The organism is Pseudomonas sp. MS646 (assembly GCF_036693845.1).
Taxonomy (GTDB): Bacteria; Pseudomonadota; Gammaproteobacteria; order Pseudomonadales; family Pseudomonadaceae; genus Aquipseudomonas; species Aquipseudomonas chlororaphis_E.
In genome coordinates, this window is the sequence record NZ_CP144763.1 from 5,136,933 (window position 1) to 5,194,603 (window position 57,671).

The window sequence follows — 57,671 nt, forward strand, 5'->3', positions numbered from 1 at the left end:
GCCCACCAGCAGCTTCAAGGCTTCAAGGGCCTGCAGGCTGCCGACCAGCCCGACCAGGGGCCCCAGCACCCCGGCTTCGCTGCACGTCAGCTCGGCCTCGCTGCCGTGGCCGTAGAGGCAGTGGTAGCAAGGGCTTTCGGCGCGCCGTGGGTCGAAGACCGACAACTGCCCTTCCAGGCGAATCGCCGCGCCGCTCACCAGGGGCTTGCCTGCCGCGACACAGGCGGCGTTCACCGCTTCGCGGGTGGAAAAATTGTCGGAGCAGTCGAGCACCAGATCCACGGTCGCGACCGCGGCGGCCAGGCTGTCGGCATCCATCGCTGCCCGGTGCGGCACCAATCGAACCTCGGGATTAATCGCCGCCAGGCGCCGCATCGCCGAGTCGACCTTGCCCAGACCGACGCTGTCGGTGTCGTGGATGACCTGGCGTTGCAGGTTGGTCAGGTCAACCGTGTCGAAATCCGCCAAGTGCAGTTCGCCAACGCCGGCGGCCGCCAGGTACAGCGCCACCGGTGCGCCGAGACCGCCAAGGCCGACGATCAATACACGGCTCTGCTTGAGGCGCAACTGACCGTCGATGTCGACGTGTTGCAGCAGGATCTGCCGGCTGTAGCGCAATAATTCCTGATCGTTCAGCACGGCAGGCACCCCAGGCTGATGCGTTCATGGCCGCCCAGGTCCTTGCGGCTGTGGACCTCGCGCAAGCCTTGGGCCTGCAACAGGTCTCGCACCGCCGCGGCCTGGTCGTACCCGTGCTCGAGCATCAGCCAGCCGCCGGGTTCGAGATGGGCCGGTGCCTGGGCAATGATGTCGCGCAGGTCATCCAGCCCGTCCTGGCCGGCCACCAGCGCACTGGCCGGTTCGAAACGCACGTCGCCTTCGGCCAGGTGCGGATCGGTGGCGGCAATGTAAGGGGGGTTGCTGATGATCAGCCCGAACCGCTCGCCTTCCAGCGCACTGAACCAGTGGCTGCTCAGCACCATGACGTTGCGCAGGTCCAGGCGCTGGCGATTGCGCTCGGCCAGGGCCACGGCCTCCAGCACCCGGTCTACCGCCGTCACCTGCCAGGCCGGGCGCTCGCTGGCCAATGCCAGGGCGATGGCGCCGCTGCCGGTGCCGAGGTCGAGGACCCGCGCCGGTGCGGCCGGCAACAAGGTCAGCGCGGTTTCCACCAGCAGTTCGGTGTCGGGACGCGGGATCAATGTATGGGGGGCGACTTCCAGGTCGAGTTTCCAGAAGCCCTGTTGCCCCAGGATGTAGGCCACCGGCTCGCCGGAACGGCGGCGGCGCAGGTATTCGGAGAACAGCAGCGCGGCTTCGCTCGGCACGATCCGCTCGGGCCAGGTGTGCAGGAAGCTGCGGGACTTGCCCAGCGCAGCCGCCAGCAACAACTCGGTATCCAGGCGCGGCGTGGGTGAATCCGGCAACTCGGCGGCGCGTAACAAACTGGCGATGATGGTCATGTGTTCACCTGTGCTTAATCGCCAATCGCCGCCAACTGGTCGGCCTGGTACTCGGCCAGCAACGGCTCGATGACCGCATCGACCCCGCCGGCAAGAATGTCGTCGAGGGAATACAGGGTCAGGTTGACGCGATGGTCGGTGACCCGGCCCTGGGCGAAGTTGTAGGTGCGGATCCGCTCGGAACGATCCCCGGAGCCCACCAGCAATTTTCGCTCGCTGGCGATGGCGTTGGCGGCGGCGCTGGTCTGCTGGTCATTGAGCTTGGCCGACAACCAGGCCATGGCCCGCGCCCGGTTCTTGTGCTGGGAGCGCTCTTCCTGGCACTCGACCACGATGCCCGAGGGCAAGTGCGTGATGCGGATCGCCGAGTCGGTCTTGTTGACGTGCTGGCCGCCCGCCCCGGAAGAACGGTAGGTGTCGATCCGCAGGTCCGCCGGGTTGATCTCGATGGCTTCCTGCTCGTCCGGCTCGGGCAACACCGCCACGGTACAGGCCGAGGTGTGGATGCGGCCCTGGGATTCGGTGGCCGGCACGCGTTGCACGCGGTGGGCGCCGGATTCGAACTTGAGCTTGCCGTAGACGTTGTCGCCCTCGACCCTGGCGATGACTTCCTTATAGCCGCCGTGTTCGCCTTCGTTTTCCGAGAGGATCTCCACGCGCCAGCCGCGCCGTTCGGCGTAACGCGAATACATGCGGAACAGGTCGCCGGAAAAGATCGCCGCCTCGTCGCCACCGGTGCCGGCGCGAATCTCCAGGAACACGTTACGCCCGTCGTTCGGGTCCTTGGGCAACAGCATGCGTTGCAGGCGGCTTTCCAGCTCGACCAACTGTTCCTTGGCCTCGCGGACTTCCTCCACCGCCATTTCCCGCAGGTCCGGGTCGCTGTCCTTGAGCAGCGCCTGGGCGCTTTCAAGGTCGCCCTGCACTTTGAGCAACTGCTTGTAAGCCACGACAATCGGCTCGACCTCCGCGTACTCCTTGGAATAGGCGCGGAATTTGTTCTGGTCGGAAATGACTTCGCCGTCGCCCAACAAGGCGGTCAGTTCTTCGAAGCGGTCCTGGAGAATGTCCAGCTTGTTGAGCAGTGACGCTTTCATTGCGTTTTTTTATCCGAAAAGCTATCCGGTGAACCCTCACCGAGGGCAAACAGTTCCTGGGCCATGGCCAGCGCATCGAGACGGCCCTCGGCGGTCAGCTTCTTGAGCTGGACACTGGGGGCGTGGAGCAGTTTGTTGGTCAGGCCGCGCGCCAGTTGCACCAACACCTCTTCGGCACTGCCGCCGTTGGCCAGCAGGCGCTGGGCCTTTTGCAGTTCTTCGTCGCGCAGGCGTTCGCTCTGCTGACGGTACGCCTTGAGCACATCCACCGCCGCCAGCTCGCGCAGGCGCACCATGAAGTCCTCGGCGCCGACGGTGATCATCTCTTCCGCCGCCTGGGCCGCGCCCTGCCGACTCTTGAGGTTCTCGGCCACCACCTCGTGCAGGTCGTCGACGCTGTAGAGGTAAACGTCGTCCAGCTCGCCGACTTCCGGTTCGATGTCCCGTGGAACGGCGATGTCGACCATGAAGATCGGTTTGTGCTTGCGCAGCTTCAGGGCGCTTTCCACCGCGCCCTTGCCCAGGATCGGCAATTGGCTGGCGGTGGAACTGATGACAATGTCGCTGTGCACAAGCTCGGCGGGAATGTCCGACAGCAGCACCGCGTGGGCGCCGAACTGTTCGGCCAGGATACTGGCGCGCTCCAGGGTCCGGTTGGCGACGACGATGCGCTTGACCCCCAGGTCGTGAAGATGGCGGGCGACCAGGGTGATGGTCTCGCCGGCGCCGATCAGCAGCGCCTGGCTGCGTTGCAGGTCGCTGAAAATCTGTTTCGCCAGGCTGACGGCGGCAAACGCCACGGACACCGGGTTCTCGCCGATGGCGGTGTCGGTGCGCACCTGCTTGGCGGCGTTGAACGTGGCCTGGAACAGCCGCCCCAGCAGCGGGCCAACGGTTCCGGCCTCGCGGGCCACGGCGTAGGCCGACTTCATCTGGCCGAGGATCTGCGGCTCGCCCAGTACCAGCGAATCGAGGCCCGAGGCCACGCGCATCATGTGACGAACGGCCGCATCGTCTTCGTGCACATAGGCACTGGCACGCAGCTCTTCGAGGCTCAGGTCGTGAAAACCGGCCAGCCAGCGCAGTACCGAATCGGCCGAAACGTGATCCTGTTCTATATAAAGCTCGCTGCGGTTGCAGGTGGAGAGGATCGCGGCTTCGCGGCTGTCGGTCAGTCGGCAGAGCTGCTGCAGGGCCTCAACCAGCTGCTCAGGCGTAAAGGCCACGCGCTCGCGGACGTCTACTGAAGCAGTCTTGTGGTTAATACCAAGTGCAAGGAAGGCCATTCAAGGTCGCTGATGGTGACGTGAAGCCGGCAATTGTCCTACTTCGCCAGATTCAGAACAACCACTCGATCTCTATCGCCCGACACCCGCGCGTAAATCGACGGGGCGGTTATGTTTGACCGAAGGCTTGTGTCATGATGATCCGACCGCAGGTTAGTCGTCCTCTTCCTATATGAATAGATCTTCCGCGTTGTTCCTCGCTCTTGCCTTGCTCAGCGGCTGCCAGTCCATGGCCCCCGTGTCGACAGACGGTTCCCCACCGGTCGAAGACAGCACGCAAGCCCCTGAAAAGCCCAAGGTCTACGGCTCGTTCAGCGAAGAAACCATCTTCAGCCTGTTGAGCGCCGAACTGGCAGGCCAGCGCAATCGCTTCGACATTGCGCTGGACAACTATGTGACCCAGGCCATCAATACCCAGGACCCGGGCATCTCCGAGCGGGCGTTTCGCATCGCCGAGTACCTGGGCGCCGACCAGCCCGCGCTGGATACCGCACTGATCTGGGCCAAGAATGCCCCGGACGACCTGGAAGCGCAGCGCGCCGCCGCCGTGCAACTGGCGCGGGCCGGGCGCTACGACGACTCCATGATGTACATGGAGAAAGTCCTGCTGGGCAAGGGCGACACCCATTTCGACTTCCTGGCGCTGTCGGCAGCCGACACCGACCAGGAAACCCGCAACGGCCTGATGAAAAGCTTCGATCGGCTGTTGCAGCGTCATCCGAACAACGGCCAGCTGATTTTTGGCAAGGCCCTGCTGATGCAACAGGATGGCGACACCCAGGGTGCCCTCAGCCTGCTGGAAGACAACCCGCCGGAAGCCGGCGAAGTGGCGCCTATCCTGCTGCGCGCCCGCCTGCTGCAAGGCTTGAATCGCGGTGACGAAGCCCTGCCGCTGCTGGAAAAAAGCATCAAGAAGTACCCGGACGACAAACGCCTGCGCCTCACCTACGCCCGCATGCTGGTGGAGAACAACCGCATGGACGACGCCAAGGTGGAGTTCTCCAGCCTGGTCCAGCAGTACCCGGAAGACGACGACTTGCGTTATTCCCTGGCGCTGGTGTGCCTGGAAGCCAAGGCCTGGGACGAGGCCAGGGGCTATCTGGAAGACCTGATCGCCAGGGAAAGCCACGTCGATTCGGCCCACCTGAACCTGGGACGCATCGCCGAGGAACGCAACGACCCCGAAAGCGCATTGATCGAATACGCCCAGGTCGGCCCGGGCAACGACTACCTGCCGGCCCAGCTGCGCCAGGCCGATATCCTGATGGGCAACGGCAAGACCAGCGAGGCCCAGAGCCGCCTGGCCGTGCAGCGCGACGCCCAACCGGACTACGGCATCCAGCTGTACCTGATCGAAGCCGAGACCCTGTCGGCCAACAATCAGGGCGACAAGGCCTGGAATGTGCTGCAACAAGCCTTGAAGCAGTACCCGGATGACCTGAACCTGCTGTACACCCGTGCCATGCAGGCGGAAAAACGCAATGACCTGGGCCAGATGGAGAAAGACCTGCGCCTGATCATCCAGCGCGACCCGGACAACGCCATGGCCCTGAACGCCCTCGGCTACACCCTGTCGGATCGCACCACCCGCTACGACGAAGCCAAGTTGCTGATCGAACAGGCCCACCAGATCAACCCGGAAGACCCGGCCGTGCTCGACAGCCTGGGTTGGGTGAACTTCCGCCTGGGCAATCTCGACGAAGCCGAACGCCTGTTGCGCCAGGCCCTGGAGCGTTTTCCCGACCAGGAAGTCGCCGCGCACCTGGGCGAAGTCCTGTGGGCCAACGGCAAACAACGCGAAGCCCGGCAGATCTGGAGCCGCTTCCTAAAGGAGCAGCCCGACAGCCCGATCTTGCGCGGTACCATCAAACGCCTGACCGGATCAGAGACCCTCTAAGACCATGTTTTTGCGCCACTTCATCGTTTTCAGCTTCATCGCCCTGCTCGCCGGTTGCGCGGGCTTCGGTGCCCGTGAATCAGTCCAGGGCCATGGCAACCCGGCCCAGTGGCGCGAGCACAAGACCCAACTGAGCGGCCTCGACGGCTGGCAGATCGACGGCAAGATCGGCATCCGCGCACCGAAGGATTCGGGTAGCGGCACGCTGTTCTGGCTGCAGCGCCAGGACTACTACGACATTCGCCTGTCGGGCCCGCTGGGTCGCGGCGCGGCCCGCCTGACCGGCCGGCCGGGCCAGGTGGCGCTGGAAGTGGCCAACCAGGGGCGCTACGAGGCGCCGACGCCCGAAGCCTTGCTGGAAGAGCAACTGGGCTGGAAATTGCCGGTTTCCCACCTGACCTGGTGGGTACGCGGCTTGCCGGCGCCGGACAGCAAGAGTCGCCTGACCCTTGACGCCGACAGCCGCCTGTCCAACCTGGAACAGGACGATTGGCAGATCGAATACCTCAGCTACGCCCAGCAGAACGGCTACTGGCTGCCCGAGCGCATCAAACTGCACGGCAGCAACCTCGACGTGACGCTGGTGATCAAGCAATGGCAGCCGCGCAAGCTGGGGCAATGACATGACCGCTTCACGCCTGACCCTGCCCTCCCCGGCCAAACTCAACCTGATGCTGCACATCCTCGGGCGTCGCCCGGACGGTTATCACGAACTGCAAACGATCTTCCAGTTTCTCGACTACGGTGACGAGATCACTTTTGCCGTGCGCGACGACGGCGTGATTCGCCTGCACACCGAGTTCGAGGGCGTGCCCCATGACAGCAACCTGATCGTCAGGGCCGCGAAAAAACTCCAGGAACAAACCGGCTGCGCGCTGGGCATCGACATCTGGATCGAAAAAATCCTGCCCATGGGCGGCGGAATCGGCGGCGGCAGTTCAAATGCGGCGACGACTTTGCTTGGGCTAAACCACCTCTGGCAACTGGGTTGGGACGCCGATCGGCTGGCGGCGCTGGGCCTGGAACTGGGGGCCGACGTCCCGGTTTTCGTGCGTGGGCACGCCGCTTTTGCCGAGGGCGTCGGGGAAAAACTCACGCCAGTGGAGCCCGAAGAACCCTGGTACCTGGTACTGGTGCCGCAAGTCTCTGTAAGTACAGCAGAAATTTTTTCAGATCCACTGTTGACACGTAACTCTCCTCCCATTAAAGTGCGCCCCGTTCCCAAGGGAAACAGTCGAAATGACTGCTTACCGGTGGTAGCGAGGCGTTATCCAGATGTTCGTAACGCTTTGAATTTGTTAGGTAAATTTACCGAAGCAAAACTCACCGGAACTGGAAGTTGTGTGTTTGGGGGCTTCCCAAGCAAAGCTGAAGCTGATAAAGTCTCGGCCCTTCTTACAGAGACCCTTACAGGGTTTGTAGCAAAAGGAAGCAACGTTTCGATGTTGCACCGCAAGCTGCAAAGTCTGCTCTAAAAGGAATCGAGTGCTGGGCACTCGCAGCAACAGATACAGGGGCGTCGCCAAGCGGTAAGGCAGCAGGTTTTGATCCTGCCATGCGTTGGTTCGAATCCAGCCGCCCCTGCCATTTTCCTATACTCATCCAGGTATACCCTCAGCCTTCAGGTACTGCGCGTGTCCAAGATGATGGTCTTTACGGGGAACGCTAACCCCGATCTGGCTCGGCGTGTCGTACGTCAGCTGCATATCCCTCTCGGTGACATTTCTGTCGGTAAGTTCTCCGACGGCGAAATCACTGCCGAGATCAATGAAAACGTTCGCGGTAAAGACGTCTTCATTATTCAGCCGACCTGCGCTCCGACCAACGATAACCTGATGGAACTCGTCGTGATGGCTGATGCCTTCCGCCGTTCCTCGGCTACTCGTATCACTGCTGTTATTCCTTACTTTGGTTATGCCCGCCAGGATCGTCGTCCGCGTTCCGCACGTGTGGCCATCAGCGCGAAAGTCGTGGCTGATATGCTCACCGTCGTTGGCATCGACCGTGTTCTCACGGTTGACCTGCACGCTGACCAGATCCAGGGCTTCTTCGATATTCCCGTGGACAACATCTACGGCTCCCCCGTTCTGGTGGATGACATTGAAGACCAGCGCTTCGAAAACCTGATGATCGTCTCCCCGGACATTGGCGGTGTCGTGCGTGCACGTGCCGTTGCCAAATCCCTGGGCGTGGACCTGGGTATCATCGACAAACGTCGTGAGAAGGCCAATCACTCCGAAGTGATGCACATCATCGGCGACGTCGAAGGGCGTACCTGTATCCTGGTCGACGACATGGTCGATACCGCCGGCACCTTGTGCCACGCGGCCAAGGCCCTGAAAGAGCACGGCGCAGCCAAGGTCTTTGCCTACTGCACACACCCTGTGCTGTCGGGTCGGGCGATCGAGAACATTGAAAATTCCGTGCTGGACGAACTGGTGGTGACCAACACCATCCCGTTGTCCGCAGCAGCACAAGCCTGTGCGCGTATCCGTCAACTGGATATCGCACCGGTTGTTGCCGAAGCGGTTCGCCGCATCAGCAATGAAGAATCGATCAGCGCGATGTTCCGCTAAGGGCCCTGCCCTCGCGATGACATCTCGTTGACGAAAAGCGCCCCGCCCCGGCATTCACTGTCGGGGCGGGGCTTTTTTGCCCATATCGCCTTTAGCGCTGGTCGCAAACGCTGGGGCGAGTATGGTTATCCTGGAGATACAACATGAACGATTTTACTCTGAATGCTGAAGTGCGTTCCGACCTGGGGAAAGGTGCGAGCCGCCGCCTGCGTCGTCTCGCAAGCCTGGTTCCAGCTGTAGTCTACGGTGGCGACAAAGCCCCTGAGTCCATCAGCATGCTGGCCAAAGACGTTGCCAAACTGCTCGAAAACGAAGCGGCCTACAGCCACATCATCGAGCTGAACGTAGGTGGTTCCAAGCAGAACGTCGTGATCAAGGCCCTGCAACGCCACCCAGCCAAAGGCCACGTGCTGCACGCCGACTTCGTCCGCGTTGTTGCCGGTCAGAAGCTGACTGCTGTTGTTCCAGTGCACTTCATCAACGAAGCTGCTCCGGTCAAGAAAGGCGGCGAAATCTCGCACGTAACTTCGGAAATCGAAGTGTCCTGCCTGCCGAAAGACCTGCCTGAATTCATCGAAGTCGACCTGGCTGACGCCGAAATCGGCACGATCATTCACCTGTCCGACCTCAAGGCCCCTAAAGGCGTTGAGTTTGTTGCCCTGGCACACGGCGATGACAAGGCTGTTGCCAACGTCCACGCTCCACGTGTTGCTCCAGAAGCTACCGAAGAAGGCGCTGCAGAGTAATTTCACTCTGTCGCCGGAGTGACCGGAACCATCGCGGACTGGAACGTAGCGAGACAGCGGGCGAGAACGCGAAGTTTACTTAACGGTAGATCCGCACTGTTCATCCACTGTCGCTTCGAACTGACCGCGACGTTATCCACACTCCAGGAAGGGCCCCTATCGTGACTGCCATAAAACTGATCGTTGGCTTGGGAAATCCAGGCGCTGAATACGAACAGACCCGGCATAACGCAGGGGCCCTTTTTGTTGAGCGCATCGCGCACGCACAAGGCGTCAGCCTGGCAGCCGATCGCAAATATTTCGGCCTGACCGGGCGCTTCTCGCACCAGGGTCAGGATGTTCGCCTGTTGATTCCCACCACCTACATGAACCGTAGCGGCCAGGCCGTGGCGGCATTGGCTGGTTTCTTTCGCATCAAGCCGGAAGAAATCCTGGTGGCCCACGACGAACTCGACCTGCCTCCGGGCGTTGCCAAGCTCAAGCAGGGCGGCGGCCACGGCGGTCACAACGGGTTGCGCGACATCATCGCGCAACTGGGCAATCAGAATACCTTTTACCGCCTGCGGCTCGGCATTGGCCACCCGGGCGTTGCCAGCATGGTTTCAAACTTTGTCCTGGGTCGTGCGCCTCGCGCCGAACAGGAAAAACTCGATGCCAGCATCGACTTTGCCCTCGGCGTGCTGCCGGATATCCTCGCCGGTGAATGGAACCGCGCGATGAAAAACCTGCACAGCCAGAAGGCCTGACACTCACTCCTCGGGGAAACACCATGGGATTCAATTGCGGCATCGTCGGCCTGCCTAACGTCGGTAAGTCCACCCTGTTCAACGCCCTGACCAAATCCGGTATCGCGGCCGAGAACTTCCCCTTCTGCACCATCGAGCCGAACAGCGGCATCGTGCCGATGCCCGATGCGCGCCTGGACGCCCTGGCGGCAATCGTCAATCCCAAGCGCATCCTGCCGACCACCATGGAATTCGTCGACATCGCGGGCCTGGTGGCCGGTGCTTCGAAAGGCGAAGGCCTGGGCAACAAGTTCCTGGCCAACATCCGTGAAACCGATGCCATCGCCCACGTGGTGCGCTGCTTCGAAGACGAGAACGTGATTCACGTCTCCAACAGCGTCGACCCGAAACGCGACATTGAGATCATCGACCTGGAACTGATCTTCGCCGACCTCGACAGCTGCGAGAAGCAACTGCAGAAAGTCGCCCGCAACGCCAAGGGTGGCGACAAGGACGCCGTGGTCCAGAAAGGCCTGCTGGAGCAACTGATCGCCCACTTCACCGAAGGCAAGCCTGCGCGCAGCCTGATGAAAAACATGGGCGCCGACGAGAAGCAGGTGATCAAGGGCTTCCACCTGCTGACCACCAAGCCGGTGATGTACATCGCCAACGTCGCTGAAGACGGCTTCGAAAACAACCCGCACCTGGACGTGGTCAAGGCCATCGCCGAAGAAGAAGGCGCCGTGGTCGTTCCGGTCTGCAACAAGATCGAAGCGGAAATCGCCGAGCTGGACGACGGCGAAGAGAAGGACATGTTCCTTGAAGCCCTCGGCCTGGAAGAGCCGGGCCTGAACCGCGTAATCCGTGCCGGTTACGAGATGCTTCACCTGCAGACCTACTTCACCGCTGGTGTCGAAGAAGTCCGCGCCTGGACCGTCCGCGTCGGTGCCACCGCTCCGCAAGCCGCTGGCGTGATCCACACCGACTTCGAAAAAGGCTTTATCCGCGCCGAAGTCATCGCCTACAACGACTTCATCCAGTTCAAGGGTGAAGCCGGTGCCAAGGAAGCCGGCAAATGGCGCCTGGAAGGCAAGGAATACGTGGTCAAGGACGGCGACGTGATGCACTTCCGCTTCAACGTCTAATGCCTGCCTGCTTGCGTAATCGGAAGTAGGAAAAAAGCTCTGCTGCTGTTTGAAAAGCCCCTTCATTGGGGCTTTTCGCTGTCTGGCGACAGGGATGAAGCCATCGCGTGGCAGCCAACCCACCGCCACGCGACCGTCTCGAGCAGGCATCAGGTCAACAGATGCCCTGGATCGACCTCTGGCGCGACGCCAACCATCCCTACCCCGGCATCAGGCGCGAAGATCATGTGGTCCTCGTCAAGGCTTTCCCGCCAGTCTCCAGCAAGGCCAATCTGGAACCAGTGGCCCTGTGCATCCGCCTCTACATCCTTCAGGTAGGTGCGATCCGATGCTTGGTTGTAAACCACCTTCAGCGTCGTGCCCGTCCCCTCTCCGAAGCCGGTATAGCCCAGCGCCGATACATCGATCCTGTCGTCGACCGTGAAGCCTTCGATAAGGTCGGTGAAGCTCTGGCTGTCCGTGCGATAGCTGTCCTCGGTGGAGGTATAGCGGAAAATGTCGGCATTCTGCTGATGATCGGTCCAGAGAGAGAGGTCGGCTCTGTCGCCGCCGTTGAGGCGGTCAGCGCCCCTGCCGCCGATGATGACATCTGCGCCCGCACCGCCGTTGATGCGATCATTACCGTCCAGGCCATAGATGATTTCCGACAAGGCAGAACCGATGATCGTGTCTTGGGTAGCCGAACCTTCTACAGTGGGCGCGGTGAACACCAGGTGGGTGCCGTTCAACTGCCCCACCCAATTGCCGTCCAGGGCCAACTCAAACCGCTGCCCAGCGGCGTCGGCATCGAAGCTCTTGAGGTAGGTGCGCGTGCCGTCGGCGCTGGCCACCACGGCCAAGGTTGCGTCGTGACCATTGCCGATGCCGATGAAGCCCAGGCCTATAAGGTCGATGCGATCCTGGGAGGCATCGAAGTCCAGGATCCGGTCGCTGCTGTTTTGCGTATCGGTACGGAAGCTGTCGCTCAGTTCGGTAAAACGGAAGATGTCAGCGCCAGCGCCCCCTTGCAGAAGATCGCGCCCGCCATTGCCCTGGAGCACATCGTCGCCCGCCAGGCCGTGGATGATCTCGGCGGCATCGGAGCCTTGCAGGATTTCCTCGCCGGCGCCCCCCTCCACATGAAGATTGCCATCCTGGCTGCCGAAGCCGGTATCTACGCTGCCATCCGCGTTCAAGCGAATGACGCTGAAGTCCCCGCTGCTCGTGCCGGCAGCCACGATCTTGCCATCGGCTTGTACCGCCAAGGCCACCGGCGTGTCCGCCTCGAAGGTCACCTTGCCATGGGCACCAAAGCCGGTATCAAAGGAACCGTCAGCGTTAAGCCGCGCCACGGTAGCCCAGGGGTCGCCTGCGACATGGCCCATGACAATGATCTTGCCGTCCGCCTGCAGGGTAACCACCGAGTCTTCGCCGAAGCCCATGGCGGGGCTCAGGTAAAGGACGCCGTTGTCACCGAAATGGCTGTCCCGCTGACCATCAGGGGTGAAGCGCTGCAGGGCGTACGTCGGTTCTCCCATGCCGGCCGCATTGTAGGCCGCTGCGACCACGACACCGCCGTCGGCCTGCACCGCCGTCGAAATCCCTCCGTTGTAGTACGGGTCGGCGGGGATGTTCACTGTCAGCACGCCTTTGTCGCCAAAGCCATCGACGAACGTGCCATCGTCGCCGACCCTCGTCACGGTGGCCTGGTCAAACCCGCGGGCACTGACCTGGAAGGTGCCATCGGTATTGGCCGTCAGGTCGATATCCTTGAAGTCATGGCTGATGCCGACCGTCATGACACCGCCCTGGCCAAAGGTTGCATCGCGCGTCCCATCGCTGTTGTAGCGCTCCACCTGTATACCGGTATTCAGCGCCACGGCGACAAGCACCTTGCCATCGGACTGCACCGCCGTCAGCTCGTAGCGTGACGCCGGGGCTATCGCGGCAGGGACAATGTCGATGCCTGCGTCATGGAAGCCGGTGTCCAGGCTGCCATCGGCGTTCAGGCGAACAACGCAGTGGTTCTGTTCGTAACCGTAGCTTTCCTCGCCGGGCGCCCCGGGGTATCCCCAGGCTAGGTATTCGGTATAGCCGCCAATCAGTATCTTGCCGTCCGGTTGAATAATGATGCTCTGGTTATCGTCGAACAGGCCGTTGAGATCGACCTGGACAGTGCCAGGACCCGTTCTCACGGTATGGGTACTTTCCGTCGTACTGTCGGCGGTTGCCATGGCTTAATCCTTTAAGGGGGAGCTGAACCCGTGACTTTAGTAAAGGGTTCAGGATTTGCACGCTGCCCCGACGCGCCGACGCGCCCCACTCGACGAGCGGCGTGTGCTGGCCGGTTGGCTTCGCTGGTGAGCTCAGGAGCCGGGCCTGGCATGCGGTACCCTGTAGTCGCCCACAAAAAAGCCGCGTTGATTCGCGGCTTTTTTGTGGGCGGGTATCAACCGGCCCTGGGTAATGCCCGTTGAATCGCGGGGCTAGAACAAATAGCCCATGTAGACGGCCGCGCCGCCACCGGCCTGTACGCCGGCGTTCATACCCGCCATGACCAACGCGCCCTTGGCCGACTGCAACAGCTGGCGGTTGACTGTGCTATGGGCGATCAGCGAGGTGGCCGGAGTGGAGCTCATCGCCACTGACAAGGCCAGCAGCTTGGGATCGAGCCCGAACAACAGGGCGGTGGCCGAACCACCGACCACCAGGCCTGCGCCCACCTCGGTGTACAGGCAAGGTCCGGTGATGTCGTCGTCGGTCAGGTCACGGCTGGCCAAGGCATCGCTGACAAACACCTTGCCAGTGCTGGGAAAGGCCTCTGCCGCGCCGGCCGCGCCCACGCTCTTGCCCTTGATCTGCAAATTGACCTTGCCGAAGCGTGGCAGCCGCGCACCAAACCCGACGCCCAGGCCAACACCGCCGTAGCAGTAGCTGACGTCCTTGCCCTCTGGCGAACGCAGGATGATCGAACCGCCACTGCCCGCCACGATCGCCACGGTGACGCCGCCACCGCTGGCGGTCTGGTATTGCCAGCGACTTTCATTGACCGGGATTGGGATGTTGTAGCTCATACGTTCAAAATCCTTTATGTGAATGAACCGCACCGCGGCCGCGCTGACGCAAGACGCTGGCCAGGCCGACGAGGGAGAACACCAGGCCGATCGCGCCCAGGACCGCCGAAGTACCCCACAGCGCCCCCAGGTCATCGACGATGGCGCTGCCGGCCGGCTGCTCGGGCAGGTAATGCACGCGCACAGCCTGATCCTGCTGGTAGCCAAAGATAAAGCCGCCCTGGGGATAGGATATTTTTTCACCGCTGGCGCTGGTGAAAGCGATCTCAGGGTGCGAGCCGCCGGCATTCAGGCGGCTGACGACACCGTCGGCGATCTGTGCGCGCGCGAGAAACTCGCGGCGCTCAAGGGTGAGATTGACCGTGATGACCAACAGGCCGATACCGATCAGGGCAAACAGCAGGCCCAGTAATATCTTCCCGAGGGGTGACGAAGAGTCGTTAGCCATGATTGTCTCGCAATCGTCCTTGAAAGAGGGCCGTCAGGATAACAAGAAGTGTCACGCTGTCGCACCCTCGGCAAGCATTTCGCCAAGCACCTGGCTGACCGTCAACCCTTGCGCCTACGCGTCCCTGCGCATCAGGACCCGCGTAACGCGACGCTCCTGAACCTCCACAACGGTCACGTTCCACCCCTCCCAATGCAATTGGTCGCCGATGACCGGCAAGCGATCCAGCAGGCTCATGACCCACCCGGCGAGTGTCTGGTAATCATCGGTCGCCTGCGCCTGGAAACCGACGTGCTCGCGGATCTGGCTAAGGTTCAGGGCGCCGCTGACCAGGTAGCCATCTTCCTGCGCGACGATGTTCGGCCCTTCGATTTCACTGGCGTCCGGCAGCTCGCCGGCGATGGATTCGAGGATGTCGGTCATGGTGAGCAGGCCGATGAAGTCGCCGAATTCGTTCACCACGAACGCAATGTGGGTGGACGCCTTGCGCATCTGCTCCAACGCGTTGAGGATCGTGAAGCTGTCCAGCAGGTTGATGGCCTGGCGCGCCATGGTTTCCAGGTTGGGCGCATTGCCGGCGAGCATTTCCTTGAGCAATTCCTTCTTGTGGATGAAGCCCAAGGGCTCATCCACGCGACCTTCCCGAATCAACGGCAGTCGGGAATACGACGAATGCATCAGCTTCGTTCGGATCGCTTGCGGCGTGTCGTCCAGGTCAATGTGGTCAACCTCCGCACGCGCTGTCATCACCGTGCGGATTGGGCGCTCCGCCAACTGCAGCACCCCACTGATCATGAAGCGCTCGCGCCGATCGAACACCTGCTCGACCTCGTCACCGGCGAGCATGTCGGCGATTTCCTCGCCCACTTCTTCGGCACTCAACTTCTGCCCACCGAGCAGTCGCATCACCGCATGGGCGGTACGCTCCCGCATCGGCCGGCGACCTTGCAGGCTCTTCTTGCGACGCGCCCGCGCCAGCTGGTTGAACAACTCGATCAGGATCGAGAAGCCAATCGCGGCGTAGAGGTAGCCTTTCGGGATATGAAAGCCCAGGCCCTCTGCGGTGAGGCTGAAACCGATCATCATCAGGAAGCCCAGGCAGAGCATGATGACCGTGGGGTGCGAGTTGACGAAACGGGTCAGCGGCTTGCTGGCAACGATCATCAGGCCGATGGAGAAAATCACCGCGATCATCATGACCGACAAGTGCTCCACCATACCCACGGCGGTGATGACCGCGTCCAGCGAGAAGACCGCATCGAGCACCACGATCTGCGCCACGATCGGCCAGAACAGCGCATAGGCCGCGTTGCCGGAGCGTTGCGCCACATGGCCTTCAAGGCGCTCATGCAACTCCATGGTGGCCTTGAACAACAGGAACACGCCACCGAACAGCATGATCAGGTCCCGGCCCGAGAACGTCTTGCCGAACACCTCGAACAACGGTTCGGTCAGGGTCACCATCCAGGAAATGCTGGCCAACAGACCCAGGCGCATCAACAACGCCAGCGACAGGCCGATCACCCGGGCACGATCACGCTGCTCGGGCGGCAACTTGTCCGCGAGGATGGCAATAAATACGAGGTTATCGATGCCGAGCACCAGCTCCAGCACGATCAGGGTCAACAGGCCAAGCCAGGCCGTGGGGTCGACGATCCATTCCATGGGGATTATTCACTCCCTCGAAAAGACGTCGCAAAAAGGCGGGGGTTGAAATGGAGCAAGCTGCCGGGAGGTTCCACGTGGGCGTTCATATCGACCTGAAAGTAATTGGGGATAAAAATCCTACATAACTTCAGGACACGTCATACGAGAGGAATCATTACAGGATCTGACAAAGCCCTGCATCGCGCACCGATGCGGGGCTTTGTCATGCCTGGACGAAGGCCCTGGGCCTGGGCCAGAAGGCCGTTGGCGCCCTCAGGCGCGCTTGACCTTGAAGCGACTCAATACCCGCTGCATCACGCCGGCCCGCTCGGACAGGTCCTTGGCCGCCGTTGCGCATTCCTGTGAGTTGGACTGGTTTTTCTGCGTCACTTCATCGATCTGTTCCAACCCGACGCTGGCCTGCTGCAAGCCCGAGGCCTGCTCGCTGGACGCCTGGTAGATCAGCGAGACGAGGTTGGAGACCGAACTGGTGCCATGAACGATGTTCTTGAGGGATTCGGCGGTCCGGCCGGCAATGACCATGCCGCGTTGGGTCTTGCCGGAGGAGTCGGCAATCAGCGCCGCCGTCTGCTGTGCAGCTTCGGCACTGCGGGCAGCCAGGCTGCGCACCTCGTCCGCCACGACGGCAAAACCACGCCCGAGCTCTCCAGCCCGGGCGGCCTCAATGGCAGCGTTCAACGCCAGCAGGTTGGTTTGCGCGGCAATGTTGTCGATGGTGGTGATGATCGCCGTGATGTCCTTGCCCGAACTGTCGATGTCGGCCATCGCGGCAATCAACTCGCTCATCAGCTTGTCGCTTTCTCCGGCATCGGCGCGCGACGCCTGGGACTGCTCGTCGGCTTTCTTGGCGTTGGCGGCGTTGTCCCGGGTCTGGGCAGCCATTTGCGTCATCACGGCGCTGATCTCGGTGATCGACGAAGCGGAATTGGAAGCCCCCTCGGACAAGGATTGACTCAGGTCGGTGACCTGCGCCGAGCTGCCGCTGATTTGCGTGGCGCTGGCCTGGACTTCGCAGATCAACTGGTTGAGGTTGCCGACCATCTTCTCCAGCGATTTGCCAAGGGTATCGTGGGGCGAGGACAGCCGGACCTCCAGATCCAGGTCGCCTTCGGAGATGCGCTCGGCCACCCTGACCTGCCGCTGCAGGCTCTCGGACATGTCATTGAGGGCAATCGACAGTTGCCCGACTTCGTCTTCGGATTTCTGCACCAGGCGCCGGGAGAAATCCCCCAGGCTGATGTTGGCGGCCAGGGCCGCGGCCTCGCGAATCGGCCCGACGATCTTGGCCGCGGCCAGCCACAGGGCCGCCAGGGCCAACAGGGAAATACCCAACCCCACCGACACTTGCCAGATGCTGTTGCTGATACTGCGCGACTGCAACTCCTGCTCCAGGGCGATGGCCTGGCTCATGACCACCGCCTTGGGCAGCCGGATGAGCACCGCCCACGGCTTGCCTGTGCGCCCCAGCTCAATGGGCATCAACACTTCGATGTTCTGCGTTTGCGTATTGAGCTGGCCGTCACCACGACCACTCTGGATATCGCGTAACACTTTTTCCCAAGAGTCGGGCAACAGCGTTTTGATGGGCTGTCCGATCAGTTCGGTACGCTGGCTGTCGGCGACCACTAGCCCCTGGTTGCTCATGATCGATACGGAGCCCTTGCCGCCGTAGAGATCGGCAGACATCTGCTCGCTGAGTTTCTGGATGAAAGCGATGTCGAAGTCCGCCCCCACTACGCCACGGAACTTGCCGTCGGACACGATCGGCACCGATAAGGTGGTCAGCCAGACGTTCTTGCCCTGGACCACGTAAGGGATAGGGTCCAACACGCTTTCCTTCAGGGTGTCGCGCGGGCCGGTGTACCACCCTCCCTTCGGTACGCCGTTGGGATGGCGGTCTGCCGAGTCGTATTCCACCAGGGGTTGCACCGCGACATGGCCGTCGGCGCTGCGTGTCCAGTAAGGCGTGAAACGTCCCGTCAGTGGGTTGTTGCCATCACGTTCATTACGAAACGCGAGATCCTGTCCATCCAGCGCATCCGGCTCCCAGCAGGAATAGGTGCCATTGAACTCGGGGTTGTCCTTGAGAACACTGAGCAAGATGCTGTTGACCTGATCGCGCCCCAGCACCAGCGGGCTCTGAGATGCCTTGCTGGCAGCAAAGGTGTTGGCCATGGTGCGGGCCGCATCCAAGGCATTTTGCAACTTGGCCTGGATGGCGTTGGCCCGGGATCCGGCCAGGTTCTGAATTTCCCGGATCGTTGATTTTTCAATCAACGTCGTCACTTCGTCAGAAACATACTGCTCATTGGAACGAGCGGAAAAGAGCCCGTAGACAACCAGACTGATCGACGAGATGAACAGGCAGACGCCCGCCGTGACACAAATACGTGCCTGCAATGACTTGAACTTCATATCAACCCCTGCTGATTCTATAAAGGGCCAGCGTCAACGACGGCGGCATTCCAACTTGTGCACGACGTAGCAAATAACAATCGATCGCTGCTGCTTGTGCGACGCCCAGGCGAATGCCTTGCAGAGCGCGGCAATACAGCTATCCAGGAACATTTCAACGTGGCAGGTCGGGGCACGAATCCAGCTTTGCGCTTGCACGCTGGACGCGCTATTCGAATCAAACCGAGGGCCTTATCTCGAGGAGCAAGGGCGATCAGGGGCAAGAATGTGAACGCCTGCTTTTGCTGTAAGCACAAGTCACCTTTGAATAAGGCCGCAGAATCCATTCATACCCATAACCACGGCGGCAAATTAACACGGGCCTTATTTCTACAACATCAACTTAGGACTTATACAAATCAGTACTTTGGTCGCAATTGCACAGGGAAGTGGACCTGCTCGATAAGGCGACGGTACCGGTTGGCGACGCTGGTTCAGCGGGTCATGTCGTGGCAAGCGGGCTCGCTCACCCAAGGTGCCATTTTTCAGTGCGATGAGGTGGCCCATCGTGGTGCAACAGCTCTGGAAAGAAATGCCCTGCAAACAGGGTGATAGCCCAACGCCATGGTCTGAATCTTGCCTTGTAAATGCTCTACAACGCGGCCCCTTACAAAGGGGACCGAGAATGGGAAGTTTCGCTACAGAGCTGGCCTACAGAGCCGATTTGGACAAACTTTCGAGGCCTTTTAAAAGGGCACCTGTTTCAGCACGCGTGTAAAAACGCACAAAAACAGTGCACAGGTGTTCAGGGGAGTATGGGCATGCAGGCTTTTCTATCACCGGGCATCAGATTGTTGGGGCGTTTCGGCTTCGCCCGTAAATTCCAACTGCTTTTCCTGCTTTTCATCCTGCCGCTCATGGGCAGTCTGTGGCTCATCGGCCAGGATTATCGGGACAAGCTCAGCCTGATTTCCGGGGAGCGCGCCGGGGTACGCCAATTGCTGGCCCTGGACAACCTGGACAATCTGCTCACCGCCCAGCGCAACCGTGCGGCGCGTTGGCGCGCCACGGAAACCAATCGTCAACCGACCCCGGCGACGCTGGCGGCCATGGCGGCGTTCGATGCCGTGCAACCGGCCCTCGTCCAGGCCGCCAATGACCTGGGCGCCACCTTGCAAGCCGAAGGTGCCGAGGCCGACACCCTCGCCCGCTTCCAGGCCCTGCACAACAGCCTCAACGGCCTGGATTCGAAAAGCCTCGGTGCCGTGGGCTGGTGGCCGGACGGCTATGATCGTTTCACCGCCGCCCTCAGTTCCCTGCAAGCGTTGCGTGAGCAGATGGTGATGGACAACCGCCTGAACCTCGCCTCCTGGCTGGAAACCTATCTGTTGACCCAGATCTCCACCCAGCAGACCCCGGATCTGATCGAACGGGTCGGTCGCCTGACCAGCGTCGGCCAGGCTTCGGTGGTATCGGGTCAGTTCTCCTTGCAGAGCCGCCTGCAACTGCGAGACCTGCGCAGCCGCATCGGCGACGCCCGGGACCAACTGGTCAAGACCGGCGCGCTGCTGGAAACGCGCCTGCCCAGTGATTTGCAGACCTGGGCCGGCCAGTACCAGGGCAGCCTCAAGAACCTGGACGCCGGCTTGAAAGTGCTGGATGACGGGGTATTCGGTGGTTCCATCACGCTCAAGCCGGACGCCTTCGAGAAACACATGGACACGCTGCTGGCCGACCTGGCGACCCTGCGCCAGCAATCGCTGGTGGCCCTGGATACGCGGCTGGACCACTACCACGGCTCGGCCGTCCGCCAGTTCGCCCTGGTCGCAACGGTGCTGGGCTGCCTGCTGTTGGCGGCGCTCTACCTGTTCGTTTGCCTGCAAGCGTCGATCCGGCGCAGCGCCAGTGGCATCACCCTGCTGGCTGAAGCCCTGCGTGACGGCAATCTCAGCCTGCAAGTGCCGGTGCAAGGACGCGACGAACTGGCGGCCATCAGCACCGCGCTCAACGTCGCCGTGGTGCAGTTGCGCAACAGCCTGCTGGGGGTGGACCACGAGACGCTGCAGTTGAGCAATGCCGTGCGCACCCTCAACACCCACTCCAGCGGTGCCTTGGGCGAAGTCGAAGCCCAGCAGATGCAGATCAGCCAGATTGCCGCCGCGGCCACACAACTGGCGGCGACGTCCCAGGGCGTCGCGAAAAGTTGTGAGCAGGCCTCCGACAGCGCCCAGCAAACCCGACGCATCGCCACCGACAGCAGCCGCGACAGCCAGCGCACCACCACGAGCATCCAGCAACTCAACCAGCGCCTGAACGACACCGCCGCCGCGCTGGGCCGGGTCAGCGAGCAGGGGCAACAGATCCAACTGGTGGTCGACACCATCCGCGGCGTGGCCGAACAAACCAACCTGCTGGCCCTCAACGCCGCCATCGAGGCCGCTCGCGCCGGGGAACAGGGCCGTGGTTTCGCCGTGGTGGCCGACGAGGTCCGCAGCCTGTCGCAACGGACCCAGTCGTCCACGCAACAGATTGCCGCCACCGTCGACAGCCTGCGCGCCACGGTCGACGAAGCGGTCAGCCTGATGGAAGCGGCCTGTGGCCAGGCCCAGACCGATGCGCAAGCCGTCACCGGCCTGGGCGAACGCCTGGGGGAAATTGCCAGCGCCGTGCAGAGCGTCACCGATACCCTGGCGCAAATCGCCACCGCCGTGGATGAACAGGCCAGCACTGCCGACGAGGTCAGCGGTAATATCCAGCAAGTCGACCAGGCTGCGATGCGCCTCCTGGAAGGCGCCCGCGCGGTGAACCTGGCAGCAGACACCCTGAGCCAGGGAAGCCAGGCCTTGAGTGCCAACACAGGGAGATTTCAACTCGGTTGACGGGCATTTGCAGCGAGGATGGATAAGCAGTTGAAAGCGCAGAGAAATATTTCAGATTTACGCTTGACACTTCTTCGTTAGCGGCGAATAATGCGCGCCACTTGGCTACATAGCTCAGTTGGTTAGAGCATAGCATTCATAATGCTGGGGTCCGGGGTTCAAGTCCCTGTGTAGCCACCAAGTACCTGTTTACAGATGTCTCCATGAGTCTCTAAACAACCTCAAGAAGCCCGCCTAGTGCGGGCTTTCTTGTTTTTGGCTGTCCACCTCTATCTCCCCCTATCCTTCCCCATCGTGTATGCCCACGTGTATGCTTCAGAACTAATTGAACTGGAGGCATACACGGATGAAGCGCGCCGATATCAAGCGACGTCCTCTCGCTGATACAACACTTTCCAGCCTGGAGCCTGAGGCCGGGGCATACCGCGAACTAGATAGTCCTGGGCTGTATTTCAGAGTCAAACCAAATGGCCAAAAATCTTGGGAATTGCGTTACAAAAAACCGGACGGCAAATGGTCTTGGCTAGGCCTCGGCGGCTATCCAGAAGTAAGCGGCGCCTTCGCTCGACAGAAAGCGGCAGAGCTGCGAGCAGACGCCTCAGAAGGCAAGAACCCAATTATCTCTAAGAAGGCTCGTCAGGCGGCTGACATTGACGCAGCCAATGACACCTTCGAATCACTAGCCAGGGAATGGCATACGTCTCGCCTCAGCGGCTGGGATGCCGGGACTGCCAAAAGGATACTCGGCGCACTCGAACGCCACGTGTTCCCTTCGCTCGGTAAACGTACCTATACCTCGATCATGTCTATGGAGTGGATGGAGCTATTGAGAGGACTTGAGCGCCAGGGGATATTGGAACAGATGAGTCGCGTGAGGGCTTACTGCAAAGATATCTATGACCTGGCTCGCGTGACTGGCAGAGCCGTCAACAATCCCTTGGAGGGCGTGCATAAGTTTCTGTCATCAGGAAAGGCAGAGAACTACGCTCATGTTTCTCCTGACGAGCTCCCTGGGTTACTCCGAGCTATAAGCTCCTATCCGCATGCCAAAGATGTTCAGCTTGGCCTGCGGCTGTTGACCCTGATGGCGGTCCGTCCCAGCGAACTTCGCGAAGCTCATTGGGCAGAGTTCGACTTCGACAAGAAATTGTGGACAGTTCCTGTCGAACGCAAGGGGCGTAAAAAAGGCCGCGAACATCTGGTGCCGCTATGCACTCAAGCCGTAGATGCCCTATTGGAGCTTCGGCAACTTACCGGGGCATACCCTCTCCTGTTTCCAGGTAGAAGCGACCGCACCAAACCCCGAAGCGACACCGTATTTCTCATGGCACTAAGGCGCCTTGGTTACGAAGGCCGCCAGACCGGTCATGGCTTCCGCCACATCGCCAGCACCATCCTCAACGAGCATGGTTACCCCGCTGACCATATCGAGGCCCAACTCAGTCACAAGGCACAAGGTGTCAGGGGGATTTACAACAAAGCCCAGTACCTTGAACAGCGCATAAAGATGATGCAGTGGTATGCCGATCACCTTGATAGCTTGCAGAAAGGGAATGTCGTACAAGGTCAATTCGGGCAAACGGCTTGAGCACGCAATTATTTACTATGCAAAATCCATGTGTTCCGCGTGTTCCATGTGTTCCAGAATCGCCGAACGCCCATATATCTGGGGCTTTGACACCCGGAACACTTTCAGTGAGCACCCGGAACACATCTACGAAAACATGCAAATGGTGTTCCGGATTGAGCAACGCTTCCAGACGGCCCTCCTGTCCTCTGGTGGCTTCTGCCCGGCGGGGCCGGGCGCAATTGCTCGCGTTTTCCGGTCGCAGCAACGGGGCGCTGGGGTTGAGCGATGAGTAACAGATTCCATTTGAGCGATCCCCTCAACATTGAAGGTTGGGAGATTGTTGAGACGTTCGAGCGATTCACGCTCTACGAAGAGTTTGCCGAACGCATCGATGATGCCCTCGACCTAATACGAAATGGCCAAGAGCATTGGGCGAGCCACCTGAAAGATGGGGAGTGGTCCGTTGAATCCGTCCGCGTACTAGCAAATGTAAGACGACTCTCCAGCAACATAAGTCAACAATTTGAACGTTCTAGGGACGACCTGCCTCGCTGCATCCGCTGGGTAGCAGGGGAGTCGGCCAATTCGGCGATAAATGATAGCCAGTATATTGCTGCGCTGGCGATTGACCGCGCTTGCCGGGCTATTGAGATGCTTGAGAGGTGGTTGAGTGGCTTCGATACAGATGTGTGCTCAGGAAATTTGGAGAGCTTAGCCGCACTTAATGCAGAGGCGTCGAACGACGTCGCAGAGTTCATGATGGAGGTACGCCATGAGCTGGCACACCTGGAAATCGAAGCTCGGGAGGCCGTGGCGGACTTGATAGGGACCGCCCGGAATTACATGACTTTGGCTAACGTCTATGCTTCACCGGTGCTGAGCAGCGCCGATAAAATCCGGATCAGCGCGACCGCACGCAAAGCAGGCTATAGCTCGGCAAACATACGTCGCGAGGCCGTCACAGACCGCAATCAGAGCATTTGCTCCCACGCTAAGCGTCTGCTCAGTGATGGACGATCAGACCGAGAGGTTGTAGGAATTATTGTCGGTACTGACTCAGCGCTCAAAACGCCGAGCGGTGCAGCCAAGCTGTCCACCAAACAAATACGGAACATCTTGGTCGAGGGCGGAGTACTCAGCGCCGCTGCAAGAAAATAACTATTTGTCAAACATGGGAATGTTAGAGATGAGCAAACCAGAAATCGCACTAATTTACGAGGACACTTTACCAAAAGATTTATTTCAAGATTTTGAAGACTCTATACTAGATGAACGACTAACTCTAAATGTCCAATCCAGACCCCCCCTCGGCCCTCAAGCGAGTCTCGAATGGTTTGTCCTTCCTTTAGTTGCTGCTTACATTTCAAAGCCATATTTCGATGGTTTTTTTGGCGAGATGGGTAAAGACCATTATCGACTTCTCAAGCAAAAACTTTTCGAAACATCCAAAAAGGTAATGTCCAAACCTAGGATTGAGCCAACCTTAGTCGGTTCAACAGGAAAGCTGAAGAAAGACAATCCCTATACCTCGGCATTTTCAATTTACGCAGATGCAAATGAAAGGATAAAATTCAAACTTCTAATACCGAAACATACCGACGACAATAACCACAAGGAGATCGTGGATATATTTTTAGATTTTCTAATGGACTATCACTCCAAAGCAAAACCTCTCACCTCGATTGGCTTCAATTTGAGCACTCCCCCTCTAGGCGGACTAATACTTGTTCAGGTTAATCAACAAACTAAATGCGTAGAATGGCGGGACCCAATGCAAATAAAATAAAACAAACTACTGCGAGCTGAACAAAATTTTTTGGCTCGCTATCAAATCAAACCTCAATCATTATTCTGTAATTAGACTGAGCCAGGTCAAGTCTCTCAAAAAAATTTGCAGCGATTCGAATAGGAAGTGAACTGCCGTTCATTTCCATTTCTCCAATTAGCGTTAGCCCTGTAACTCTCCACGACTACAGGAAACGCTTTATGACTGCCGCAACGCATCAATCAATCATCCCGCTTTCACATACCGCCACTGATTTGCTTACCCCAGACCAAGTCGCGGCCACTCTCGGTCTATCGCACCGCACACTCGCCGCCTGGCGCAGTTCCCGCCGCAATCCGTTGCCTTATGTGAAAGTCGGAAGTCGCGTGCGCTATCGCCCTGAAGATATATCGACATGGCTAGAAAGCCGCACGCACAGCTCGGCCGTAAACGTAAGGAGTGGGAAATGAAGAAGCCCCGCTTCCACTCATCTGCAAACGATTCCACGCCGAATGATCCGCCGGTGGCTCTCATCCGCATCAGTGAGGTGATGGCTATTGTCGGCCTAGCCCGCCCTACCATTTATAAGCTGATGAACGAGCCTGAAAGTGGCTTTCCGAGACCCGTAAAACTCACCAACAGCATCGCTCGGGGAGCCCCTGTCGCCTGGGTTCTGTCTGAAGTCCAAGCATGGGCACGTAGCCGCATTGAGGCTCGTGATCAGGTGGCCGCATGAGCCGCAAGATCGCCAACAAGGCCCTGATGCACCCGTTTTCCATTCTTCGCCAGATCGGCTTTTCGCCTCGCCTCATGCAACGCCTGGAGCGCTACCGCAGCCAGCAGGACAAACAAGGTCGTGTGGTCAGCGTACTCAGTTGGGCTGATGGCACCTGGTGCGCGCTTTCTCTCCACTGCGAAAAGACCGGGGCGGTGATCGTCGACGAGGGCCAGCAAGCGGAAGCCTATGAAGATGCCCGCTCGATGCTCCAAGGCGGCTTCCTGCCCCTGCTTTCCCTGCGCTTCGACTTTCATGCCTGAAACGAAAACGCCTCCGGGGGCGATCCGGAGGCGTTGAGGTAAATCTACATGCCCGAACAATTTATGCCACACCCGAAAAAACCGCAAGCCACCCGCACTGTTGCGCTTTCGAAAAACGGACGTTACTCTTTGGCCGTCGCTGCAAAATCAGCGACCGGGTTTGGCGACCCGAGCTTAAGAAGGCGCACAGGCGCCCCCATCTCGATTGCAGGCGCTTTTTTTGTGCCCGCATTCTTGTTTAATGGCGGCTGTGCGTGGGAGACCTTCGGGTCTGCCGGGTTCCTTCTTACCCGGTTCGCCAACCTGCGCACAGCTGCCACCCCCATTCGTTTGGCGACGAATCGTGGCAGTTCCTACTTAAGAAGGAGCTCCACCTATGCACGCCCTCAATCCCTCCAAAATTCGCGCCGCTGCACACCGTGCAATGGCTCTCGCCGCTCTACACGCCAACTCCAGCCTCGCTACTCGTCTTGCCCGTTACAACGCCCATATGGTCAAAGCTCGCGCTCTCGAAGCCGCAGGCGGTGCCCAATGAATTCCTCCCTCAGCTTCGCCTTGCCCGAAGACCTGCTCTGCGTCAGCAAAGACATCGAGAAGGGTGTCCCTGTTGATGCGATCACCTGTGCGATCAACCGCGCAGAGTCCGTGCTGATGTTGCTTGAGGACCATTTTGAAAGCGAAAGCGACAGACCACGCCTAGCCAATCACGTCCTGGCCGCTGTTATTTGGGATGTCCGGGGCACCCTGGGACTGATTAAAACCCTGACCCTGCACGGTGACACCACGTCTGTTCCGATGGATCAGAAAGGCGGTGCCGTATGAGCGCTCACACCACACTAGGCCGAGCGTCGTTTTTCAATAAAACCTCCGGCCAGGGCGTGTTTCGGGTGAATGCAGGCATTCCTATTGAGGACGCGCTCGAAACGGTTTCACTCCTCCAGCATTACGCCAATCAACTCTCGCTCGATGCCGCCATGAGTGACAAAGGCGAGCGCTACAGCTGGTGCGCGCTTTACCTCGGTGAAATGGCAAAAGCCCTGATTGATGACGTGAACGACGCGATGTTTATGCCGGGGGCCGATACATGACCCAGCGCACGAACAACCCAACAAAACGCCCCAGCTTCGCCGACGTGAAAAGCGCCGCACTCAAGGACATTGATCGCGTGTTGTCTCACTGGCTGCCCAACGGCAAACGGGTCGATGGTGGCAAGGAATACACCGCCCCCAACCCGACCCGAACGGACAAACGTGCCGGGTCGCTCAAGGTCAACTTGAGCAAAGGCACCTGGGCGGACTTTGCTACCGGTGACAAGGGCGGCGACTTGATCGACCTGGTGCGCTACCTCGACGGCGGCACGGACGTGGAAGCCTGCAATAAGCTGGCGGATCTGCTGCACGTATCGGCCGGCGCCGCGCAATCAAAGTCCACACCGAGCAAAAGCAAAGCACCGGAATGGATCGCCATCCAGCCGATCCCGGTCGAGGCCATGAATAAGTGCCCGGCCAAGCATCGACAGCACGGCGCGCCCTCCAAGGTGTGGATCTATCGCGATGCGCAAGGCCAGCCCCTCATGGCGCTTTATCGCTTCGACCTGGGACCAGACGAAGACGGCAAGCCAAGGAAAGTCTTTGCACCGTTAACCTGGTGCCAACGCGCCGACGGCCAAACCACCCAATGGCGTTGGCAAGGTCTGCTCGATCCGCGCCCCCTTCTGCACCTGGACGAGCTGTCGCAACGGCTCGATGCCCCAGTCGTACTGTGCGAGGGTGAGAAAGCCGCCGACGCTGCCGCCGAGCTGATGCCAAGCTACGTGGCGACCTGCTGGCCGAACGGTTCCAACTCTTGGCATAAGGCCGATCTGACGCCGCTCAAAGGGCGGTCTATCTTGTTGTGGCCGGACAACGATTCCAGCGGTCAGAACTGCATGGAGGCCGTCGCGGAAAAGCTGCGTGAAATCGGCGCCGCCTCAGTGCAAGCAATCGCCCTGGACGTCTTCAAACGCAAGCCCACACTGAAGAATGGCAAACCGACCTTTGCCAAAGGTGCGCAATGGGACGATGGCGATGATGCAGCCGATGCACTCGCCAAAGGCTGGACACCGGCCCACCTCGCCGAGCTGGAGCGTACTGGCGAGCTGCTTGGCTCGGCACCTGCCCCCGCTCCGGCCGGAGAAGTCGAAACAAAGGCGCAGCCCAAAACCAAGCGGCCCACCAAATCAAAAAACGACCTGCTGCCCGGTGGTTTTCGCCTGACGCCGGAAGGCGTGTTTTATTCCGGCGACGACGGCGAAGCGCGGCCAGTGTGTTCGCCTCTGGAGATCCTCGCACGCACCCGTGACGACAAGGGCCACAACTGGGGCTTGCTGGTCGAGTTCGACGACCCGGACGGTGAGAAAAAACGTTGGAACATTCCGGCTCGCAACATGACCGGTGACTTCGGCAAGGACGTTTTAGGGCCCCTGGTGGATATGGGATTGCGTTTGCCAGGAACTCGCTCTGGACGTAATGCACGCAACGATCTTCAAAGCTATTTGCAAGGGTTCGACAGCACGGAACGGGCCCGTTTGGTCACTCGCCTTGGATGGCATGGACCTGCATATCTGCTACCTGACCAGCAGATTGGAAACAGCCATGAGCACCTCTTCTTCTGCGACGCCGGGGCGCAACTTCCTCCCATTAGCGAAGCCGGGACGTTGGAACAATGGCAACAGCAAGTCGGAGCAATGTGCGTAGGCAACCATCGTTTGGCGTTCGTCGTCAGCGTGGCCTTTGCTGGACCGCTGTTGAATATGCTCGGTCACGAGTCGGGCGGGTTTCATCTCTACGGCGATAGTTCCGGCGGCAAGACCACGCATCTACAAGTCGCCGCCTCGATCTATGGCGGGCCACGTGTGGTGCGTTCTTGGCGCTCGACAGACAACGCCCTGGAATCCATCGCTGCTGCGCATTCAGACGGGCTCCTGGTACTGGATGAAATTGGCATGTGCGATCCGCGCATCATCGGTGAAACGGTGTACATGCTCGGTAATGGCACCGGCAAGGCACGCGCCAATGATCGAGGACAAGCGGGCCGACAGGTACAGGAGTGGCGCTTGCTGTTTCTCTCGACGGGCGAGAAGACATTGGCACAGCACATGGCCGACGCCAACAAAGAGCTTAAAGCGGGGATGGAGATCCGCATGTTGGCCGTGCCGGCGGATGCAAGCAAGGGGCTAGGTATGTTTGACGTGCTGAATGGGTTTGAGGACGCAGCCGCCCTATCGGATGCCCTCAAAGCACGAGTAGCTAAATACTATGGCACGCCGTTGACTGCCTTCCTGTCTGCCTTATGCAAGCCCGGTGAAGTGCTCGGTTGGACTGCCATCCTGCGGCGAACGGTAGAGCGTTTTATTGCCAAAGCGCTTCCCGCTTCGACAAGTGGACAAGCGCACCGAGCTGCTGCTCGTTTCGGCTTGGCCGCCGCCGCTGGGGAGCTAGCCACGGCGCTAGGCGTAACAGGTTGGCCAGAAGGCACCGCAACCACAGCAGCACAGGTGTGCCTCAACGCTTGGCTGGATGAACGCGGCGGTGCCGGAAACATGGAAGGCGACGCAATTGTGGCTCGTCTGCAACAAATCATTGAGCGATTTGGTGAAAGCCGTTTCACCCGTTGGGACGGGATTACAGCAAAAACCGATGACCACGCGCCACGTACCTCGGATCGACTCGGGTTCCGCCGCTCCGTTGAACACGGTATGGGGGACGGCGTTTATACGCTCGTGACCTACTACTTCCTGCCCACCGCTTGGAGAGCAGAAGTTTTTAAAGGAATGAGCCTGACCCTAGTTAATCGTGAGCTGATCGAACGCGGCATCTTGGAGCCAAGCGCCGAGGGTCGTGCGGCCCAATCAGTACGTCTACCCGGCCTATCCAAAACGCGAGCCTATGTGGTTCACGCCAGCGCTCTTCTTGCTTCAGAAGCCGAGGCCGCATGAGGCGCCTTTTGAGAGAGGGGATTCGCTGGCATATCGGGGCCCGGCCAGCCCGAACTTGACCCACAAAATTCTATTTAACGGAGAAGTCCATGAGTGAATATCAGAAACAACTTACGCAGCATCAAGCCGCTCTCGCTGAATTAAACAAACAGCTCCCACAGCTCAGAGCAACAGCCAGGGAAGCGGAGCAGACCTTTTCCAACAGCCGCGCAGGCAAACCTCGTTTCCCGCACGAGCTAGTAGCCCCCTATACAAACGCCAAGGCAGCGATTGATCAACACAACGCGGAAATCAACCGGCTGCGGGCATTAGTTTCCTGGGAGGAAGGTGTCAGATCTGCCAGTTCAGATATTAGAAAGGCCCAGAAGGGAGCTATGCACACCCAAGGCGAGTTGACGAAGCTGGTAGAGAAACGCACGAAGATCTCCTCCAAGCTTGAGAAAGCACAACGGGAGCAACGCAGTGAAATCGAAAAAGCTCAAACCGCTGAACAACGTGCCGCCGACGCATACGCAGCAGCATTGGCCGACGGTGACGACGTAGCCGAAGAGCGTGCCGAAAAGGCTCTCAAGCAAGCATCGGAAGCAATGACACAAGCCGCTCAAGGTAAACGTGGACTCAATACCCTTCTGGCTACGTTAACGACCGAGATCGAGAAATTGGATGTTGCGATCTCAGGCGCGAAGCAGCGGCTAGGGGATTATCGTCAAGATCAGCTGAACGCTGCACGCCTACTCTGGGCAGAACGCTTGGACAAGGCGGCGCAAGACTTTGCCAAAGTCGCCGCGCAGTTCACCGCGACAGAGAAAGCGCTCGGGCGTCGCTATAGCAACTTGGAGGATCTCAACGTCCCTTTGCAGGCCCCAATGGGTCCCAAACACATCACTCATCGCAAAATCCTTGAAATGGCACAGGCACTTTCTATCGAGGAATTGCTAGCAGCGTGACCCGTACATATCACCGCTGAAGCGGTGACATTCCAAAACCGGAGCCCCTAGGCGGAACACCAAACGTGTACCACTTAGCTTGTGTTCCGGTTTTTCATTTTCGGTGTTCCACCAGCGAAACCCTTGTAAACCGGGGCTTCCAGCCCAGGTGGAACACATGGAACACGCGGAACACACAATCTACAGTTATCTGAGAGCCCCCGTGCCCCATGCCAAGCGTCGGCCTTCAGCGGAGGAGTACGCGCCACCACCACGGAGTGCGAGTCCTTTTTCGCTCGCTCGTGATCCAGATCATCCGCTCTGACCTTGTAAGCGACTTCAGGCCAACTGGCGAAACCTGGAATCATGGGTCCTCCCAGGGGGGCCGCCCCCTACACGGGTTATCAGACTCGCGGATTCGCTCTAGCTGGAAAAAATGTATGAGTGTCCGTCTTAAATTGTGGCCGGCTGATAAGGCAGACTCGTTCATAGGACCAGGCGAGCACCAACGACCCGCTCCGTTTAATTCTGGGCAAGGCATACGCTTACGCTGGAGAATCGAATTTAGCTGATACAACTGCCTCTAGAATCTGAAAAAACGAGCCCGGTTGAAAAAAACGCTGCAGCTTCGTAGCCTTCCTCAGCCGACGCTCACATAATGTTCTCCGACGAGGGAACTCCAAATCTGCTCGGTACAGACATAGGCGCTAGGGATGAAAGCAGAAAATATCGATGCAATGGAAGTTAAAACAAAAGACAAAAGGCCCATCACAAAGACGGACCTTCTCAACTTATTTGAAGAAACTGTAAAAACAAAAACTATCGCCTTTGACGAGCTCAAAAAGCTAAAACCAAGACTGAGAAACCAGGTGCGAGCCATCGTTTCCTCCCAAGACGTAAAAGCGAGAAAGCTACTTAACTCTCTACGACAAAAGCTATCTTCAAACGAAATTTACCAAATCGACAAAACGCTACGGGCTCACGGTAGAATACTTCCAGAATTGTTTCCTAAGTCGGCTCAAACTACGGAAGTCTATCTACGTCTCGACCGATTACCTCTTGACAAACAAATTGATCTCGTCCAACGCATTGCGACAGATAACATCGATGAGATCCTAGCCTACATAGGAGCGCTGGGCGAAGTCAGCAAGCTAATTTCTAATATACAGTTGAGCGAGGCAGCAGTTTTGTTAAAGGCGCTCGCCGACAAGTATGGATTTAGCCATGCACTTTTAAGAAAAGCGTATCTGATCCACTCTCTAAAAAATGAAGAGAGCATTGAGAGCGTTGATCAAATATTAAATGCAGCCGGCGCGGGCAAACGCAACCTTCTTCTGAGTTCAATACTAAATTGCTTCCAAGAAGAGCAAGAAGCATTAAGCCTAAAACGATCGATAATGAACCTACCGGATCGCGGCCTTCTTAATAAATATACTCGCGACATAACCAGATTAAGCTTTCATCCCTTCGCGAAAGACGAAGACGATTTTAGCGAGCTGATAATGAGTTCATTACAATCCTCATTATTAGATGCAGTAATAATAATAAAAATCAACAAACATTTAATAACACGAAAAACGAACAATGCTATTGAGATGCTATTCCATGCGCTTGAACAAAGTAGCCCTGGCATCGATAAAATAGCGGCTATGTATCCGGCATCTGAAGAATATCTATTTTATAAACATTCCTCAGCATGGTTAGAGGATAATAATATTATTCAATATCGCTTACTTATAGACCATTTCCACGACAACCCAGACTCGCATTACTTTGAGCTTACTCCAAATCTGGCTGAACGAGCTTCGCGCTGGGTATCAATCGCAACGCCTATCGGCATAGCAACAGCAAAAACTTTAACATCTCATGAATTCCCACAGCTTCGAAAGTTTGAATACGAAAGCTATATAACTCGATCAGCCATATTCAACTTAACAATCTACAACACAGAGGGAATCGTACAAATCCATGAAGATTCTCTAATTTCGATCATGAGTAACACTGTCGACCTAGATCGCACAATAAGCATTACAGCAATAAAAAATCTCGCAAAACTATCCCCATCGGACACATCAAAAATAATCCTATATTCCTTAATTGCAAAGAGAAGTAAAAACGAAGCAGACAACCACAAACTTCGTTCGCTTCTGCAAAAAAATATAATCAGCCATCACGACGCGAACATTGTAGACTTCCTAAAAGAGCTTTCAATAAAATCAGCCTCAGTCGCTCAATACTTATACGAAATATGTACGGAAGATTTTATTGCTCGCCTATCCCACCTTATCAAAGCATCCAATCAAATAACCGAGACGCGAGCCTCTCTGCACAGATGGTGGGGTGAATTTACCGGAGACAAGTCATACATCGACAGAGCAAGAACCTTACTTATCGATCACCAAATTAATAGAGTGAGAAACGAACTAGATGACAATCGCATTTACGTTCACACAGCTCGATTTACTGAATGGATGAGCGATGAGGTAATAAGGGATTTGACAGCAGCACTTACAAGCATGGATCACAACGATACATTACGAGACACTAATAACCCGCAGTTGTTAAGCATAATAGAACAATGCTACAAAGCATTTTGCTCCAATCCAATATTTGGTATTTCTTCATATCTAGGCCGTCGCATACGCCATGGAACATTTAAAGGACATCTCTTTTCAAACATAGTAGCCATAAGATCAAACAATAAATACAAAGCACTTTTAAGCGACCCTGCAATACAGGGCTTGTGGCAACAGTGGGTGACGAATTATGAGTCGACAATAGACAGCATTATTTCTAACAAATTGCACGTCGAATCTCAAAACAAACGAGAAGCACTTTTAAAGCCTCACCTTAAAGACCTAACAAAGTTTGAAATCGCCATACTGTGCGCCAAACAAATTGTGAAAGACTTTACGGAAAACAAAGTCACGAGCAACACTAGCCAATATATAGTTGAATACTGCTGGCGAATTGTTGAGGTAGATTTAAAGAGCGTCAACTCCTTTCTCAAGTCCCAAAAACATGTTCTTATACAAAATGATCTTCTGAACTCGATTAAAACAAACACACCTGCAAGGCTTCAAGATATCTTCAGGGATTTCAACAGAGATTTAATGCGACAGATAGATGAAAAGCTTATCGCTATGTATGGGTGGTTCAAAAGACCAGTAAGCGTCTCACCCAAGGCATCTCTGTCCCTTCTGTATAAAGCGGTTATTGAGGAAGTCAGGGAAACTTTTACAGATTTTCATGCAGACTCCCATTTTGAGGAAGCTAACGATATAGAGCTGATGGGTGGCCCATATCATGTTCTTTATGACGCTTTCTATGTAGTAGTTTATAACGCCGCCAAACACGGAAAAAGGGAAGCTCCAGTTGACCGTCATTTTGGAATTACTAAGTGGAGCTCTACCAGACCCGGAAAAGCGGAAGTAATCATTTCTTCCGAGATAAAAGACGAAGAAGATGAGCATCTTGTATCAGAACGGCTTAAAGTAAATCCCGGCGACGACATCGAAAATGCCCATTTAGATGAAGTAAGAAGCGGGATTAGAAAGCTCTATCAGCTAGAGCAGTCAGATACAAACTTCCATATCGAAGAAATAGCATGCAAAGACAGAAAAGTAGTAATACATATATCCTATGACCTGGAGCATCTATGAAGCCTATATTAATTATAGAGGATGATAGCTTTAAGGCCAACAGCCTCACAGACCACATACAACAAAATGTAGACGGAGCCAACATCACTATAGCAACAAATCTCGCTGATGCCGTCGAGATGGTAAACAATAACATTTACGAGCTAGTAATAGTGGACATGGCAATACCAAGCCATCCGACAGTTCACGGCGGCGGCTCTCCCATTTCGCTGTTGACCGGAGGACTAGATATTCTCTTGGAATTGAAGGAACTCGACAGGAATGACCCCTGCATCATTGTTACACAATATCCAGACATCGAAATATGCGGCGATTTTTATCCGCTTTCAAAAGCAAAAGAAGAAATAAAAAAACTTCTCGACTGTGACGTAGTCACTTGCATTGCTTACTCTGAAGGCTCCACAGACTGGAAAGTAGCTATCAAAGAAGAGTTATTGAAAATATGAAAGTTCTTATCCTGGAAGATAGCCCTAAAAAATCCGCAGCTATCGAACTAGCGATCCAAGCGGTACAACCCGCAATTGCGACACAGAAGGTAGATTGCTTTTCCGAATTCTTTAAATATACACAAAGAGAAAAATACGATTTAATCGTAGTAGACCTAATAGTACCCAGATTTGCAGATGACGATGAGACACACAACGTAACAGAAGACATAATCGAAGCAATACGAGACCATCAGTGCATAAATTTCAGAACACCCGTCATTGCAATAACCCAGTTCCTAGCCGCTGCTGAGGATAATTTTGAAAACTTAAACCATAAAGATATCCATATTGTTACATATAATGAAGACAATGAACGATGGAAAGAAACCCTCCAGGGAAAAGTAAAAGCATGCATTGAATGTCAATCATATGACTTCATTATCATCTGTGCTCTACCAAAAGAAGCTGAAGGTTTTTCCAAAGCAGGTTTCGCAGTCGGCGAATTCAGCAATCTGCACGGTATGGAGTGCCGGCGTTTGGAGCTGGAGAACTTCAGCGGGCTTATCATAACTCTCCCGCGCATGGGCTTGGTAAACTGCGCGATTACCACTAGCCGCGCCATAGATATCTTCAAACCCAAACTCGTTTGCATGAGCGGCATCTGTGCAGGCGTTAAAGGTGAGGTAGACATTTATGATGTCGTAATCCCCGACAGCTGCCAACAACATGATTATGGCAAATGGGGAGTGAATGGGTTTGAATCAGAGTCTTACACTGTACAAATTGCGCACGAAACAAAGCTAATTATTAGACAGCTTGCAGATGATCAAGAGTTTAATAAACGAGTTTCCGGCAACATAAAGCCCAAACGAAACCAAATACCCGAACACAAAGAATATTTCGATTTTAAAATTTTAACCGCTCACTCTTCCAGCGGTAGCGCCGTCATCGCCGACGAAAAAATTGTTGCCCTTATACGAGATCAACACAGGAAAACAAAAACCTTTGAGATGGAGTCATATGCCGTTTATGAGGCAGCGAGACTCTCTGCTATAAGCCCTCTTTTCTTTAGCGCAAAGGCTGTGGTCGACAATGGTGACGCACATAAAGGCGACGACTATCATGGGCTGGCGTGCACTCTCGCCGCAAGCGTAACTTGTGAATTAATCTCAAGGTCTCTAAAAAAATAGATGAACTTCCCCTAGTTTGTGGACAGACGGAGTGACGCCATTTGGCCGATGGACGATTATGAATATTACTTTCGATCGACCGCAGACCTTGGCGAACCTCCTTCTGGGCCGACAGCGTGCTGAGTGCCTTCGTCTCCGCCCGCGGATTAAAGCGTCACACCGTTTATCATTGTTACACCGCACACCTGGAATGCCATAATTGGTGTAACGACTCTCCTCCTTTAATTCAACAAGTTAACATCTCAAGCTACAGGAGTTACATGATATTTAATAGATATCTGCCTGACTTCCCATAAGCGATGAGTTCCAACAGCAAGGAAAGTACAGCAGGAGCCGAGGCCCTGAGACAATAAGACACAAACGGGGTAGGAAACCTGCCAGATCATGTTAGCGGAACGATGCCAAGCTTAGTGAACAGTGAACCGGGTCCACCGCTGTTCACTAGGCTTTGCAGTAGGGCTTGGAATGTTGCCTGGAACCCCGGGCGTTTCAGATAGACACGGGGCAATGAACCCGCAGCATCTTGTTAGCGACTGATTTTTCTACGCCAGTGACAGGTGGTTGACACCCCCCAGGTTGACCAGGTGCAACCGTTTTGCTGTCAGCACCACAATGGCTCACCTTTACCGTTGCGGTAACGATACACTTTTTTCATCATACTCCTTTCAATTTCAACGTTGAAATCTCAGTAAGGTGCAATCTCTGTCGCTAGCAATCCCGCGGGTTTCCTACCCCGTACCTTTGAAGAAAGCCCAGGGTCCCCGGCACATTTGGAAGAAGGCCACCAAATACATGCAGCTCAGCTAGTATCAGAAAGGTTGGCCTACTGAAGGGGCGGTGCATGCCATAGGAAAACCGCTTCCATATCGCTATTCCACAGAGGATGTTAAATGAGCTACGTCGCTGAAACTTTCAACGTGATGATCGCATCTCCAGGTGATGTTGCTTCTGAACGCACCATCGTGCGTGACGTCATCTACGAATGGAACGCGGTCAATTCAAACACCCGGAAGATTGTGTTGCTACCAATTGGCTGGGAGTCCCATTCTTCCCCAGAAATGGGGGCTTCTCCTCAGGCCATCATCAACCAGCAAATCCTAGGAAAATGCGATCTGCTTATAGGAGTATTTTGGACAAGGATTGGCACCCCCACTGATGAGTATGCCAGCGGCACCGTTGAAGAGCTTGAAAAGCATATTCAATCGGGCAAACCGGCAATGCTCTATTTCTCCTCTCAACCTGTAGCCATGGACACCGTCATTCTTGACCAGGCTGCTGCCGTTAAGAAATTCAAGACCGAATGCCAAAGTCGTGGACTTTATGAGAGCTACGACAGCCTCAGCGACTTCCGCACAAAACTCTATCGGCACCTTCAGCTGAAGATCAACGAGCACCCCCTGTTCAACAATACGGAAAACCGCGTCGCCAGCGAAATCGTCGAGTCCCACACATCACTGCCAAAGCTATCCGGTGAGGCTCGGATTTTGCTGAAGGAGGCGAGCTTGGATCCTCACGGTACGATTATTCACGTCGACTACATGGAAGGGACAGACGTCCAAACCAATGGTAAAAATCTCATTGCAGAAAACAGCAATCGACGAGAAGTTGCAAAATGGGAACAGGCGATTGTTGAACTAGCCACCGAAGGTCTCATCGTCGGCCAAGGCTACAAAGGCGAAATCTACCAAGTCACCAATCTTGGGTATCAAATAGCAGACATGATCGTCCTGTAGATGGCCGAAAGAGACTCAACGTGCTCAAGCGTCCATCGCCCGCTGTGTCTCGTAAAAGTGATCAATGCTACAGCCCACGATTGCTGGGGCTTTACAGCCCAGCTCAAACGAACCCGGCCCGTGGAGAACACTTATGGAAGATGTCTCGCTGCTCGCATCACTGCTGAAGCGCATGAATGAGAACCAGCTGGCGTTGGGGGCTGCAATTGAAGAGCTGTCGAACTGGGTTGAGCAACGAGGATCTACTGAGGTGGCAGAAAGCATCCGAGGCGCACTGGACACTCTGGATAGAAACTCAGGATTCATCACTCTAGCCCTCGCCTCCCTGGCGGCCGAGGGACGGACAAAGGAATAGCTATACCGGCGCCTCGTTTCACCAAGCCCAGCTTGATCGAGGCACCCCGCTCAACATCAGTCACGCTTTTAGCAGACGGACTTGTAAGGAGGTGTACCTTGCCACAAACAAGCATCGTGTATGCCCAGCTGTATGCCAAATCAAAAATCAATCAAATAAATACTTTTAATTCAGTAAGTTATAGAATCAGTTCAAATGACTGTGTACCACCAAGTACTAAAAACGGCTTATCGAAAGATAAGCCGTTTTTTTATGCCTCGAGAAAAGCATTGGCCCCAGCCTTTTTGCAGCAGCCGCGAACCCACTCGTTACACGCCCGCTCCGACAGCCGCTGATTTGCGCCACACGCCTCGCATCGCTACAGTCGATCTCCCTACCCCTGACCCACGGATGGAGCGACACGTGCCCACACATCAGCCATCGAACCTTCAACGCCTGTCAGCCGTTTCGCTGCTGGCTGTAGCCCTGGCCCTCGTCGCCTGCAAGGCCCCACCCTCCTCGACGACACCGGCATTGCCCAGCGCGCCGGAGATCGCTTCCGGCTACCGCACCGATCTGCAAACCCAACATGCCACCCGGCACATGGCGGCCGCGGCCAACCCGCTGGCGGCCGAGGCCGGGCGAGAAATGCTGCGGCGCGGCGGTTCGGCCATCGATGCGGCGATTGCGATGCAAGCAGTGCTGACGCTGGTAGAGCCGCAATCTTCGGGCATCGGCGGCGGTGCGTTTATCGTGCTGTGGGATGGCAAGGCCGTGCGCACTTACGATGGTCGCGAGACGGCACCGGCCGGCGCCACGGAAAAGCTTTTCCTGCAAGCCGACGGCAAGCCCATGGGGTTTACCGCCGCCCAGATCGGCGGTCGCTCGGTGGGAACGCCAGGAGTACTACGGGCCTTGGAACTGGCCCATCGCAAACACGGCCGGCTGAAATGGGCGACGCTGTTCGAGCCGGCCATCGCCTTGGCGGAACAGGGTTTCGCGATCTCGCCGAGATTGCATTCAATGATCGCTGCCGATCCGTCCTTGCCGGGCTCACCGGACATGGCGAAGTATTTCCTGAATGCCGATGGCAGCCCGAAAGCGGTCGGCACCCTGTTGAAAAACCCGGCACTGGCCGGTGTGCTCAAGCGCATCGCCAACGAAGGTGCCGACGCGTTGTACCAAGGCCCCGTGGCCGAAGAGATCGTCGCCAAGGTCCGTGCCCATGCCAATCCCGGCAGCCTGTCGCTGGACGACCTCAAAAGCTACACCGCCCAGGAGCGGGCGCCCCTGTGCACCGACTACAAACGCTGGCAGGTCTGCGGCATGGCGCCACCGTCCTCCGGCGGGATCGCCGTGGCGCAAATCCTCGGCACCTTGCAGGCCCTGGAGCAGCGCGACAGTCGCCTGGCCCTTGCGCCCCTCAAACCCCACAAGACCGATAAGCCGGCCGGCATCGAGCCCGCGCCCGAAGCGGTGCACCTGATCGCCGAGGCCGAACGCCTGGCTTATGCCGATCGCGCGCAATATGTCGCCGACTCGGACTTTGTCCCCGTACCGGTCAAAGGCCTGGTGGATCCCGGCTACCTGGCCAGCCGTGCCAGCCTTATCGGCCCTCGCAGCATGGGTGTCGCCAAGCCGGGCACACCGCCGGGCATCCAGGTGGCCTATGCACCGGACCGCTCGCCGCTGCGTATCTCCACGTCCCAAGTGGTGGCGGTGGACGATCAGGGGGGCGCCGTGTCCATGACCACCACGGTGGAGTCGGCGTTCGGCTCACACTTGATGGTCCAGGGGTTCATGCTCAACAACCAGATGACCGACTTCTCGTTCATTCCCGAAGAGAACGGGCAAAAAGTTGCCAACCGCGTCGAGCCTGGCAAGCGTCCGCGTTCCTCCATGGCTCCGACGCTGATCTTCGATCGCCAGAGCGGTGAGTGGATGGCCACCGTCGGCTCACCGGGCGGCTCGCAAATCATCGAATACGTTGCCAAGTCGGTGATCGGCTTGCTGGACTGGAACCTTGACCCGCAAAGCGCCATCAACCTACCCAACTTCGGCAGCCGCAACGGCCCTACCGAACTGGAGCAGGGCCAGTTCAGCCCGACGCTGATCCAGGCACTGAAAGACAAAGGCCACGCGGTCAGCGAAATCGACATGACCAGCGGCACCCAGGCAATCGTCCGGGTGCGTGATGCCCAAGGGAAAGCCGCGTTGGCCGGCGGCGCGGATCCACGCCGCGAGGGTCAGGCGCTGGGAGACTGATCGCCCTCGCCCGGCGGTTGGTAGACCAGCAGGTCGCCAGGCTGGCAGTCCAGGTAGCTGCAAATGGCTTCGAGGGTCGCCAGGCGTATGCCCTTGACCTTTCCTTGTTTGAGCAAGGAAAGGTTGGCTTCCGTTATGCCGATACCGGCGGCCAAGTCCTTGGATTTGACCTTGCGCAGCGCCAGCATCACATCAAGTTGAATCACGATAGGCATGGGGATCTCAAACGAAGGTTCGGTTTTCTGAATCGACTTCACTGGCCTGGGACAGTATCCGGGCAATGATCGCAATACAGGCCGCGAGAAACAAAGCGACAAACGACGGCGCGGTCACGCTGAGGGTCAGCAGGCGCTGGCCGACCGGCGCGTGGATCGTCACCAGCAGGCTGAGGAACGGCTCGCAGAGGAAATCCAGCAGTACCCACAACGCGACCGCACGCCCGGCCCTGCCCAGATACACCGCGGCTTCGCTGGAAAAATACAGGCCCTGGGCGTAGCGCTTGAACAGTTGGCGCAGGTTCGCCAGCCCGAGTGCCAGGGCCAGCAACGGGATACTCGACAAGAGGATGGCGCCCAGGCGTTGCCAACCGGCCAAGTGCATCGCTTCTTCGGACATGCTCGACAGCTGACGCTCAGTCAGGGCGAAACCCAGGCCATAACGTGCGGCCACCTCGGGAAACAGCCAGGCGCCAGTGTTGACGACCATCATCACGACAATGAAGACAAGCGTGATGGCGGCCATGCGCTGGCTGTAAGAGGCAAGACGATTCGATGACATGTGAGGGCTCCATCAATAAAGGGAGCCCAAAACATAGCCACGAAATTATCGCAATACAATAATTAATATGTAAAAAACAATAACTTCATGGCATCAGGTGGACAGCTGGTTGGCGAACTGGCTCACCGCATCGACCACCTTCTTCGCCCCGTCCTGGATCTCGACGATCACCGACCCCGCTTCGGCGGCCAGGGCCAGGCCTTGCTCGGCCTGGTGCTGGCCGTCGGTCATCAGCGCCACGGCGTTGCGCGCCATGTCCTGGTTCTGGCGAACCACGCCGACAATCTCATCCGTCGCCTGGCTGGTACGCGATGCCAACTGCCGGACCTCATCGGCCACGACCGCAAAGCCACGGCCCTGCTCGCCGGCCCGGGCCGCCTCGATCGCGGCGTTGAGCGCCAACAGGTTGGTCTGTTCGGCGATGCCGCTGATGGTCTTGACGATGGTCCCGATCACCAGGGACTGCTCATTGAGTGCTTCGATGCCTTCGCCGGCGGTTTGCATGTGCCGGGCCAGGTCGCGCATCACATCCACCGCCTGGGTCACCACCGTGGTGCCGCGCTGGGCGCTGTTATCGGTTTGCAACGAGGTGCTGTAGGCGATGTTGGCGGCCTCGGCGACGGCTTTTTCCTGGTTGACCTGATCGGTGATGTTGGTGGCGAACTTGACCACCTTGTACAACCGCTCGTTGGCGTCGAGCACCGGGTTGTAGGACGCCTCCAACCAGACTTCGCGACCGTTGCTGTCAATGCGCTTGAAGCGACCGGCGACGAACTCACCACTGTTCAGGCGCTTCCAGAAATGCTGGTAAGACGGGCTGTTGTATTCCTCCGGCTCACAGAACATGCGGTGATGCTTGCCCTTGATCTGCGCCAGGTTGTATCCCATGGCATTGAGGAAACGGTCGTTGGCCGACAGCACGTGGCCCTCCAGGTCGAACTCGATCACTGCCGTGGAACGCACCAGCGCACCGATCAGGTTTTCATGCTCGCGCGAACCCTCGATCGTGCGGGTCAGGTCGTTGGAGTACATCGAGAAAAAACGGATCCGCCCCTCGGCATTGAGTACCGGTTGCAGGATCGAACGCAGCCAGGCTTCCTGACCGTTGCCACGCAAAATACGTACGGCACCAGAAAAATGCTCGCCACGGGTCAGCGCCGTCTTGAAGCGAAGCTGGAACTCGTTGGATCTCAGGTAGGCCGGGACCAGGTCCTCGACCGGTCGGCCGATCAGGTCCTGGCTCCGGTACTGCATTTGATCGAGAAAGTTCTGATTGACCGTCTGGATGCGTCCGTCGACATCCAGGGTCATGGCCAGCATTTCTCGATCCAGGCTTTCCTTTACCTGCATGAGACTGGACAGTTCTTGGCGAAGAGCCAACAGCTCCTGCTTCAGGCGATTGTTGAACATATAGCATGCTCCAGGCAGGAGAGTTGACAGTTCCTTTCCCTTGCCATCGGCCCGGCAAATTTTTTCTGAAGAGTACCGTTGGTCGGCGGTGAATATTCCTGCCGGCTCGCGAACCACGGCCCCGCTTTCATGGTCAGTGGATTGTTCTACCGTTGTCGGAGCCTCACCGCTCCAGAGCCCCCTCAAGACCAATCATAAAAATCGAGGTAACGACCGTGACCACCGACATCGAAGACAGCCGTAGCGCCCGCTTCGCCTTGCACTGTTCCAGTTTCGCCGAGCGCTGGTTCCCCGACTCCTGGGTCTTCGCCGCGCTGGCGGTATTGGTGGTCGCCGTGGCAACGCAATTCATCGGTGCCACGCCCACGGCGGCGGCCATGGCCTTCGGCGATGGGTTCTGGAGCCTGATCCCGTTCACCATGCAGATGGCCTTCGTGGTCATCGGCGGCTATGTGGTCGCCAGCTCGCCGCCGGCCGTGAGGTTGATCGATCGCCTGGCGCGGATCCCGGGCAATGGACGCTCCGCCGTCGCCTGGGTGGCCTTGATCTCGATGGTCGCCTCGCTGCTCAACTGGGGGCTGTCGCTGGTATTCGGCGGCCTGCTGGTACGTGCCCTCGCCCGTCGTACCGAGTTGAAGATGGATTATCGCGCCGCCGGTGCCGCCGCCTATCTGGGACTGGGGGCGGTGTGGGCCCTGGGACTGTCGTCGTCGGCCGCGCAGTTGCAGGCCAACCCGGCGAGCCTGCCGCCGTCGATTCTGTCGATCACCGGGGTGATTCCATTCACCCAGACCATTTTTCTCTGGCAGTCCGGGGTGATGCTGCTGGCGCTGATCGTGATCTCGTTGATCGTCGCCTACGCCACCGCCCCAGGGCCGAACAGCGCCCGCGACGCCGCCGCGTGCGGCATCGATCCGAGCTTCAGCATGCCGGCGTTGCAACCTCGCACCCGGCCCGGCGAATGGCTGGAGCACAGCCCGCTGCTGACCATCGCCCTGGTGCTGCTGGCCGCTGGCTGGCTGTTCCATGAGTTTTCGACGAAGCCGGCGATCAGCGCCATCTCCGGGCTCAATACCTACAACTTCCTGTTCCTGATGCTGGGCGCGCTGTTGCACTGGCGGCCCCGCAGTTTTCTGGACGCCGTGGCCCGCGCGGTGCCGACCACCACCGGCGTGCTGATCCAGTTTCCGCTGTACGGCTCGATTGCGGCGTTGCTGACCACGGTCAAGGGTACTGATGCCCAGACGCTGGCCCACCACATCTCGACCTTTTTCGTACAAGTCGCGTCCCATGACACCTACGCTTTGCTGATGGGCGTCTACTCGGCGGTGCTGGGATTCTTCATTCCCTCGGGCGGTGGCAAGTGGATCATCGAGGCGCCCTACGTCATGCAGGTGGCGAATGACCTGAACTACCACCTGGGCTGGGCGGTGCAGATCTACAACGCGGCCGAAGCCTTGCCGAACCTCATCAACCCCTTCTACATGCTGCCGCTGCTGGGCGTGCTGGGGCTCAAGGCCAGGGACCTGATCGGGTTCTCGTTCGTGCAATTGCTGGTGCACACGCCCCTGGTGCTGGCGCTGTTGTGGGCGCTGGGAACGACGTTGTCTTATTTGCCGCCAGTGATGCCATAAAGCCATAAAAAAACGCTGATATTTCCCTTGGCCCACTGTTTCTTCAGCTCGGTCTGTTTCAGTATGGAGACACCCTATCGAGGGGTCTCCACGCTGAAAAGGATCTGAGCATGTCAAAACTCGCCGTATGTTCTCTTGCCGCCCTGGCCTTCAGTGCCGCCGCCCACGCGGCCGATATCGATGTACAGCTGGGCAGCACCGAACGCGTCACCCGCCTCTTCGCCTACCCCAACAACTGCAACGTCATCTGCTTCCGCAACTGGACCCTGGAGCAGACCGTCGAGCACTACCTGACCCAGAGCGTGCAGCGCGACGGCTATGGCACGGCCAAGGTCAGCGTCAAACGCGACAAGGACAAGGTTTACGCCCACATCAGCGGAGTGCCCAAGGGCTATGGCCAGCCGTTGACGGCGCTGCTCAATGCCGGAGACCTGGCCTACACCGGCGCGACGAAACTCAACAGCGAGAAGAAATGGGCCTACAACTGGTACCTGTTCCTACCTCTGGGCATGGCCCTGGAAAACCGCAAGAGCATCGAACTGCTGCACTTCCCGCCGGATTACTCCCTGACCCAGGCCCAGGATTACCTCGAGTCGGCCACCACTGACCGCTGGGCCTCGCTGCTGACCGACAACGGCGTCCCCGCCGCGCAGACGCCGGGCTACCAGACCATCATCGACATCGCCCCCATCGCGGCCCCGTCCAACGCCGGCCAGACCCTGGAAGGGCTCTACGGTTACTTCAACGCCTACCAGACCACCATGGTCAAGCAGTTGACACAGACCACCGGCGGCGCCTCGCTGCCCATGGTGGCCTTCGGCGCTCCCGTGCGGAACTGGATCAAGACCCAGTACGGCCAAACCGTGAACGTGCTCGGCCTGGCAACCATCACGCCGGCTGGCGGCACCCCGGTCCCGGTGCTGGGCTCCAATCATCCGAGCTATATCTGGTATGCCGCCGACAAGGACAACTACGACGGGGATGAAGCCAAGGCCGATGCGGCGGGCCTGAAGGTCATGGGCCAGGACCTGAGCGCGGCCTGCTGGCAAGCCGGCATGGGCAGCAAGCCGGGCACCGACCCGACCACGCAGTTGAACCAGTGCACGCAGACCTGGCAAGTCACGCAAAAGGAGAAGACCTGCGAGCTGTTCTACACCACGATTCGCAAGCTGACTCCGGAAGAAGCGGCTAAAACCTGCGATACGCCGGCGATCAAGACGCAACTTCCGCAACTCAAGGCACCGATGCCGTTGCCTGCCGAACCGGTATAAGCCAAAGCCCTTTGCCTCTGTCAGCGCGCGCTGACAGCGGCAAGCGCTCGGCGCGCCTGTCAGAGTTGACAGTAGCCATCAGGCAGGACTTGGGGGAAGCTGTGGAGTACGACGAGTGTTGGCAGGATCGCCGGCGCTGAAAGCTTACCTTGCAGACAAGGACAGTCATGACCACTTCCAGTCCATATCAAGCCCGTTCGCGGATCGGGGATTGCATCTATCCCCAAAAGGCACTCAGTACGCGACTGCAGTATCCCTCGGCCCGGGATTTTCAAGTCCTGCGGACAGCGGACGGACGCGGTTTCGCCGTCATCACTCAGCGAAACTTCGCCCCCATGGAACGCATCTGCCGGGTTTCGGGGCTACTGGTGGGCCGACGAGGCCCGCATACACTGCAGATATTGCCGGACGTGCACATGTACGACCCGCACTTCGCCGGCCTGTTGGAGCATTCCTGCAATCCGAACGTCTTTCTCGACATGAGCGAATTGTGGCTGTGGGCCCTGACCCGCATCGTCAGGGGCGACAGCCTGACCACCGACCGCGCCAGCACCGAACAGAAGCTGTATCGCCAGTTTGCCTGTCGGTGCGGTTCGTCCAACTGTCACGGTTGGATCACAGGTTATGACGAACCGCCCAACGAGCAGGGGATGGAGTTCCTACAGCACTGGCGCCATCGGTGTCATCGCGATTGACCCGCCGAGGTCACGGCGCGCCGACGGGACGCAACCGATACTGCGGCGGCAACTGCTCGAAACCACTGATGGTGGTGTCCAGGCTTTTCCAGCGCCCATCCTTGATGCCGTAGATGCAACCGTGGATCGACAGCTTCTGCCCGCGATGCCAGGCGTTCTGGACAATGCTGGTATGGCCGACGTTGGCCACCTGCTGGATCACGTTGAGCTCGCACAGGCGATCCACGCGCTCCTCTTCGGTTGGCAATTGGGCCAGCGTCTCACGGTGCTCGTAGTACAGGTCGCGGATCGAGCGCAGCCAACCGTCGATCAGGCCCAACTGGCGGTCCTGCATCGAGGCCCGCACGCCACCACAGCCGTAGTGGCCGGTCACCAGGATGTGCTTGACCTTCAGCACGTCCACCGCGTACTGGATCACCGACAGGCAATTGAGGTCGGTGTGCAACACCACGTTGGCCACGTTGCGGTGGACGAACAGGTCGCCCGGCAACATGCCGACGATTTCGTTGGCGGGCACCCGCGCGTCGGAACAGCCGATCCACAGGTACTCCGGGGTCTGCTGACGAGCCAGCTTGGCGAAGAAGTCAGGATCCTCCTGCTTGATCGCATCGGCCCAGCGCGCGTTGTTATCAATCAGATCTTGTAATTCGTTCATGCTTCTTGCCCTCGAGAATAGTGCGCAACTTTGACAGCCGACAGGCTGTAGAGGTCACTTCGGTGACGCCGTTGGAATTCTCGGCACCGCGGCGGGTCCACCCAGTAACACAGTATGAGGAATTGCCATGAATGATTCACGACGTCCCTTCGACGCAGCGCAGCCGGAACCGATCGACGACAACGAAGACCGCATGGGCTCGATGCACGAGCTGGCATTCGACGACGAACAGCCCAGCGCGAAGATCGGCGACGAGCTGCCGGAAAACGAGCGCGAACACCTGATGCCCCGTGAGCGGGTGCGCGAAGCGGGCCTGACCGGCGCCTCGACGGATGATCACCAGCCGACCGACGACGACCTGAGCCCCGAGACCCTGATTCGCGAAGACGGCGCCCGGGATGCCCTCGAAGCGGGCGACGATGGCCAGGCGGATTGGGACCTGAGCGTGGTGGATGAGGATGACATCGGTGGCGGCGATGGCCTGGACGAGGCCGAAATGTCCGACATCGATCCGCTGGATGGTAAGCGCTAGACCTCTCATGTGGGAGCGGGCTTGCTCGCGAATGCGGTGTGTCAGTTAACGAGTCTTTCGGCTGACACACCGCATTCGCGAGCAAGCCCGCTCCCACAAGGGCATGCGTCATGCCCGTTGGACCATCAATCCACCAGCGTGCACGCCATGACCACTGCGTCTTCACGCCCGCCCACCGCCGGGTAGTAATCGCGGCGCCGGCCGATTTCGTTGAAACCGTAGCGCTCATACAGCCGAAACGCCGTGCGGTTGCTGTCGCGCACTTCCAGGAAGCACTCCCGGGCCTCGGCCTTGTAGGCGATGGACATGAGGTGTTCCAGCAGGCGCAAGCCCAGGCCGCGGCCCTGGTTTTCCGGCTTGACGGTGATGTTGAGCAGGTGCGCCTCATCCAGGATGATCTGGACCACGCCATGACCCACCTGCTGCTGGCCTTCGAACATCAGCCAGATCTGGTACTTGCCCAGCCCGTCGAGAAAGATGCCCCGGGTCCAAGGGTGGCTGTAGGCGGCGTATTCGACTTTCAGCACAGCGTCGAGGTCCGCCTCGGTCATCGGGCGGAACGATACAGCGTCACTCATTCGATTCTTTCCAACGCGCCATCAGCCGGCGCATGGCTTGCCAGACGTCAGCCTTGCGCTGTGGCGTTTCCATTAACAGTTCCAGCCCGGGCAACGCCCAGGCCGAGCCCAGGCCTTCGACCTGCAGTTCGCGATTGAATGCCTGCGCGTCTGCCTCGCCGGCGAACTTCACCGCCGGCAGGCCGATCAGCCACAGGCACACGCAGGGCTCGTCCTCGAGCCGGGCCGAGACAAATCCCTGGACGAAATCCCGCGCCGCCTCCGGCCCCTGGTCCAGTGCCCCACGGGACAACAGCGGCCAGCGCACCGGCTCGCCGATGATCTGCGGGCTGTCCGGCAGGCCGGCGGCGCGCAGCATGTCCTTGAGCAGCAGGTAGGCCGGGTCTCGGCTCTGGAACGGCTCGCCGGTGGGCAACTCCACCAGCAGCAGGCAACGTCCCGCGCGCAGCAGTTGCAAGGCGAACCGCGGTGGCGCGACCGGAGGGGCCTTGTCCGGGGCCGCGGCCTCTTCGGCCTCTTCCATCGGCTTGGCGTTGGTACGAGTCGAGGCCAGGCTCGGACGCGGCACTTCGATTTTCGGCCGCTCGGGTTTAGGCCGCTCGGGCATCGGCACCGACGGTTCGGCGGGCGCCCGGGCCACCGGCATCGCCGGCACCGGCGCAACGTCCAGCGGCTCGGGCGTGTCCAGCAGCTCGGGCCGCGACGGGGCGGCGAAGGGCAATTCGGTACGCGGCAGCCAACTGACCACCTGCATGGCGGTCAGATAGGCGCGGCGACGAGACTCGATAAGCAAGGGTCGGCCACTTGTGGATAACGGAAAGTGGGAGGGATTCTACCGCCCTTCGACGCGGATCGCTTCCCTGTTGAGCCAATAGTTGGGCGATCCGCACGACAGTCCGTCTCAGGGGTGAATCGCAACCGGCCCGATGCAGTACAATCGCCGCTTTTAATTGCCAACCCGACGGCCATTGCGATGATCGAACCCAAGCGCGTCTTGCGCGCCCTCGCTGAACACTGGGCATTGCTGGAACCTTTGTGCGAGCACTTCGACCAGGGCACCCTGAGCCTCAACGAACTGCGTTCACAACTGGCCGCCCAACAACTGGACAGCACGCCTCAGGACATCACCAACCTGCTGGACGTGTGGATCCGCCTGGACATCCTGGTGCCGGTGGCAAAAAGCCCGAACCGCTTCGAACTGAACGCCCAGATCCACGATTTCCTCGCCTACCTGCGTCGTGAACACCGCCTGGGCCTGTGCCTGGAGATCGAAGCCTACCTGCGCCACCTCGAACGCCTGGCCGGCTATATCCAGGACGCCTTCGACGTGCGCGACGGCAATGACCTCGCCCGCCAACTGCGGCTGCTGGACATGCGCGTGCGCGACGTCCTGAAGAAACTCGCCAATGACGAACAGGCCCTGGTGGCCGTGGCCGAACGCGCCAAGACCAGCGACCGGCAGATCCCGCTGCGCCAGCGTTATGCCGAAGTCCTGGCGACCTGGGACGAATACGTCGAGCCGATGATCCAGCTGGTAAACGCCGACGGTGCCTTCGAGCAGGGCGTGCGCAAGGTCGAGAACGTGCTGTTGCGCATGCTCACCGAACAACAGCGCCTCGGCCACCTGGTGGACGACGACATGCTGCTGCGCACCCACGCCCGTATCCTCGAGATGCAGACCAGCGCCCAGTTGACCCTGCGTCATGCCCGTGAACTGTTGCTGCCGCTGCGCGAAGAAGCCCGCCGTCACAACGCCGTGACCCGTGGCGCCGCGCTGGCCCTGGCCGCCATTCGCCGCAAAGGCCTCGATGCCGTGCCCCAGGCGGCCATGCCGCTGTTCACCCGGCCGCAAAGTACCTTCCTCGGCAGTGCCAGCCAGGTGGAAGCCTATGTCTACGCCCTGGCCCGCTTCGAGCCGAAACCGGCGCGCTTCCCCAAGTCCCACAAGACCCACAAGGGTGGCGACGCCCCACGCGCGCCGCGCACCGCACGCGAGATGGTCGAGCGCTGCGAAGAGGCGCTGCCGATGCCGGACCTGATGACCTGGCTGCTGGAGCAGGAACCGGACAGCGCCACCGACGAATTGCTGTACTGGTTCTCGCGCCTGTCGCGGGAAAAACGTTTCAAGCGCGAGCGTCTGGAACGCCGCGAATACTACACTCACGAGCATCAGGTCAGCCTGCGCTCCTTCGCCCTGCTCTCGGCCCGCGACAACGCTGCCGAAGATTCTGCGAGCATCCCCCATGCATCTTGATCTATCCGAACTGTCCCAGCTGGCGCCGATCTTCCGCGAGCTGTTCAAGGGCTACCACGTCAGCCGGCGCGACCCGGAGTTGTACGCCCAACTGTCCAACTTCCAGGACCAGTACCGCACCTTGTTCAAGGCCTTGGGCTTCGAACTGGTGTGCGACACCCGCGGCTTTTATTACTTCGTGCCGGACCTGGCTGCCGCGGCGGTGAACAAGACCGCCCAGCGCCTGGCCCTGTTCACGTTCATCCTGGTCGAACACCTGGCCGACCAGGGCCGCGACCCGATCGCCGTGCTCGATGGCGGCAGCCTGGGCCGCGATGAGCTGCCTTCGTTGCTGGAAAAGTACCGCGACCTGTTCATCCAGGCCGAAGTCCAGACCCAGGAAGAACTGGAAGAAAAAATCATGCGCCGCATGACCCAGCTGGGTTTTGCCAGCGAAGACAACGGCGTGTACCGCTTCTTGCCGCCGATGCACCGCTTCCTCGACGTCTGCCTGTCGGTCCAGCAGGACCGTGACCTGGCCGCCAGCGTGCACAGCGTGCTGCCGTTGCCGGCGCCGGTGCTGATCGACGAAGACAGCGACGAGAAACTGCTGCAGACCGACGACCCGCTCGACCTGGCCCCTTTTGAAGACGAGAGCGAAGAAGATGCACTGGCCCGCGCCATTGCCGAAGAACAGGAGACCGACGCATGAGCCAGGAACGCTACGGCATCCGCCGCTTCGCCCTTTTGAACACCGCCGGCTACAGCCTCGGCCTGTTTCCGCTGGAAGAACCGCTGTCGGTGTATGGCGCGAACAACCTCGGTAAATCCGCCTCGATCAACGCCTTGCAGTTCCCGATCCTGGCGCGCATGTCGGACATGAGCTTCGGCAAGTACAGCCTGGAACAATCCCGGCGTTTCTACTTTGCCTCGGACACCAGCTACATCCTCGTGGAAGTCGCCCTGCCCCATGGCCCGCACGTCATCGGCGTGGTCGGTCGCGGCCCTGGCGGCGGTTTCGGCCACCAGTTCTTTGCCTACGCCGGCAAGCTGGACCTGGCTCACTACCAGAAAGATGACACCTGCCTGCGCCAGAAGGAGCTGTTCACCAACCTTGAGCGCGAAGGCCTGAAAGCCTATGAACTCAAGCCGGATGAGCTGCGCCGCCTGCTGGTGGGTGGCCACACCTCGATTCCCCTGGACCTGACGCTGATCCCGCTGCGCTCCACCAGCGAGCAGAGCCTCAAGACCTTCCGCGCACTGTTCATCAACCTACTGCACATGCGCGAAATCACCGCGGCCAAGCTCAAGCAGCTGTTCCTCGACGCGTTCGAACACAGCCTGCGCTCCGGCAGCGTGGACTACATTGCCGCGTGCGAAGAAGCGTTCCGTGACGTACGACGCATGGAGCAGGACTACAACTCCCTGGTGGCCGCCGGCCCATTGGTGGAAGCCCTGGCCAATGGCGTGAAGCAACGCGACATCCTGCGCGGCAAACTGCATCGCCTGTCGCCGCTGCTCGACTCGCTGCTCGGCACCTGGTCGGACTACGCCAGTGCGCGCAAGGAAGAGTTGACCCTCCAGGCCGAACACTACCGTAACGAGCAGGACGCGCTGCAAAACGACCAGCGCGGCGGCACCCAGGAACTGATGCGCCTGGAGCGGGAAATAACCGGCATCCAGCGCTGGCTCGGCGAACTCTCGGTGCTCAAGCATCGGTTTGCCCTGGTCGATGACGTCAAGCTCCTGGAGCAGCAGTTGCTCGCCGCCAAGGACGCCCACGACGAACTGGCCGGCGCCCTGGCCCAGTCCCGGCAGTTCAGCGCCGAGGACCTGGACGAGCGTCTGCGGGACCTGGAAAAGCGCCTGAAGTCAGTCAAGCAGCAACTCGATCACGCCGACAACAACAGCTATGCGCGCCTGCGCGAGGAGTTCTCCCAGCAGGACGTCGAACGCCTGATGCGCCTGTTCAACAGCGCCCTGTTCAGCCTGCCACTGGGCGAACACGGCATCGCGCTGGACGAGGACGGCCAATGGGTCAAATCCCTGGAACTGATCCTCGACGGCTTCAAGGGTGAGCGCTTCGAAGTACCGGGCCTGGCCATCGACCTGTCTCACATCGAACCTCCCGCCTTGCAGGCACTGGCCGACCGTGCCGCGTTGCGCGACCAGAAGGAACGCCTGGAAAAAGAACTCAAGCAGCTCAAGACACAGCAGGCCGTCGCGGCCGACCGTGCGGCAAGCAAGACCCAGACCGAAGCGCTGTACCAGCAGGTCCTGGACGCGCAGAAAGCCCTGGAAGACTTCCGTCGCACCCAGACACTGAGCGCCGAGGAAGGCGAGAAACTGGAACAACTGGCGCAGATGGAAGCCGCCCAGGACGAGCTCAAGCGTTCCAGCGATGCCTTCACCGAACGTGTCCAGCAACTCTCCGCCAAGCTGCAATTGGTGGGCCGCCAGATCGCCGACATGGAAGCCAAGCAGCGCACTCTCGACGACGCCCTGCGTCGCCGCCAGTTGCTGCCGGCGGACCTGCCGTTCGGCACGCCGTTCATGGACCCGGTCGACGACTCCATGGACAACCTGTTGCCGCTGCTCAATGACTACCAGGACAGCTGGCAAGGCCTGCTGCGGGTCGATGGCCAGATCGAAGCGCTGTACGCCCAGGTACGCCTCAAGGGTGTCGCCAAGTTCGACAGCGAAGACGACATGGAGCGGCGCCTGCAACTGCTGATCAACGCCTATGCCCACCGTACCGACGAAGCCCTGACCCTGGGCAAGGCACGGCGCGCGGCGGTGACCGACATCGCCCGGACCCTGCGCAACATTCGCAGCGACTACGACAGCCTCGAACACCAACTGGCCCTGTTCAACCGCGAGATCAACAAGCGCCAGGTGTCCAACCTGCAGAGCTTCCGTATCGTCCTGGCGCCGAACAAGGAAGCCCTCAAGCACATCGACCAGATCATCCACAGCGCCGGCCAGTACGAGGAAGGCGAAACCCTGTCGGTGTTCGACCTCAGCCAGAGCGCGGAACAGGACAACAAGAACGAAGAGGCCAAGGAATACCTGGCGCGCCTGGTGGCGGCGAACCACAACCAACTCGGCCTCAAGGACCTGTTCGAACTGGCCTTCGAGATCACCAAGGTCAATGGCCAGCCCGTCATCCACACCGACATCGACGGTGCGGCGTCCAACGGCACCACCATGACCATCAAGGCGCTGACCAACATGTACCTGTTGCTGCACCTGATGGACCGTGAACAGGCCGGTCGCGTGCGCTTGCCGTACTACCTGGACGAAGCGGCGGACATCGACGAGAAGAACCAGGCCGCATTGCTGGAAACCAGCCTGCAACTGGGCTTCGTGCCGATCCTGGCGAGCGTGAAGCCGCAGGTCTGCGCCAGTGTCGCCATCGATCTGGAAGGTGGCAGCGGCCCGAGCGGGATCTACATCGACGAGGCGGACTGGAAGTACATCCGTCGCCGCGATGCGGTCAAAGCCACGGTGAACGCACAGGCCGACGAGCCGGAGCTGGACCCGGTGTGAGGTGAGTCGCCGGGCATGAAAAAGGCCGTGATCCATGGATCGCGGCCTTTTTTATTGCTCGGTGTTTTTGTTCAGGCCCCTTGGCGAGCAGGTGATCCCTTGTGGGAGCGAGCCTGCTCGCGAATCCCTACTTATCGATCTTGATCTTCGGTGCCCAGGTCAGCCATTCATCTTCGAATTTATCGAACAGCGCGAAGGTCTGCTCCGGTCGTGCCGGGCTGCCCATCCGCTCGCCATCCGGCGTGGCGAAGGCGATGCCGCCCTGGAGCAGTGTCTCCAGCGATTCGGTGCGCACCGTTGCGCCCTTGAACAAACCGAAGTCCAGACCAAAGCCACTGCTGTTCCAGAATCGCGTGCCGCTGCGCACCAATGGCGCGTACTTGGGTTCGATCAGGATATGGATCAATACCCGATCCGCGGTCTGGCCCAATTCATATCCCGTGACCTTGCCCACCGTGATTTCGCGGTAGGTCACCGGCACGCCGATCTTCAACGAGCCACGGCGAGCCGCACTCAATACCAGGCTCAGGCCGGCTTCGGGTACCGCCGTTTCCGGTGGGTTGGCAAGGGCCACGAAGTTCTTCTGTGGCCCCAGGTTCTTCGCCGAAGGTTGCACCTCGATGTACTGGCCGCTTACCAAGGTCTCCAGGTTGGAAGTCTTCATCAAGCCCAACTCGGGCTTGACCACCCAGAACTGCGAACCGACCCGGGCGATGCGCTCCGGCACTTCGGTGATCCGCGCGCTGAGCAGCACCGATTGCATATCGGCGCTCAGATCCACCGTTTCGATCTTGCCCACATCCAACCCTTTGAAACGGATCGGCGTGCCACTGCGCAAACCATCGGCGCGATCGACCTTGATCGTCACCAGGGTGCCTCGCTGTTGTGCCGCTTCACGGTCTTCGAACAGGCGGAAGCGTGGGATCCGCCGTTTCAGCGGCACATTCGGCTCCGGAGTCTCAAAAGAAATCCCGCCGGCCATCAGGCTTTGCAGGGACTCGCTCTTGACCTGGATACCGCCCGTCAAGCCGCCCGTGAGGGTGATGCCACTGGCGTTCCAGAAACGTGTCGAGCCGTTGACCAGTCCTTCGTATTCCTTCTCGATGTGCACACCGATGATCAACTGCTTTTTCTTGCGTGAGAACTGGTAGCTCTGCACCGAACCGACCTTGACCTGTTTGTAGAGGATCGGGCTGCCGACCTCCAGCGATCCCAGGTTCTCGGTGAGCAGGACCAGGTGCAGCCCGGGTGAACGCAGGTCCAGCGGCGGCGCCTTGGCCCGCGCCTCGAACTCACGCTGCGGGGCGCCCCCCTTGTCCCCAGGGCGCACGGCAATGTAGTTACCCTTGACCAACGCTTCCAGGCCGGTGATCCCCGCCAGGGAGATCGATGGCTTGACCACCCAGAACTGGGTGCCGGTGACCAGGTAATCTTCAGCCAGCGGATCCATGGTCAACTCGGCCGTGGCGCTGGACAGGTCCGGATCGACCTTGAGGTTCTTCAGGCTGCCGACCTGGATGCCTTTGTACATTACCGGCGTACGGCCGGCCTGCAAGCCTTCGAAGTCGCTGAGCTTGACCTTCACGCGGATGCCCGCGGCAGCGGCGTCAAAGTCTTCGTAGAGCCTGAACGGCAGGCTCGGGTCTGTCGGCGGACTGTCCTTGCGGCCTTCGGGCGTGGCGAATGCAATACCACCGGCCACGATGCTCGCCAGGGACTCACTACGCACCTTTACGCCCGACAGGTTGGCGTCGATGCTGATGCCGCTGGCGTTCCAGAAACGCGTGTGCTTGCGCACCAGGCTGGCATAGGTCGGCTCGATGAACACCTTGATCTCGACGGTGCTCTGATCCTCGGACAGCAGGTAGCTTTTCACCTGGCCGACCTGGATCTGTTTGTAGAACACCGGACTGCCGCGGTTCAGCGAACCCAGTCGGTCGGCCTTGATGGTCAAGTGCAACCCCGGCTTGGAATCCGACAGCGGCGGTTCCTCCGCCAAGGCCTTGAACTTGCGGGTCGACTCCCCTTCACCCGGGCTGATCGCCACGTAGTTGCCCGACACCAGGGTTTCCAGGCCGGTGATACCGGCCAGGCTGACGCTCGGCTTGACCAGCCAGAAACGCGTTCCGGTCTTCAGGTATTGCTCGACGTCCTTGTTCATCTCAACGGTGGCGATCACGCCTTTGGAGCTGCCTTCATCGTCCAGCGTCAGGGTCTTCACCTTGCCCACCGACATGCCCTTGTAGACGATTTCGGTCTTGTTGGCCTGGATGCCTTCGCCGCTTTCGAAGCGTACGTTGATCTCGATCCCGGTGTCGTTGTAGGCCCGCCAGCCGAGCCAGCCGCCGATGATCAGGGCAATCAACGGCAGGATCCAGATGGCCGACCAGTTCGAAGCCGGTCGGGTTTTTGCGGTAGGCAAATCAGTCATGGTCGTTATCCGACTCCGTGTTATCCCAGATCAGTCGGGGATCGAAGGTTACTGCGGCAATCATTGTCAAAATCACTACGCTGGCAAAAGCGATGGCCCCCAGCCCGGCTTCGACACTGGCAAGGCGACCGAAATTCACCACCGCCACCAGGATGGCGATCACAAAGATATCCAGCATCGACCAGCGGCCGATGAACTCGATGAAACGGTACATGAGGATGCGCTGGCGCGCCGACATCGGCTGGTGCCGTTGTACGGAAAACAGCAACAGGGCAATCCCCACCAACTTGAACGTGGGCACAACGATACTGGCGATGAACACCACTGCGGCGATGGGGATCATGCCGTGCTGCACCAGCTCGATAACGCCGGCCATGATCGTGCTCGGGGCACCCTGGCCCAGCGAGTTGATGGTCATGATCGGCAGCAGGTTGGCCGGAATATAAAGAATCGCGGCAGTGATCAACAACGCCCAGGTCCGCATCATGCTGTCCGGACGACGGGGATGAACCCGTGCGCCGCAACGGGTGCAGGTTTGCTTGTCGGTCTCGGGGTCCTGTCGATTCAACTCATGGCATTCCGTACAGATCAGAATGCCTGCATCAATCGCCCGCATGGTCATCCTCTCCTGATAACGCTTGCCAGATCTGATGCGGTGACATCGCCACTTCCAACCAGACCTGGACCAGCAACAAACTGATAAAGCACACCAGGCCGAGCCCTACGGTAATGGCCGCCATGTCCGCCAGCTTGACGATGGCCACCAGCACGCCCATGAGATAGACCTCAAGCATCCCCCAGTCGCGCAGATGGTGATAAATGCGATACAGCAACAGCCCGTAGCTACGCCCGATATTCAGGCGAATGGTCAACAACACAAGCAACTGACAAAGCAGTTTGAGGAGCGGAATACCCATGCTGCACAGGAACACCACCACCGATATGCCCTGCATGCCCGTATCGAACAGGCCGACTACACCACTCCAGACGGTGTCCTGGGAGGACTGCCCGAGCAGGTTGAGCTGCATGATGGGCAGGAAGTTGGCCGGCACGTACAACAGCAGCGCGGCGATAACCAGGGCAAGACTGCGTTCGACGACATTGTGCCGGTGTGCGTAAAGCTCATATCCGCAACGGGGACACTCGGCTTTTTCGCCATGGGCCAGCCGAGGCTTGCGCATCAACAGGTCGCATTCATGGCATGCCACCAGATCGTTCAGGGGTAGCTCTGACAATCTCTCGGTGTCTGACGGATCGGGCATAAAGCGCTCTGGCTCAGCTAAGGAAGGGCTATTCTAGTGCCCTCGCTGGTAAATAACCGTGCAAATTTATCACGAGCTTCCACTGGTGTTTTATTGCGGGCAAAACAAAACCCCAATTGCTTTCGCAATTGGGGTTTCGGAATTTAATCTTGACGATGACCTACTCTCACATGGGGAAACCCCACACTACCATCGGCGATGCATCGTTTCACTGCTGAGTTCGGGATGGGATCAGGTGGTTCCAATGCTCTATGGTCGTCAAGAAATTCTTGAGCCAGCGCGCTTTTCAGCGTTCCAGCAAATCGGGTATGTGATCGGGTGTGAGCCGCAAACTTTCGGTTTGTTTCGTCTTCACCACACCGCAATCTGGCTTTCTAAGC

At 58.7% G+C, this 57,671-nt stretch carries 49 protein-coding genes, 2 tRNA genes and 1 rRNA gene (1 of these 52 only partly in view); 33 read left to right on the forward strand and 19 right to left on the reverse strand.

The features are described 5' to 3' along the window. The 4 genes in view from V3H56_RS22635 to hemA are tightly spaced (at most 14 nt apart) and all read right to left on the reverse strand, a layout consistent with a single transcriptional unit that may run on beyond the window. Positions 1-639 carry the 5' portion of a molybdopterin-synthase adenylyltransferase MoeB gene (locus V3H56_RS22635; protein WP_042730419.1) on the reverse strand. 117 nt of this gene lie to the left of the window's left edge, so 639 of the gene's 756 nt are visible here — the first part of the coding sequence; the start codon lies at positions 637-639; the stop codon falls past the left edge of the window. Further along, the gene (gene prmC, locus V3H56_RS22640; RefSeq protein ID WP_042730412.1) at positions 633-1,463 is read right to left on the reverse strand and encodes a peptide chain release factor N(5)-glutamine methyltransferase; all 831 of its coding nucleotides are present in this window, start codon (positions 1,461-1,463) and stop codon (positions 633-635) included. Before prmC ends, V3H56_RS22635 begins: the two co-directional genes overlap by 7 nt. Positions 1,464-1,477: 14 nt before the next feature. Beyond that, positions 1,478-2,560, reverse strand: a complete 1,083-nt coding sequence (gene prfA, locus V3H56_RS22645) for a peptide chain release factor 1 (RefSeq protein ID WP_042730411.1) — start codon at positions 2,558-2,560, stop codon at positions 1,478-1,480. Then, on the reverse strand, positions 2,557-3,846 hold the full coding sequence (gene hemA, locus V3H56_RS22650) for a glutamyl-tRNA reductase (protein WP_042730410.1): 1,290 nt from the start codon (positions 3,844-3,846) through the stop codon (positions 2,557-2,559). The genes prfA and hemA overlap by 4 nt, the downstream gene beginning before the upstream one ends. Before the next feature lie 172 nt (positions 3,847-4,018). Between hemA and V3H56_RS22655 the strand changes: the two genes are divergently transcribed. From V3H56_RS22655 to ychF, 8 genes are all read left to right on the forward strand, one after another. Further along, entirely contained in the window at positions 4,019-5,743 is a 1,725-nt protein-coding gene (locus tag V3H56_RS22655) for a tetratricopeptide repeat protein (RefSeq protein WP_047735971.1), read from the forward strand. Positions 5,744-5,747: 4 nt separating this feature from the next. Beyond that, the gene (gene lolB / locus V3H56_RS22660; protein WP_042730408.1) at positions 5,748-6,365 is read left to right on the forward strand and encodes a lipoprotein insertase outer membrane protein LolB; all 618 of its coding nucleotides are present in this window, start codon (positions 5,748-5,750) and stop codon (positions 6,363-6,365) included. A 1-nt stretch (position 6,366) separates the two neighbouring features. Continuing rightward, positions 6,367-7,218 (forward strand): 4-(cytidine 5'-diphospho)-2-C-methyl-D-erythritol kinase, encoded by an 852-nt coding sequence (gene ispE, locus V3H56_RS22665; RefSeq protein ID WP_047735972.1) that lies wholly within the window; start codon positions 6,367-6,369, stop codon positions 7,216-7,218. A gap of 37 nt (positions 7,219-7,255) precedes the next feature. Continuing rightward, positions 7,256-7,330 (forward strand) — tRNA-Gln (locus V3H56_RS22670). A 47-nt stretch (positions 7,331-7,377) separates the two neighbouring features. After that, positions 7,378-8,319: a ribose-phosphate pyrophosphokinase gene (locus V3H56_RS22675; protein ID WP_003171603.1), complete on the forward strand. Its 942-nt coding sequence runs from the start codon at positions 7,378-7,380 to the stop codon at positions 8,317-8,319. 143 nt (positions 8,320-8,462) lie between these two features. Continuing rightward, positions 8,463-9,065, forward strand: coding sequence for a 50S ribosomal protein L25/general stress protein Ctc (locus V3H56_RS22680; protein WP_042730406.1), 603 nt, complete (start codon positions 8,463-8,465; stop codon positions 9,063-9,065). Between the two features lie 161 nt (positions 9,066-9,226). After that, positions 9,227-9,811 carry an aminoacyl-tRNA hydrolase gene (pth, locus tag V3H56_RS22685; RefSeq protein WP_047735973.1) on the forward strand — a complete coding sequence of 195 codons (585 nt, stop codon included), beginning with the start codon at positions 9,227-9,229 and terminating at the stop codon, positions 9,809-9,811. A gap of 23 nt (positions 9,812-9,834) precedes the next feature. Continuing rightward, on the forward strand, positions 9,835-10,935 hold the full coding sequence (gene ychF, locus V3H56_RS22690; protein WP_047735974.1) for a redox-regulated ATPase YchF: 1,101 nt from the start codon (positions 9,835-9,837) through the stop codon (positions 10,933-10,935). 149 nt (positions 10,936-11,084) lie between these two features. Here ychF and V3H56_RS22695 read toward each other — a convergent pair whose 3' ends face one another. The 5 genes from V3H56_RS22695 to V3H56_RS22715 all read right to left on the reverse strand — a co-directional run bounded on the left by V3H56_RS22695 (position 11,085) and on the right by V3H56_RS22715 (position 18,519). Next, the gene (locus V3H56_RS22695; protein WP_338473885.1) at positions 11,085-13,148 is read right to left on the reverse strand and encodes a calcium-binding protein; all 2,064 of its coding nucleotides are present in this window, start codon (positions 13,146-13,148) and stop codon (positions 11,085-11,087) included. 252 nt (positions 13,149-13,400) lie between these two features. Then, positions 13,401-13,988, reverse strand: coding sequence for a hypothetical protein (locus tag V3H56_RS22700; protein WP_047735976.1), 588 nt, complete (start codon positions 13,986-13,988; stop codon positions 13,401-13,403). A gap of 4 nt (positions 13,989-13,992) precedes the next feature. Beyond that, positions 13,993-14,436, reverse strand: a complete 444-nt coding sequence (locus tag V3H56_RS22705; protein WP_042729262.1) for a DUF3592 domain-containing protein — start codon at positions 14,434-14,436, stop codon at positions 13,993-13,995. A gap of 114 nt (positions 14,437-14,550) precedes the next feature. After that, positions 14,551-16,101, reverse strand: coding sequence for a TerC family protein (locus tag V3H56_RS22710; RefSeq protein ID WP_338473886.1), 1,551 nt, complete (start codon positions 16,099-16,101; stop codon positions 14,551-14,553). A gap of 255 nt (positions 16,102-16,356) precedes the next feature. Further along, positions 16,357-18,519: a methyl-accepting chemotaxis protein gene (locus tag V3H56_RS22715; RefSeq protein ID WP_338473887.1), complete on the reverse strand. Its 2,163-nt coding sequence runs from the start codon at positions 18,517-18,519 to the stop codon at positions 16,357-16,359. An 800-nt stretch (positions 18,520-19,319) separates the two neighbouring features. Between V3H56_RS22715 and V3H56_RS22720 the strand changes: the two genes are divergently transcribed. From V3H56_RS22720 to ggt, 18 genes are all read left to right on the forward strand, one after another. Next, complete coding sequence (locus V3H56_RS22720; RefSeq protein ID WP_042729263.1) at positions 19,320-21,377, forward strand: methyl-accepting chemotaxis protein; 2,058 nt, start codon at positions 19,320-19,322, stop codon at positions 21,375-21,377. Positions 21,378-21,480: 103 nt separating this feature from the next. Continuing rightward, a tRNA-Met gene (locus V3H56_RS22725) sits at positions 21,481-21,557 on the forward strand. Positions 21,558-21,723: 166 nt separating this feature from the next. Continuing rightward, on the forward strand, positions 21,724-22,965 hold the full coding sequence (locus tag V3H56_RS22730) for a tyrosine-type recombinase/integrase (protein ID WP_338473888.1): 1,242 nt from the start codon (positions 21,724-21,726) through the stop codon (positions 22,963-22,965). Positions 22,966-23,232: 267 nt separating this feature from the next. Then, entirely contained in the window at positions 23,233-24,105 is an 873-nt protein-coding gene (locus V3H56_RS22735; RefSeq protein WP_338473889.1) for a hypothetical protein, read from the forward strand. 28 nt (positions 24,106-24,133) lie between these two features. Then, positions 24,134-24,733 (forward strand): hypothetical protein, encoded by a 600-nt coding sequence (locus tag V3H56_RS22740; RefSeq protein WP_338473890.1) that lies wholly within the window; start codon positions 24,134-24,136, stop codon positions 24,731-24,733. Between the two features lie 200 nt (positions 24,734-24,933). Beyond that, positions 24,934-25,182: a helix-turn-helix domain-containing protein gene (locus tag V3H56_RS22745; RefSeq protein WP_338473891.1), complete on the forward strand. Its 249-nt coding sequence runs from the start codon at positions 24,934-24,936 to the stop codon at positions 25,180-25,182. After that, complete coding sequence (locus V3H56_RS22750) at positions 25,179-25,448, forward strand: AlpA family phage regulatory protein (RefSeq protein ID WP_338473892.1); 270 nt, start codon at positions 25,179-25,181, stop codon at positions 25,446-25,448. Before V3H56_RS22745 ends, V3H56_RS22750 begins: the two co-directional genes overlap by 4 nt. After that, a complete protein-coding gene (locus V3H56_RS22755) occupies positions 25,445-25,750 on the forward strand; it encodes a hypothetical protein (protein WP_010457909.1) in 306 nt (101 codons plus the stop codon). Before V3H56_RS22750 ends, V3H56_RS22755 begins: the two co-directional genes overlap by 4 nt. Positions 25,751-26,281: 531 nt before the next feature. Continuing rightward, on the forward strand, positions 26,282-26,572 hold the full coding sequence (locus V3H56_RS22760) for a hypothetical protein (protein ID WP_010457912.1): 291 nt from the start codon (positions 26,282-26,284) through the stop codon (positions 26,570-26,572). Next, complete coding sequence (locus V3H56_RS22765) at positions 26,569-26,838, forward strand: DUF3077 domain-containing protein (RefSeq protein WP_009045449.1); 270 nt, start codon at positions 26,569-26,571, stop codon at positions 26,836-26,838. The genes V3H56_RS22760 and V3H56_RS22765 overlap by 4 nt, the downstream gene beginning before the upstream one ends. Beyond that, complete coding sequence (locus tag V3H56_RS22770) at positions 26,835-29,726, forward strand: DUF927 domain-containing protein (protein ID WP_338473893.1); 2,892 nt, start codon at positions 26,835-26,837, stop codon at positions 29,724-29,726. The genes V3H56_RS22765 and V3H56_RS22770 overlap by 4 nt, the downstream gene beginning before the upstream one ends. 89 nt (positions 29,727-29,815) lie before the next feature. Further along, complete coding sequence (locus V3H56_RS22775) at positions 29,816-30,673, forward strand: hypothetical protein (RefSeq protein WP_338473894.1); 858 nt, start codon at positions 29,816-29,818, stop codon at positions 30,671-30,673. Between the two features lie 692 nt (positions 30,674-31,365). Then, positions 31,366-34,314: a hypothetical protein gene (locus tag V3H56_RS22780; RefSeq protein WP_338473895.1), complete on the forward strand. Its 2,949-nt coding sequence runs from the start codon at positions 31,366-31,368 to the stop codon at positions 34,312-34,314. Next, on the forward strand, positions 34,311-34,760 hold the full coding sequence (locus tag V3H56_RS22785) for a hypothetical protein (RefSeq protein ID WP_338473896.1): 450 nt from the start codon (positions 34,311-34,313) through the stop codon (positions 34,758-34,760). The genes V3H56_RS22780 and V3H56_RS22785 overlap by 4 nt, the downstream gene beginning before the upstream one ends. After that, positions 34,757-35,932, forward strand: a complete 1,176-nt coding sequence (locus V3H56_RS22790; protein WP_338473897.1) for a hypothetical protein — start codon at positions 34,757-34,759, stop codon at positions 35,930-35,932. Before V3H56_RS22785 ends, V3H56_RS22790 begins: the two co-directional genes overlap by 4 nt. An 890-nt stretch (positions 35,933-36,822) precedes the next feature. Next, positions 36,823-37,665 carry a DUF4062 domain-containing protein gene (locus V3H56_RS22795; protein WP_338473898.1) on the forward strand — a complete coding sequence of 281 codons (843 nt, stop codon included), beginning with the start codon at positions 36,823-36,825 and terminating at the stop codon, positions 37,663-37,665. Positions 37,666-37,798: 133 nt separating this feature from the next. Further along, positions 37,799-38,020, forward strand: coding sequence for a hypothetical protein (locus tag V3H56_RS22800; protein WP_338473899.1), 222 nt, complete (start codon positions 37,799-37,801; stop codon positions 38,018-38,020). A gap of 390 nt (positions 38,021-38,410) precedes the next feature. After that, positions 38,411-40,264 carry a gamma-glutamyltransferase gene (ggt, locus tag V3H56_RS22805; protein ID WP_047735980.1) on the forward strand — a complete coding sequence of 618 codons (1,854 nt, stop codon included), beginning with the start codon at positions 38,411-38,413 and terminating at the stop codon, positions 40,262-40,264. On the opposite strand, the gene V3H56_RS22810 is transcribed toward ggt, so the two are convergent. From V3H56_RS22810 to V3H56_RS22820, 3 genes are all read right to left on the reverse strand, one after another. Next, positions 40,246-40,479: a helix-turn-helix transcriptional regulator gene (locus V3H56_RS22810; RefSeq protein WP_042729258.1), complete on the reverse strand. Its 234-nt coding sequence runs from the start codon at positions 40,477-40,479 to the stop codon at positions 40,246-40,248. The genes ggt and V3H56_RS22810 overlap by 19 nt on opposite strands. 7 nt (positions 40,480-40,486) lie before the next feature. Beyond that, a complete protein-coding gene (locus V3H56_RS22815; protein WP_047735981.1) occupies positions 40,487-41,041 on the reverse strand; it encodes a DUF2975 domain-containing protein in 555 nt (184 codons plus the stop codon). Between the two features lie 93 nt (positions 41,042-41,134). Then, positions 41,135-42,451 (reverse strand): PAS domain-containing methyl-accepting chemotaxis protein, encoded by a 1,317-nt coding sequence (locus V3H56_RS22820; RefSeq protein ID WP_042729256.1) that lies wholly within the window; start codon positions 42,449-42,451, stop codon positions 41,135-41,137. A gap of 215 nt (positions 42,452-42,666) precedes the next feature. Here V3H56_RS22820 and V3H56_RS22825 point away from each other — a divergent pair, with 215 nt between their 5' ends. The 3 genes from V3H56_RS22825 to V3H56_RS22835 all read left to right on the forward strand — a co-directional run bounded on the left by V3H56_RS22825 (position 42,667) and on the right by V3H56_RS22835 (position 46,051). Beyond that, a complete protein-coding gene (locus V3H56_RS22825; RefSeq protein WP_047735982.1) occupies positions 42,667-44,085 on the forward strand; it encodes a TIGR00366 family protein in 1,419 nt (472 codons plus the stop codon). Positions 44,086-44,195: 110 nt separating this feature from the next. After that, positions 44,196-45,356 carry a hypothetical protein gene (locus tag V3H56_RS22830; RefSeq protein ID WP_047735983.1) on the forward strand — a complete coding sequence of 387 codons (1,161 nt, stop codon included), beginning with the start codon at positions 44,196-44,198 and terminating at the stop codon, positions 45,354-45,356. A 167-nt stretch (positions 45,357-45,523) separates the two neighbouring features. Then, positions 45,524-46,051 (forward strand): hypothetical protein, encoded by a 528-nt coding sequence (locus V3H56_RS22835; RefSeq protein ID WP_042729253.1) that lies wholly within the window; start codon positions 45,524-45,526, stop codon positions 46,049-46,051. Positions 46,052-46,061: 10 nt separating this feature from the next. Here V3H56_RS22835 and can read toward each other — a convergent pair whose 3' ends face one another. Beyond that, on the reverse strand, positions 46,062-46,706 hold the full coding sequence (can, locus tag V3H56_RS22840) for a carbonate dehydratase (protein WP_042729252.1): 645 nt from the start codon (positions 46,704-46,706) through the stop codon (positions 46,062-46,064). Positions 46,707-46,833: 127 nt separating this feature from the next. Here can and V3H56_RS22845 point away from each other — a divergent pair, with 127 nt between their 5' ends. Beyond that, entirely contained in the window at positions 46,834-47,238 is a 405-nt protein-coding gene (locus V3H56_RS22845; protein ID WP_047735985.1) for a hypothetical protein, read from the forward strand. Between the two features lie 125 nt (positions 47,239-47,363). Here the strand turns inward: V3H56_RS22845 and rimI are convergent, their stop codons facing one another. Further along, a complete protein-coding gene (gene rimI / locus V3H56_RS22850; RefSeq protein WP_042729250.1) occupies positions 47,364-47,816 on the reverse strand; it encodes a ribosomal protein S18-alanine N-acetyltransferase in 453 nt (150 codons plus the stop codon). After that, entirely contained in the window at positions 47,809-48,609 is an 801-nt protein-coding gene (locus tag V3H56_RS22855) for an energy transducer TonB (RefSeq protein WP_080964287.1), read from the reverse strand. Before V3H56_RS22855 ends, rimI begins: the two co-directional genes overlap by 8 nt. 180 nt (positions 48,610-48,789) lie before the next feature. Between V3H56_RS22855 and mksB the strand changes: the two genes are divergently transcribed. The 3 genes from mksB to mksF are packed head-to-tail and all read left to right on the forward strand — an operon-like array spanning position 48,790 to position 53,598. Next, positions 48,790-50,070 (forward strand): Mks condensin complex protein MksB, encoded by a 1,281-nt coding sequence (gene mksB, locus V3H56_RS22860; protein WP_042729248.1) that lies wholly within the window; start codon positions 48,790-48,792, stop codon positions 50,068-50,070. Next, entirely contained in the window at positions 50,060-50,761 is a 702-nt protein-coding gene (mksE, locus tag V3H56_RS22865; protein WP_024778194.1) for an Mks condensin complex protein MksE, read from the forward strand. The genes mksB and mksE overlap by 11 nt, the downstream gene beginning before the upstream one ends. Then, positions 50,758-53,598: an Mks condensin complex protein MksF gene (gene mksF, locus V3H56_RS22870; RefSeq protein WP_123579892.1), complete on the forward strand. Its 2,841-nt coding sequence runs from the start codon at positions 50,758-50,760 to the stop codon at positions 53,596-53,598. Before mksE ends, mksF begins: the two co-directional genes overlap by 4 nt. Before the next feature lie 127 nt (positions 53,599-53,725). Here mksF and V3H56_RS22875 read toward each other — a convergent pair whose 3' ends face one another. The 4 genes from V3H56_RS22875 to rrf form a co-directional block, all read right to left on the reverse strand. Then, positions 53,726-56,029 carry an MlaD family protein gene (locus tag V3H56_RS22875; protein WP_042729246.1) on the reverse strand — a complete coding sequence of 768 codons (2,304 nt, stop codon included), beginning with the start codon at positions 56,027-56,029 and terminating at the stop codon, positions 53,726-53,728. Further along, positions 56,022-56,645 carry a paraquat-inducible protein A gene (locus V3H56_RS22880; RefSeq protein WP_042729245.1) on the reverse strand — a complete coding sequence of 208 codons (624 nt, stop codon included), beginning with the start codon at positions 56,643-56,645 and terminating at the stop codon, positions 56,022-56,024. Before V3H56_RS22880 ends, V3H56_RS22875 begins: the two co-directional genes overlap by 8 nt. Further along, on the reverse strand, positions 56,632-57,291 hold the full coding sequence (locus V3H56_RS22885; RefSeq protein WP_338473900.1) for a paraquat-inducible protein A: 660 nt from the start codon (positions 57,289-57,291) through the stop codon (positions 56,632-56,634). Before V3H56_RS22885 ends, V3H56_RS22880 begins: the two co-directional genes overlap by 14 nt. 147 nt (positions 57,292-57,438) lie before the next feature. Next, a 5S ribosomal RNA gene (gene rrf, locus V3H56_RS22890) occupies positions 57,439-57,554 on the reverse strand. Between the last annotated feature and the right edge of the window lie 117 nt (positions 57,555-57,671).

Bases quoted from the DNA above. Each gene is read 5' to 3' on its own strand.
- V3H56_RS22755 (WP_010457909.1), top strand. From the start codon at position 25,445: ATGAGCCGCAAGATCGCCAACAAGGCCCTGATGCACCCGTTTTCCATT.
- mksF (WP_123579892.1), top strand. From the start codon at position 50,758: ATGAGCCAGGAACGCTACGGCATCCGCCGCTTCGCCCTTTTGAACACC.
- V3H56_RS22795 (WP_338473898.1), top strand. From the start codon at position 36,823: ATGAGCTACGTCGCTGAAACTTTCAACGTGATGATCGCATCTCCAGGT.
- V3H56_RS22695 (WP_338473885.1), bottom strand. From the start codon at position 13,148: ATGGCAACCGCCGACAGTACGACGGAAAGTACCCATACCGTGAGAACG.
- V3H56_RS22720 (WP_042729263.1), top strand. From the start codon at position 19,320: ATGCAGGCTTTTCTATCACCGGGCATCAGATTGTTGGGGCGTTTCGGC.
- V3H56_RS22835 (WP_042729253.1), top strand. From the start codon at position 45,524: ATGACCACTTCCAGTCCATATCAAGCCCGTTCGCGGATCGGGGATTGC.
- V3H56_RS22765 (WP_009045449.1), top strand. From the start codon at position 26,569: ATGAGCGCTCACACCACACTAGGCCGAGCGTCGTTTTTCAATAAAACC.
- V3H56_RS22710 (WP_338473886.1), bottom strand. From the start codon at position 16,101: ATGGAATGGATCGTCGACCCCACGGCCTGGCTTGGCCTGTTGACCCTG.
- ychF (WP_047735974.1), top strand. From the start codon at position 9,835: ATGGGATTCAATTGCGGCATCGTCGGCCTGCCTAACGTCGGTAAGTCC.
- lolB (WP_042730408.1), top strand. From the start codon at position 5,748: ATGTTTTTGCGCCACTTCATCGTTTTCAGCTTCATCGCCCTGCTCGCC.
- V3H56_RS22885 (WP_338473900.1), bottom strand. From the start codon at position 57,291: ATGCCCGATCCGTCAGACACCGAGAGATTGTCAGAGCTACCCCTGAAC.
- ggt (WP_047735980.1), top strand. From the start codon at position 38,411: ATGGAGCGACACGTGCCCACACATCAGCCATCGAACCTTCAACGCCTG.
- V3H56_RS22845 (WP_047735985.1), top strand. From the start codon at position 46,834: ATGAATGATTCACGACGTCCCTTCGACGCAGCGCAGCCGGAACCGATC.
- V3H56_RS22730 (WP_338473888.1), top strand. From the start codon at position 21,724: ATGAAGCGCGCCGATATCAAGCGACGTCCTCTCGCTGATACAACACTT.
- V3H56_RS22800 (WP_338473899.1), top strand. From the start codon at position 37,799: ATGGAAGATGTCTCGCTGCTCGCATCACTGCTGAAGCGCATGAATGAG.
- V3H56_RS22760 (WP_010457912.1), top strand. From the start codon at position 26,282: ATGAATTCCTCCCTCAGCTTCGCCTTGCCCGAAGACCTGCTCTGCGTC.
- V3H56_RS22875 (WP_042729246.1), bottom strand. From the start codon at position 56,029: ATGACTGATTTGCCTACCGCAAAAACCCGACCGGCTTCGAACTGGTCG.
- V3H56_RS22820 (WP_042729256.1), bottom strand. From the start codon at position 42,451: ATGTTCAACAATCGCCTGAAGCAGGAGCTGTTGGCTCTTCGCCAAGAA.
- V3H56_RS22715 (WP_338473887.1), bottom strand. From the start codon at position 18,519: ATGAAGTTCAAGTCATTGCAGGCACGTATTTGTGTCACGGCGGGCGTC.
- V3H56_RS22745 (WP_338473891.1), top strand. From the start codon at position 24,934: ATGACTGCCGCAACGCATCAATCAATCATCCCGCTTTCACATACCGCC.
- ispE (WP_047735972.1), top strand. From the start codon at position 6,367: ATGACCGCTTCACGCCTGACCCTGCCCTCCCCGGCCAAACTCAACCTG.
- V3H56_RS22780 (WP_338473895.1), top strand. From the start codon at position 31,366: ATGAAAGCAGAAAATATCGATGCAATGGAAGTTAAAACAAAAGACAAA.
- V3H56_RS22830 (WP_047735983.1), top strand. From the start codon at position 44,196: ATGTCAAAACTCGCCGTATGTTCTCTTGCCGCCCTGGCCTTCAGTGCC.
- V3H56_RS22775 (WP_338473894.1), top strand. From the start codon at position 29,816: ATGAGTGAATATCAGAAACAACTTACGCAGCATCAAGCCGCTCTCGCT.
- V3H56_RS22655 (WP_047735971.1), top strand. From the start codon at position 4,019: ATGAATAGATCTTCCGCGTTGTTCCTCGCTCTTGCCTTGCTCAGCGGC.
- V3H56_RS22735 (WP_338473889.1), top strand. From the start codon at position 23,233: ATGAGTAACAGATTCCATTTGAGCGATCCCCTCAACATTGAAGGTTGG.
- V3H56_RS22680 (WP_042730406.1), top strand. From the start codon at position 8,463: ATGAACGATTTTACTCTGAATGCTGAAGTGCGTTCCGACCTGGGGAAA.
- hemA (WP_042730410.1), bottom strand. From the start codon at position 3,846: ATGGCCTTCCTTGCACTTGGTATTAACCACAAGACTGCTTCAGTAGAC.
- V3H56_RS22700 (WP_047735976.1), bottom strand. From the start codon at position 13,988: ATGAGCTACAACATCCCAATCCCGGTCAATGAAAGTCGCTGGCAATAC.
- V3H56_RS22705 (WP_042729262.1), bottom strand. From the start codon at position 14,436: ATGGCTAACGACTCTTCGTCACCCCTCGGGAAGATATTACTGGGCCTG.
- mksE (WP_024778194.1), top strand. From the start codon at position 50,060: ATGCATCTTGATCTATCCGAACTGTCCCAGCTGGCGCCGATCTTCCGC.
- V3H56_RS22810 (WP_042729258.1), bottom strand. From the start codon at position 40,479: ATGCCTATCGTGATTCAACTTGATGTGATGCTGGCGCTGCGCAAGGTC.
- V3H56_RS22785 (WP_338473896.1), top strand. From the start codon at position 34,311: ATGAAGCCTATATTAATTATAGAGGATGATAGCTTTAAGGCCAACAGC.
- prfA (WP_042730411.1), bottom strand. From the start codon at position 2,560: ATGAAAGCGTCACTGCTCAACAAGCTGGACATTCTCCAGGACCGCTTC.
- prmC (WP_042730412.1), bottom strand. From the start codon at position 1,463: ATGACCATCATCGCCAGTTTGTTACGCGCCGCCGAGTTGCCGGATTCA.
- rimI (WP_042729250.1), bottom strand. From the start codon at position 47,816: ATGAGTGACGCTGTATCGTTCCGCCCGATGACCGAGGCGGACCTCGAC.
- V3H56_RS22790 (WP_338473897.1), top strand. From the start codon at position 34,757: ATGAAAGTTCTTATCCTGGAAGATAGCCCTAAAAAATCCGCAGCTATC.
- V3H56_RS22750 (WP_338473892.1), top strand. From the start codon at position 25,179: ATGAAGAAGCCCCGCTTCCACTCATCTGCAAACGATTCCACGCCGAAT.
- V3H56_RS22880 (WP_042729245.1), bottom strand. From the start codon at position 56,645: ATGCGGGCGATTGATGCAGGCATTCTGATCTGTACGGAATGCCATGAG.
- V3H56_RS22770 (WP_338473893.1), top strand. From the start codon at position 26,835: ATGACCCAGCGCACGAACAACCCAACAAAACGCCCCAGCTTCGCCGAC.
- V3H56_RS22815 (WP_047735981.1), bottom strand. From the start codon at position 41,041: ATGTCATCGAATCGTCTTGCCTCTTACAGCCAGCGCATGGCCGCCATC.
- V3H56_RS22740 (WP_338473890.1), top strand. From the start codon at position 24,134: ATGAGCAAACCAGAAATCGCACTAATTTACGAGGACACTTTACCAAAA.
- mksB (WP_042729248.1), top strand. From the start codon at position 48,790: ATGATCGAACCCAAGCGCGTCTTGCGCGCCCTCGCTGAACACTGGGCA.
- can (WP_042729252.1), bottom strand. From the start codon at position 46,706: ATGAACGAATTACAAGATCTGATTGATAACAACGCGCGCTGGGCCGAT.